The organism is Tannerella sp. (genome assembly GCF_052170195.1).
GTDB lineage: Bacteria > Bacteroidota > Bacteroidia > Bacteroidales > Tannerellaceae > Tannerella.
This window is the reverse complement of sequence record NZ_JBQNAZ010000022.1, coordinates 1-46,472: the sequence shown is the minus strand read 5'-3', so window position 1 is coordinate 46,472 and position 46,472 is coordinate 1. Positions and strand designations below refer to the sequence as shown.

28 protein-coding genes are annotated in these 46,472 nt (G+C 47.3%); 11 read left to right on the top strand and 17 right to left on the bottom strand.

Going from position 1 to position 46,472, the window contains the following annotated elements:
* Positions 1 to 163 precede the first annotated feature (163 nt).
* Complete coding sequence (locus tag ACTTKA_RS07500) at positions 164 to 631, top strand: hypothetical protein (protein ID WP_097560166.1); 468 nt, start codon at positions 164 to 166, stop codon at positions 629 to 631.
* A complete protein-coding gene (locus ACTTKA_RS07495; RefSeq protein ID WP_060828359.1) occupies positions 624 to 824 on the top strand; it encodes a helix-turn-helix transcriptional regulator in 201 nt (66 codons plus the stop codon). The genes ACTTKA_RS07500 and ACTTKA_RS07495 overlap by 8 nt, the downstream gene beginning before the upstream one ends.
* Before the next feature lie 31 nt (positions 825 to 855).
* Here ACTTKA_RS07495 and ACTTKA_RS07490 read toward each other — a convergent pair whose 3' ends face one another.
* The 8 genes from ACTTKA_RS07490 to ACTTKA_RS07455 form a co-directional block, all read right to left on the bottom strand.
* A complete protein-coding gene (locus tag ACTTKA_RS07490) occupies positions 856 to 2,097 on the bottom strand; it encodes an ABC transporter permease (protein ID WP_442724551.1) in 1,242 nt (413 codons plus the stop codon).
* Positions 2,098 to 2,109: 12 nt separating this feature from the next.
* The gene (locus ACTTKA_RS07485) at positions 2,110 to 3,288 is read right to left on the bottom strand and encodes an ABC transporter permease (RefSeq protein WP_442724550.1); all 1,179 of its coding nucleotides are present in this window, start codon (positions 3,286 to 3,288) and stop codon (positions 2,110 to 2,112) included.
* Positions 3,289 to 3,300: 12 nt separating this feature from the next.
* A complete protein-coding gene (locus tag ACTTKA_RS07480) occupies positions 3,301 to 4,293 on the bottom strand; it encodes an HlyD family secretion protein (protein ID WP_046825449.1) in 993 nt (330 codons plus the stop codon).
* Between the two features lie 51 nt (positions 4,294 to 4,344).
* Positions 4,345 to 5,736, bottom strand: a complete 1,392-nt coding sequence (locus ACTTKA_RS07475) for a TolC family protein (RefSeq protein ID WP_442724549.1) — start codon at positions 5,734 to 5,736, stop codon at positions 4,345 to 4,347.
* A gap of 97 nt (positions 5,737 to 5,833) precedes the next feature.
* The gene (locus tag ACTTKA_RS07470) at positions 5,834 to 8,386 is read right to left on the bottom strand and encodes a glycoside hydrolase family 95 protein (RefSeq protein ID WP_442724548.1); all 2,553 of its coding nucleotides are present in this window, start codon (positions 8,384 to 8,386) and stop codon (positions 5,834 to 5,836) included.
* Between the two features lie 72 nt (positions 8,387 to 8,458).
* Complete coding sequence (locus tag ACTTKA_RS07465; protein ID WP_442724547.1) at positions 8,459 to 10,306, bottom strand: ABC transporter ATP-binding protein; 1,848 nt, start codon at positions 10,304 to 10,306, stop codon at positions 8,459 to 8,461.
* 830 nt (positions 10,307 to 11,136) lie between these two features.
* On the bottom strand, positions 11,137 to 12,576 hold the full coding sequence (locus ACTTKA_RS07460) for a RagB/SusD family nutrient uptake outer membrane protein (protein WP_442724546.1): 1,440 nt from the start codon (positions 12,574 to 12,576) through the stop codon (positions 11,137 to 11,139).
* Between the two features lie 17 nt (positions 12,577 to 12,593).
* A complete protein-coding gene (locus ACTTKA_RS07455; protein ID WP_442724545.1) occupies positions 12,594 to 15,677 on the bottom strand; it encodes a SusC/RagA family TonB-linked outer membrane protein in 3,084 nt (1,027 codons plus the stop codon).
* A 725-nt stretch (positions 15,678 to 16,402) separates the two neighbouring features.
* Between ACTTKA_RS07455 and ACTTKA_RS07450 the strand changes: the two genes are divergently transcribed.
* The gene (locus ACTTKA_RS07450; RefSeq protein WP_442724544.1) at positions 16,403 to 17,044 is read left to right on the top strand and encodes a hypothetical protein; all 642 of its coding nucleotides are present in this window, start codon (positions 16,403 to 16,405) and stop codon (positions 17,042 to 17,044) included.
* Between the two features lie 32 nt (positions 17,045 to 17,076).
* The gene (locus tag ACTTKA_RS07445; protein ID WP_442724543.1) at positions 17,077 to 18,309 is read left to right on the top strand and encodes a Cof-type HAD-IIB family hydrolase; all 1,233 of its coding nucleotides are present in this window, start codon (positions 17,077 to 17,079) and stop codon (positions 18,307 to 18,309) included.
* On the opposite strand, the gene murQ is transcribed toward ACTTKA_RS07445, so the two are convergent.
* The 9 genes from murQ to ACTTKA_RS07400 are packed head-to-tail and all read right to left on the bottom strand — an operon-like array spanning position 18,293 to position 30,524.
* Positions 18,293 to 19,126, bottom strand: coding sequence for an N-acetylmuramic acid 6-phosphate etherase (gene murQ / locus ACTTKA_RS07440; protein ID WP_442724542.1), 834 nt, complete (start codon positions 19,124 to 19,126; stop codon positions 18,293 to 18,295). The genes ACTTKA_RS07445 and murQ overlap by 17 nt on opposite strands.
* On the bottom strand, positions 19,123 to 19,974 hold the full coding sequence (locus ACTTKA_RS07435) for an ATPase (RefSeq protein WP_442724541.1): 852 nt from the start codon (positions 19,972 to 19,974) through the stop codon (positions 19,123 to 19,125). The genes murQ and ACTTKA_RS07435 overlap by 4 nt, the downstream gene beginning before the upstream one ends.
* Positions 19,971 to 21,140: an acyltransferase family protein gene (locus ACTTKA_RS07430; protein ID WP_442724540.1), complete on the bottom strand. Its 1,170-nt coding sequence runs from the start codon at positions 21,138 to 21,140 to the stop codon at positions 19,971 to 19,973. Before ACTTKA_RS07430 ends, ACTTKA_RS07435 begins: the two co-directional genes overlap by 4 nt.
* A gap of 10 nt (positions 21,141 to 21,150) precedes the next feature.
* Complete coding sequence (locus ACTTKA_RS07425) at positions 21,151 to 22,389, bottom strand: exo-beta-N-acetylmuramidase NamZ family protein (RefSeq protein WP_442724539.1); 1,239 nt, start codon at positions 22,387 to 22,389, stop codon at positions 21,151 to 21,153.
* A gap of 7 nt (positions 22,390 to 22,396) precedes the next feature.
* A complete protein-coding gene (locus tag ACTTKA_RS07420; RefSeq protein ID WP_442724538.1) occupies positions 22,397 to 23,698 on the bottom strand; it encodes an MFS transporter in 1,302 nt (433 codons plus the stop codon).
* 16 nt (positions 23,699 to 23,714) lie between these two features.
* Positions 23,715 to 25,031 carry a SpoIID/LytB domain-containing protein gene (locus tag ACTTKA_RS07415; protein ID WP_442724537.1) on the bottom strand — a complete coding sequence of 439 codons (1,317 nt, stop codon included), beginning with the start codon at positions 25,029 to 25,031 and terminating at the stop codon, positions 23,715 to 23,717.
* Between the two features lie 8 nt (positions 25,032 to 25,039).
* Entirely contained in the window at positions 25,040 to 25,972 is a 933-nt protein-coding gene (locus ACTTKA_RS07410) for a DUF4922 domain-containing protein (RefSeq protein ID WP_442724552.1), read from the bottom strand.
* Positions 25,972 to 27,438 carry a glycosyltransferase family 2 protein gene (locus ACTTKA_RS07405; RefSeq protein ID WP_442724536.1) on the bottom strand — a complete coding sequence of 489 codons (1,467 nt, stop codon included), beginning with the start codon at positions 27,436 to 27,438 and terminating at the stop codon, positions 25,972 to 25,974. Before ACTTKA_RS07405 ends, ACTTKA_RS07410 begins: the two co-directional genes overlap by 1 nt.
* Positions 27,439 to 27,461: 23 nt before the next feature.
* Positions 27,462 to 30,524 carry a golvesin C-terminal-like domain-containing protein gene (locus ACTTKA_RS07400; protein ID WP_442724535.1) on the bottom strand — a complete coding sequence of 1,021 codons (3,063 nt, stop codon included), beginning with the start codon at positions 30,522 to 30,524 and terminating at the stop codon, positions 27,462 to 27,464.
* 456 nt (positions 30,525 to 30,980) lie between these two features.
* Between ACTTKA_RS07400 and ACTTKA_RS07395 the strand changes: the two genes are divergently transcribed.
* The 7 genes from ACTTKA_RS07395 to ACTTKA_RS07365 all read left to right on the top strand — a co-directional run bounded on the left by ACTTKA_RS07395 (position 30,981) and on the right by ACTTKA_RS07365 (position 46,232).
* Positions 30,981 to 31,835, top strand: a complete 855-nt coding sequence (locus tag ACTTKA_RS07395) for a hypothetical protein (RefSeq protein ID WP_442724534.1) — start codon at positions 30,981 to 30,983, stop codon at positions 31,833 to 31,835.
* A 399-nt stretch (positions 31,836 to 32,234) separates the two neighbouring features.
* Positions 32,235 to 35,711 carry a SusC/RagA family TonB-linked outer membrane protein gene (locus ACTTKA_RS07390; protein ID WP_442724533.1) on the top strand — a complete coding sequence of 1,159 codons (3,477 nt, stop codon included), beginning with the start codon at positions 32,235 to 32,237 and terminating at the stop codon, positions 35,709 to 35,711.
* 12 nt (positions 35,712 to 35,723) lie between these two features.
* Positions 35,724 to 37,601 carry a RagB/SusD family nutrient uptake outer membrane protein gene (locus ACTTKA_RS07385; protein ID WP_442724532.1) on the top strand — a complete coding sequence of 626 codons (1,878 nt, stop codon included), beginning with the start codon at positions 35,724 to 35,726 and terminating at the stop codon, positions 37,599 to 37,601.
* A 218-nt stretch (positions 37,602 to 37,819) separates the two neighbouring features.
* Complete coding sequence (locus ACTTKA_RS07380; RefSeq protein WP_442724531.1) at positions 37,820 to 40,888, top strand: SusC/RagA family TonB-linked outer membrane protein; 3,069 nt, start codon at positions 37,820 to 37,822, stop codon at positions 40,886 to 40,888.
* A gap of 34 nt (positions 40,889 to 40,922) precedes the next feature.
* Entirely contained in the window at positions 40,923 to 42,788 is a 1,866-nt protein-coding gene (locus ACTTKA_RS07375) for a SusD/RagB family nutrient-binding outer membrane lipoprotein (RefSeq protein ID WP_442713430.1), read from the top strand.
* Between the two features lie 66 nt (positions 42,789 to 42,854).
* Positions 42,855 to 43,664: a hypothetical protein gene (locus ACTTKA_RS07370; protein WP_442724530.1), complete on the top strand. Its 810-nt coding sequence runs from the start codon at positions 42,855 to 42,857 to the stop codon at positions 43,662 to 43,664.
* Positions 43,665 to 43,748: 84 nt separating this feature from the next.
* A complete protein-coding gene (locus ACTTKA_RS07365; RefSeq protein WP_442724529.1) occupies positions 43,749 to 46,232 on the top strand; it encodes a glycoside hydrolase family 9 protein in 2,484 nt (827 codons plus the stop codon).
* The last annotated feature ends 240 nt before the right edge of the window (positions 46,233 to 46,472 follow it).

Sequence of the window (46,472 nt, the reverse complement as noted above, 5' to 3'; positions counted from 1 at the left end):
GGATTGAACAGCAATCTAAGCAAACTCACAAAATACGTTTTAGAGGAAAGGTAAGTATTTCTCTCTTTAAAATCGTCTTTGTTTTTATTTGTGTAAAATAAGCTTGTCTATATGTAAATTATACATTACATTTGTGCCGAAATTCAATTTAAAAAATAACAATATGAAAAATGCGTATCTTTTCCCAAACAGTTACAGGCGGATCGGACAGATACTTGCGATCCCTTCGGCATTCTTATGCGGATACTATTTGTTTTTTGCAGATGGTGACTTAATGCCTTGTCGTATGTTTTCAGTACTTTCATTCGAGTTGTTTTCATCTGTGGAATGGTTTAAAATAGTTGAAGCAGATATGATTAAGCAAATGTCGATCGTGTTGTTTACAATATCTTTGTTGCTTATTGCCTTCTCACGAGAGAAAGAAGAGGATGAATATATGGAATACCTGCGTTCGCGCTCCATGCGTTGGGCTATGCTGACAAGCGGCGTCGTTACCATCGTTGTGACTCTGCTTGTGTATAATATTGCTTATCTGTATTTTGTATTCATTAATTTGTATCTCATTTTGATTCTTTTCATTCTTAAATACAGAATCGATTTACACCGTTTAAGAAAGACTGGAGATGATTAATACGATTCGCATTGAACGAGCTGTGCAACGTCTTACGCAACAGCAACTGGCCGAAAGGGTTCAAGTCAGCCGGCAAACGATTCATGCTATTGAGGCAGGCAAATACGTACCGTCGACGGTGTTGGCGCTAAAGCTTTCCGCCGTTTTCGGTAAGAAGGTGAACGATATTTTTATGCTGGAAGAAGGGGATTAAATCCTTAGAAGCACAACGGAAGGGGGGGAGTTTATCCCCTCCGGAGTTTGGCTTCTTTATATTGCCGGAGCATTTTGCGGCGAACACGGATAATCTGACGACGATAAACGAGCGCCGCCGTGATGAAATATACGCCGGTATGTATCCAGAGCATCCGGTATTCGTGCGCTACGTCGTGCAATGAGGCGCCACAGCTCTTAATCAGAACGAAACCACGTATGGCCGGTGTTGAAGGAAACATATTACCGAGTGCTTTCCAATAGATGGGGAATGCCTCTGTCGGCCACGAGATGCCTGAGATAAAGAGCAGAATCACGGACATAAAGACGAATATCATCATCGGCGACTCGCGGGTGCGCATAAAGCCCGAAATCGTAATGGACATCAAGATGCACGCGAAAAGGTAGGGTAATAAAAACAGCAGAATGTCCCATGGATACCCGACACTTGGAAACGAAAAGAACTTGGGTACCACGATCAGTGTCCAGATACATACCGGAATGTAGATTACGACGTAAGCGAGTGATTTACCCAGTACGACGCGTAGGGTTCCCTTAAAACGCCGGTCGATCGGTACGAGATGGTGAAACTTGTTACGTTCACGCGCCGTGCCTCCCAACATACCGATGCCCAACACAAGCGTCTGCTGGATAATCAGGATCAGTACCGCCGGCAGAAGAAAGCTCGCAAAACCGTTCGACGGATTAAATAATGCCGTCGATTCGTAGGGTATGGGTTCAATCTCGATTTTCTTGAGTTGTTCGGTCGATTGCGGCCGGTTCTGCGCATGGATTTCACCCCCCATTTCGAGTGATACCTCTGTCGCGGAAAGCAGCATCGCTTTATAATAAAGCAACAGACTCATATCACAATAGAGGGAAACCGTCGCTTGTTGTCCCGAATGCAGGTTCTTACTGAATTCGGGTGGAAACAACAGGATGCCGTACGCTTCTTTTTTATTCAGCATGGTCTGTGCCTCGTCCATTGAGGTACACGAGCGAACGATCTGTACATCTGGAGTAGCATCTACACGGCGTACAAACTCACGACTGTAAAACGATTGGCTCCGGTCGACTACAACGACCTTGACATCATGTACCGTTTCGGGATGATAGATCAGCGAATAAATCAGCGGATAGGCTAATGGAACCAAGAAGAAAAAGATCATTACGCCGCTATCTTTGAAGATTGCTTTCAATTCTTCTCTCCAGATATAAAACAAGTCCCGGATGCCTTCGGCGATGATGCCGGATAATTTTTTTTCTCTTTTCATCGTTCGTTATTTTTACGGAATGTAATGAAAATAGAGCATCGCATTCTTCAGATATCTGCGCATGATGATAGGCAGCAGGAGGAAGCCGGCAAGCCATACATATTCTCCCCATGTGTATACCAATTCACGTCCATTGAGTGCTTGGTCGATATAAATCAGCAGGTAATGCCGTAGCGGATAGAGGTATGATACGGCATGAAATTCGGGATACATGGCCGATACGGGGTAGGAGAGTCCGCAGATCGAAAAGCCTAACATACCGAAAAGAGAGGCTAAACTAAGCCCCAACCGCACCGTAGGCAGTACGCTGATCATAAAAACCCCGAGCGCCTGTGAGGCGACTACTAACAGAAACATGGCAACGAGCATCGGTATCCAACCCGAATGAAGCGGAAAGGCGTTATATCCGTAAAGAATCGCGCAGATCAACCACCCGATAGCCGTAAAGATTACGGTGTGAGGCAATAACTTTCCGATCACACTCACGGTAATGGAGCCATGCCCCATATTCAGCCAGTCGCGCGATGTCTTTTCTTTGATCTCCGTCCCGATCGAGAAAACCGTTACGATAAAAATCAGCAGCTGTAATAGTCCGGGCATAATCGCATTGTTCAGGTAGATCGAATAATTGAGCCAGGGATTGCCGATTGCGTGCGTATCGATGACAATCGGCTGTATTTGCGCCATGATCTGGGCTGTCGTATATCCTTTGGCTTCTCCGATCCGAAGGCCAACGGCTCCACCGGCCAATACCGATGTCGTTTTCATATCCCGGAACATCAACGATCCGGCGATCAGAAACGATCCGTTCGTATAAAACGACAGTTTCGGTCGTTTGCCTGATGAGGCTTCACGCTGAAAACCTCTCGGGATATGATAGATTCCGTAAATATTTCCTTTCTGCATCTCCCTGCGCGCCTCTTCGAACGAAGCGCACTGCATCGCTACCGAAGTCTGCTCGAAAGCATCCAACTGGCGAATGAGTTGGCGCGATGTGGGGGTGTTGTCCAAGTCGACGACTGCTACCGGAAGATTCGTCGGTAGTCCGTCTTGCATCAATGTCATGAGAAAGAACAGACTGCCAATTGGCGCGACAATCATACAAAAGAAATACAACGGGTTCAAACAGAGCCTGCGGATTTCCCGTACGGATATCTGCTTCAAACTTTGTATGCCTTCCCGGATGGTCATAGCTCTCTCCCCTTAACGCTTGATGATAACAGACATTCCGGGACGCAGATCAGCTATTTTTTCGATGGGGCGTGCACGCACTTCAAACGTTTTTGCATCGAACTGGCCGGTTGCTTTTGTGGCCTTCCATGCGGCATACGTACCCATGGCTTTCATGAAATAGACCTTCATCGTCACTTCCTGATTATGGAGAGCAGGAATAAAGCCTTTGACCTCTTTTCCGATCTTGATATCACTCAATAAATCTTCCCGTACACTGAACGTGATCCACAAGTCGTTCAGGTCGGCAATGTTCATGATGGGGGCGCCTGTTCCCACTAACTCTCCCACCTCGGGGAAGCGTTCTACAATCTCCCCGTCGATAGGTGAAACCAAAGCCCGTTCGCCGATGTAGGATTGCACCTCGGCCACCGCACCCTTCGCTTGTCGGACGAGTGCCGAGGCAGCCATCTTGTCTTCACGGCGCGCTCCTTCTTTCGCCATTTCATACTGTGAACGAGCCGCCTTTTCGGTGGCAACCATCGCATGATAATTGGCTTCTACCTCATCACGTTTTTGAGCAGACATTACGCCCTGTTCGTAGAGATGCTGTATGCGATCATACGATTTCCGGGCAATATCGAGACCTGCTTTCGCCTTCTGCCACAACTCGTAAGCACCGGTAACTTCTTGCGAACGGGCGCCGGTCATTGCTTTGGTATTCTGTGCCTCAGCAGCCTGACGGACAGCCTCGGCCTGTTGCAGCTTGGCCATAATCTCAGGGGTGTCGAGGAATACCAGTGTGTCGCCTGCACGCACCTTGTCTCCCTCGCCAAAGCGATATGATTCGATGCGTCCGGGTACTTTACCCGAAATACGTACCTGAGTTGCTTCGGCCTGACCCATAATGATCTCGTCGGGAGGCGACAACAGGAAAAAACCGGCTAATGCAACTAAGCCTATGACTATCAGTACGGCAATAAAGGCCAATAGCATGTTGTTGATCGAATATTTTTTCTCACTCATCGTGTATAAATTATAGAATGTATAAATGTTCGTTATAACTCAAATTTCCGATTATTTCGTCAGCTTTCCTAAGGCTTTACGCAGATAAACTTCCGTCAGCTTGACCTCAATCTGCGCATCGATCAGCTGCGAACGCGCCGAGACCCAGGCCGTCTGTGCTTCCATCAGGTTCAGCGCCGGGATCACGCCTTCCTCAAAGCCTAAATTGGCATAGCGAAGATTCTCTTCTGCTTTCTCCATATTTTTTGTCGAGGCGGTCAACTGTTTTCCTGCCTCGTTGACTTTATATACCGATTGATTTACCTGCAACTCGATTTTCTCACGCGCGTCTTCGAGCTCCAGCTTCTTGATCACCGTCTCAGCCTTAGCCGAATTACGCCTGTACGTTCCTTCCCACCAACCGGACAAAGGAACTTTCACCATCACGCCGACATTGTACATGCCGGAAAACTCATTCTTAAAGCCGTTGTGCGAGTTTGGATTTGTGATCAGGTAGTTGGCTGTCAGCGCGACACTCGGTAACATCTCGGCCAATGCGATCTGTTCCTTCTTACGATAAATTTTTGTGGCAAGCTCGAGGCTTTTCAGTTCGGGACGATTACTGAAGGCTTCTTCTGTATGAGCTTGCGAAGATACCGGCTGCACGGTGAGATAATCAATTTCTTCATCGGCCAGAGCTATCGGGCTTCCCATCTCCAGCCCACAGATTTGAGCCAGCAGCATACGTGACAGTGCCAAGCCGTTATCGACTTTGTTTTGTGCCATCTCCGCTTCGTTCAGCTTCACCTTCACCGTTAAGCCGTCTGCTTTCGTGGCCACACCTTCTTGAATCATCGCGGTGATATCGTTATCCATCTTCCGAAGCAGATCGACATACGCGTCGGCCAGTTTCTTTTTGTTGACCAATGAGATCACCTGCCAGTATGTTTCATCGGTTCGGTAGATCACATCCTGCAACTTCGTGTCGTGCATCGACTCGGCCAGCTCACGGGCATAAGTCGTGATCTGATTGTAGGACACAATTTTTCCACCCATAAAAACCGGCTGTACCAAAGATACATCGCCTATCCAGACATTGCGAATATCGAGATGGGTCGCATCCTTCATCTTTTCCATGACCTGCGGGAGGATAAGTCCCAGTTCCGGAAATTTTTGAAGCATGGGGGCCGTAATGGACGACAAGGAAGAAAATTTACTATAGTCGACAAGTTCAATGTCTTTGCTGTTTCGTATATACGTTCCAACGGCCGAAACTTGCGGAAAATATTTCGTGCGTGCCGCATGACGTTCTTCCTTTGCTTTGTCTACCAGTTTACCGGCTACCTTCAGCTCTTTGTTGTTCGCAATCGCCAACTGACGGCACTGCTCCAGTGTCAGCACTTCCTGTGCCATAGCACAAAAAGGCAGGATAACCGCCATCCATAAAAAAACAAACTGTTTCATTTCCTTCAATTTTGGGCTGCAAAGATACAAAGTAAAACAAAGGCGTTTATCCGTTAAAGGACAAAATGAACATAAAACATTCCTTTTTGAATCTTTTTTAGTTGTCTTTTCTCATGTTTACTGCGAGTTCATCGGCTGCATGTAAATCCATGACAATCATTCCATCGACAATCGGACATGAGACAGCCTTTCCATTCAGCAGAACTTCCAGAACAGGCATGCTTTCAGGCATCTTGATGCGGAAAGTCCCGTCTTTTTTTACTTTCAGTCCGGCATGAAGCAACTCGCCGTCGCCCCATTGAGCATGTACTTCGCCTGCTCCCTGCACACATAAACCTTTGAACTCACCGTTTTTCCATGCCGTAGGAAGTGCCGGCAGAAATTCGATGTATCCGTTATGGCTCTGTACCAGCATCTCGGCAATCCCGGCACATCCTCCGAAGTTTCCGTCGATCTGGAACGGCGGATGAGCACAAAACAGGTTGGGATATGTGCCTCCCCCGTGTTTCATGTCCATGTCTTTGCGGAGGGAAGGTCTGAGCAGGTCGGCCATCAGCTTGTAAGCATGCTCTCCATCGTGCAGACGCGCCCAGAAGTTCACTTTCCAGCCCATCGACCAGCCGGTACTTTCATCCCCGCGCGCTTCGAGTGTTTTGCGTGCGGCAGCGGCCAGGTCGGGAGTCCGTTCCGGCGAAATTTCATTGGCCGGATACAAGCCGTACAGGTGGGAGACGTGGCGATGATGCGGTTCTGCTTCCTCATAAGGCTCCAACCATTCCATGATACGTCCGTCGGGCCCGATTGTCGTAGGCATCAGACGTGCTTGGTAAGCGGCCAGCGTTTGCACAAGCTCTTCGTCCGTTTTCAGCAGTCGGGCAGCCTGAATGGTGTTGGAGAATAACTCGCGGAGTATCTGATTGTCCATCGTCGAACCGGCACAGACGCTTACTTTTTTTCCGTTAGGCATCACGTAGGCATTTTCGGGCGAGGTAGTCGGGGCCGTTACCAGATAGTGACTGCGGGGGTCTTCGACGAGCATATCGACGAAGAAAAGAGCCGATTCACGCATCACAGGGTATACGTCTCGCAGATAAGCCGTGTCGAGTGTAAACAGATAGTGCGTGTACAGATGCTCGCAAAGCCACGCCGCCGAAGTGTTTGTCGCACCCCACGAAGGATGTTCGCCCGGCGCCGTAAATTCCCATACGTTCCCTAAGATATGCGTCACCCATCCGCGAGCGTTATAAAAAGCTTTTGCCGTCTGTCGTCCGCTCTCGACCTGCTGCTTCGTCCATTCGATCAACGGCAGATGAAGCTCCGACAGATTTCCTGTTTCAGCCGGCCAAAGATTCATCTGCAGGTTGATGTTGAGATGATAGTCTCCGTTCCACGGGGTATGAATCGTATTGCACCAAAGCCCTTGGAGGTTGGGCGGCAACAGTCCGGGACGTGTCGACGAGATCAGCAGATAGCGGCCGAACTGATAATACAAAGCCAGCAATGAGGGGTCGTTCTTGTCGTTCTGAAACGCTTCGAGACGTTTATTCATCGGCAAGGCTTCTTTTTGCGCGTTCCGTCCGAAATGGACGGCTATCCGATGATAAAGCTCCTGATAGGCTCGGATATGTTCTTCTTTCAGCGTTTCATAACTTTTGCTTGCGGCAGCCGTGAGCAACGAATCGATCTGTGCATCGACCGCTTTACCGAAATAGTCGGTAGCCATTCCTACCAACAGGATGATCTCGGAAGCCTCTTCAACAATGAGCGTCGTATCGTTGAAGGCTTTCACTTCACCCCCGTTGGGAAGCACCACCTGTATGCGTGAAGCGTAACGGACGCCCTGACCGTCTTCGGCTCCCGGCACCGTCTTCTGTTCTGCCGCAGGGATGCTGTCCGAGTTGTTTGTGCGGTTTCGCATGGCTTCTTCTCGTTCGAGCTGTTCCTTCGTCTTATACGCGTCTCCTTCGTAGAGCCTTCCGCGCATTTCAAGCTCGCTGTTTCCGGCTTTCACGGCATAGCGCTCCGGTCGGTTCATCCCGATTTGGCATTGTAGCTTGCGCCCGTTGTTTACTTTCAGGCGGATGACGGCCACATCGTTTGCGAACGAGGTGAACACTTCGCGCGAGTATTCCGTTTTCCCTTTACGGAACGACAGCGTTGCCAGTGCCTGCTCCAAGTCTAACTCACGCCGGTAGTCGGAAACTTGTGCATCGTCTGCGGCATCGTATGTGAAGTCCAGTATCAGATTGCCCAGCAACTGATAGCTACCGTAGGGCTTATTCGCGCCACTTCCCCGTCCGCTGCCATCGCCGTAGCAGACAAAGGTGTCGTACATGAGCTCCTGCGCTTCATCATTACGTCCGGCAAAGAGCAGCTCGCGGATTCGACCCAGCGACTTCTGCGCTGCGGGGTTGTCGGTCTGCTGTTTACTGCCGGACCACATCGAGATTTCGTTCAAGACGATATTTTCTTTTTCAATTCCTCCGTCGGGCATAAGTCCGATACGGCCGTTGCCGAGCGGAAAAGATTCTTCCCAAAGAGTGGCCGGTTCATCGAAATGATAAGCCATGCGCGCATTTGAACGGATATCCGGTAAGCGGTCGCAAGCCATGAGAATGATACCAACGAATAAGAGTTTTACTATTTTCATGTTATCTTTATTAAATGGTTTATATTGTTTTCATGTTCCGAAAAGGAACGGCTTCCCGATGACCCCTTTAGTTTAAAATTTTTGCATATCGCAAAGCCTTTTGTAATAGCCATTCATGGTAATCAGTTCGTCATGCTGCCCGCGTTCGACGATGGCTCCTTCGTGCATCACGCAAATCTCATCGGCCTTACGGATGGTCGACAGGCGATGCGCGATTACGATCGTTGTACGGTTACGCATCAGGTTTTCGAGCGCTTCCTGCACGAGCCTTTCCGACTCGGTGTCGAGCGCCGAGGTCGCTTCGTCGAGAATCAGTACCGGTGGGTTTTTCAGAATCGCACGTGCGATGCTGATACGCTGCCGTTGTCCGCCGGAAAGTTTTCCGCCACGGTCGCCGATGTTCGTCTCGTACCCTTCTTCCGAAGCCATGATAAAGTCATGTGCGTTCGCAATCCGTGCCGCTTCTTCCACCTCTGCGCGGGTGGCCGATTCCACCCCGAAGGCGATGTTGTTGAAGAAACTGTCATTGAACAGAATCGCCTCCTGATTCACATTGCCCATCAATCCGCGCAAGTCGACGAGTGAGGCCTCGCGAATATCCGTGCCGTCGATGGTAATAGCTCCTTGATCGACGTCGTAGAAGCGGGGCAACAAGTCGACGAGCGTGCTTTTGCCCGAGCCCGACTGTCCCACGAGGGCGATCGTTTTGCCTTTTTCGATCCGCAGATTGATCCCTTTCAATACCCAGTCGTGCTGGTAACGAAACCATACATCACGATATTCGATGGCATCGTTGAAGATGACCGGTTTCGTTACGGCCGGCGAGACGATATTCGATTCCGCCTTCAGTATTTTATCCACACGCTCTATCGAGGCAAGCCCTTTCTGTATGGCATAAACCGATTTGCTCAGGTCTTTGGCAGGATTGATGATGCTGTAAAAAATCACCAAATAATAAATAAAGGTAGGTGCATCGATCGGGCTGTTGTTGCCGAGGATCAGGGTACCTCCGTACCAGAGAATCACGACAATCGTGGCTGTGCCGAGAAACTCGCTCATCGGATGTGCCAGTTGCTGACGACGATAGATCCGGTTTGTCGTGTGACGATAGGTTTCGTTTTGCGTTTCGAAACGTCGCTGTATCTTTTTCTCCGCATTGAACGCCTTGATGATACGTAATCCGCTGAGCGTTTCCTCGATCTGGCTCATCAACGCGCCCCACTGCGACTGACCGAGCAACGATCTTTTTTTCAGCTTTTTCCCGACCTGTCCCATCACGTAGCCTGCAACAGGCAGCAGGATAAAGACAAATGCCGTGAGCTGCCAGCTGATGATCAGCATGGCTGAGAGATAGATCAGAATCAGGATCGGGTTCTTGAACAGCATATCGAGCGAGCTCATGATCGAAGTCTCAATTTCGTTTACATCGCCCGATACCCGTGCGATGATATCGCCCTTACGTTCTTCCGAGAAGAAGCCGAGCGGTAGCTCCGTAATTTTTTGATTGATCTGATTTCGTACATCGCGCACCACGCCCGTACGAATGGGGATCATGGTGTAAAAGGCCATGTACATGGCCAGTACCTTGAATAAGGTCATCACGATCAGCGCGACCCCCAGCATGATGAGTGCGGACGAACTGCCATAAACCTCGATCAGTCGGTTGACGTACCAGTAAAAGTTATTTTGCGCCGCTTCGGGTAATGTCTTCCACGATTCCCACGACGAAGGACGGAAAGTCCACTCCATGAACGAATAGACGCGGTCGTCCATCTTGAAGAGGATTTTCAGAATCGGGATAATCAATGCGAACGAAAAAACATTCAGAATAGCCGAAAGTATGTTAAACACGATGTTAAGTCCCATATATCGCTTATACGGCGGTACGAATCGCTTGAGTACACGAAAAAAATCCTTCATCCCATATTGTTTGTGACGACAAAGATAAGGCAAGTCGATAGCAAAAACAAAACTTTTTAGGGACAGGACACAGTAGTCAGTATTCAGCCCTGCAAATTCCCCCTTTGAAGGGGGGGAGGGGGATGTACCTCTGCGTTCGCTCTTTTGTCATTCAGAGCGTAAGCGAAGAATCTCTTCCCTTTTCCCCCGCGAGATTCCTCACTGCGTTCGGAATGACAAACGCGGTTATTTGCGTTGATTCGCGCCATTTGCAAAATTTGCGTTCGGATAACCCGGCATAACAATTAACCATTGATGATTGAATTACGTCTGGCTTTCAGCCCTCTGCCGGAGGCGCTGTTTTCCCCAACGCTTCGCTTCGCTACACATTGGGCCGAATTATTACGCCCTTTCAGGGCTGTTACAGCGGTCAGCCAACAGTCAAAACAACTCAACAATTCAATGCCCGAAGGGCTAGCCATTAACCATGACTTTGTTGCAACAGTTTGCATTTGATTATCAAAGGATATAAGTATATATAAAAAACAACCATTTAATAATCAGTGATATAGTAAAATTGATATATTAGTACAGATGAAAATATATTATTGTTTTTTAGGGGCTTATCCGTTATAATAAAGTTGTTTAAAACAGATAATAGTGCAAATGTACGACAGTGATAGATCCTAATAAAGAGTATCCCGAACTCACGTATACCCTGATTTTGTATATCCGATTTTATCGGACAACAACAATAAAAAACAGCGCAGGGGAAATGATTCCCAAGCGCTGTCTGAATTTTAATAAAAACCTTTAAGTCAAAGAAAGTGATCTAATTTTCTCTTGCATTCTTACCAATTCGGATTCTGCTTTAATTCGGGAGAAATATTAATTTCTCTTTCCGGAATAGCAGTCAATAAACGATAATCATCGTACTTTAACGGCTCACTGAAAATGGAAGTTTTAATCTCTTTGCGGAATCTTACCATATCGTACATACGATGATTTTCGCAGAAGAATTCCCTCCTTCTCTCATCCAATATCTCTTCCAATGTGACGGAAGTGGTATCGGTATTGGCATAATCAGAAAGCCTGTTTTTTCTCAATCCATTATAATACCATACTGCTTCTTTAGCATCAGGAGCGTTTCCTCCCTTCAACTTGGCTTCGGCAGCAATCAAATATACTTCTGAGAGGCGAATCACTTTGAAGTTATTTACATAGAGGGGTGAGCTGGCTCCTTCCTGACCTTCGTATTTGATCGTGTAGAAACCTTTATTCTTGCCTTTATTCTTACCTTCATTTATGGCCTTTTCCCGAATCGACTGTGAGCGAATGTCGGTTGTCTGGGAGGTCAACCAAGTTTTAAAGTCTTCAGATGCGGCACATTCCGGATATCCGTCCGGATTCGTATAATAGCCTAATGAATTACGTTGGGCGCTCGACTTATCCGTCGTAAGTACTTCAAACAAAGATTCGGATGTACCGGTTTTCTTCCAAACCGTTAAATAGTCATTTATGCTATACAATTTATAGGGACTATTGGCAATGACATTGGCAGCATGTTTAAGAGCATTATCATTATCATTCATATATAAATAAGCCCGGCTTAGCAATGCCTCGGCCGCCCAATAATTGATCTTGCCCGATGCCTCTTTCTTCTCTTTAGAAAGGAGTTCCATCGACTTCTTTAAATCGGCAACAATAAAGTCGTACGTCTGTTTCAGGGTGGAACGTTTAAACTTTGCATCAAAAGGATAGACCTTATCATTGATTACAATTCCCGAATTTTCCGCATTCACATCTGCTGCTGCAGAAGGAATCTGTGCAAACAAACGAGCCATTTCAAAATGTCCCAATGCCCGAAGAGCATACAATTGCCCGAGATAATCATTATAAAGATCCATGTTCGAATCTTTATCGGAAACGTTATTTACATTTTCCAGGATGCTGTTTACACGGGCAAGCATTCTGCTGAATTGCTTATATGCGTCGATAGAAAGCCCTGAATTTCGATCTGTCTGATAAATCACGACAGGTTGAAAATGGTTTGCCGATTTATCAATCATTTGCACGTCTCCTCCTTTTGCATCCGCATACAATGCCACATCGCCCGCAAGCCCCCATCGGCTGACTAAAGCACTGTAAACGCCATTGATCGCTGTATTAAGGGTTGTGAGATCTTTTATAGACTCATTTCCCGGCAAACTGAATGAAGGTTTTTGGTCAAACTCGTCCGAACAACTGATGCCGACCAATATAAATGCGATATATACTATGTATTTTTTCATCTTGTTTGTTTTTTAAATTAGAAACCAATATTTACACCAAATGAATATGTTCTCGCCATTGGGGTATCTACTGTGCGATATCCGTTAAGCGCAACTTCCAGTTCCATATTTTTGGTCGCTGCGTAAAGATAAGCCAAATTATTGACATTCAAAGATAGATCAATGTTCGATACGCCTAATTTACTATACCATGTTTTGGGCAGTGTGTATCCGAATGAGATTTCTTTCAGACGGATGAAGTCTGTAGACAAGAGATGTCTTGTAGACCAGCGGTCCGGACGCAATGGATTGCTCAATACCGGACGGGGATTGTCTACCTGATCCCCCTTATTCTGCCAATAATTACCTACCAAATCCCTACTCAAGTTTATGGAATACATCCGCAGTCCATCATGTTTTTGGAAATATCCCGGGTAATCGAACAGATAACCTCCGAATTGATAGGTCAGCAAAATGTTTAATGAAAGTCCTTTATAATGGAAAGAGTTGCTGAATCCGCCATTCACCTTTGGATAAGCTGATTTCTGCACACCTTTTTTCGCTTCTACATAACGATAGGTTCGATTATCCTCCGTATCGGGCTTTGTCGGGTCTTTGGCAAACATGGCCAATCCGTTCTCGGGGTTTACACCTAAATAAGTCGGTAAATAGAACGAATACAAGTCTTCTTTTTCACGATAGATGTATAAATCTCCATCGCCGCGAATAATATCTCCACTGGGCAATTTTTCGACTGTTGCCTTCAATGTTGACAACGTGAGATCCATATTCCATACTACCTCCGATTTCAGTAAGTTAGAACCATGAAACTCAAATTCCCATCCTTTATTTGAAATCTCACCGGCATTCATGGTTACATCTTCCACACCCGTTGTATAAGATACTGGTACATTTAACAATAAATCGCTTGTATACTTATTGAAGTATTCAAGGCTAAATGCAAACCGTTCGAACAGTGTAATGTCCATACCAATATTGAAGTTCTTGCTTTTTTCCCATCCTAAATCGTCATTTTTCAACTGAGTCAGGTAACTGGCCGGCTTATCTCCGTAACTACCGTCAAATCGATATAATCCCATATAAGCATAACTACCTCCCGGCAAGGTTCCGTTTGTACCGTAAGATACACGTAATTTTCCATCAGTTAGTACGTCATTTTTCAAGAAATCTTCGTGTGAGAAACGCCATGAGCCTGATAAACTATAAAATGTACCTTGTCTTTTATTCATCCCTAACTTCGAGGATTTATCGGAACGCAAACTTCCGGCAATGTAATATTTGTTGGCGTAATTATAACTTACATTTCCCAAATATGACATCATGAAGTTTCTGACGTATCCCGATGAAGCATTTCTGGGCTGTCCATTCGCCAATTCATGCAGAATATCGTTCGAATAATCGGAGGCCGAAGCAAAGAGCGAGTTGTTGTTGTACTTTTGCGCTTCTACACCGACCAAGGCATCCAAGTTATGTACATCGTTGAATGTGGTATTATAGTTTAAGATATTAGACGTTGTCAAGGTGATGACTTCCTCTTCCCCCTTTTCACCCAGTCCGTTCAGGCTTGATCCGTCGATAGAAGCAGGCCCCCAGTAGTTGAACGATTTTACAGTGAAATAGTCAACAGAATTGTTGCTATTGAACGAAAGGTCTTTCGTGAAAATCACTTTAGCTCCGACATTGTTCATGATACGGTATGTTTTGTTCGAAACACTCGACTCGTCGGGCGACAACGCCCATAAAGCATTCTTCACTTTGGAGCTAAAATTGGATTCCATATTATACGTTCCGTCTTCGTTATAAGCTTTCATCGACGGATTAGAGCCCATCATCATAGAGAGTGGACTTGCCGTAGCAAGTCCTTGACTTTGCTCTGACTGGTCGCCTCGACCGGTTTGCTTCGTATACGACATCTGATTTTTAAAGCTAAGCTCCAACCAATTTGTAGCTTTGTTGCTAAGATTAAGCATGGAACTGTAACGTTCAAATTCGCGGTATTTGACCAATCCCTTGACCTTATTATATCCGAGCGAAGCAAAGAAACTGGTTTTTTCGTTTCCTCCGGAAGCGGAGAATTGCACTTCCGACTGGTGTCCTCCATCATAAATCAGCTTACGCCAGTCGTCTCCATTCTTGCGCTCCGTCACGTATGACCAATCTTCGTTCAGATAATTGTCTTCGGCAAACTTTCTCGCCTGAGCCTGGATTTCCGGATTACCATAGTTTTTTTGTGTCGGCAAAAGCCCGCTCAATTTGTTCAGCTGATATCCCTCAAGAGCTGCTTTCATGTAATCGGCGTATTCCTCTCCGCTGAGCAATTCATATGAATTGGTAGCCATATTGGAAAAACCGGAATTCATTTTTACATTGAATTTTGTTTTTCCACTTTTTCCTTTCTTCGTTGTAATAATAACAACCCCATTTGCGGCACGCGAGCCATACAACGATGCGGCCGCAGCATCCTTCAATACGGTCATTGATTCTACATCTTCAGGGTTTAATGTGGAAAGTACGTTGCTCGATACACGCCGTCCATAGTCTCCAACTGTAACAGGGATTCCGTCAATCACATATAAAGGGCTGGTCGATCCCGTAATGGAACCGATACCACGCACTTGTACGTGACCGGCAGCTCCAGGGTCTCCTGTAACAGACGTGACGCGCACGCCGGATACTTTTCCGTTCAATGCTTTATCGACTGATTCAACTCTAGCCGAAGAGAGTTTCTCTGCACTCACAGCGGCAGCCGATCCCGTAAACGACGATTTTTTGGCGGTACCGTAAGCTACGATGAGCACTTCGTCTAAGGTTTCGGTATCACTCATCAAGGTGATTTTCATGTTCGGTCTTGCTGCAGCTTCCTGCGTCTTGAAGCCGACGAACGAGAATACGAACGTTGCCCCGTCGGGTGCCGAAAGGGTAAACTTACCGTCCATATCTGTCACTGTTCCTTTCGTGCGGTCGCTCTTGAGCACCACCGATGCCCCGATAACCGGTTCTCCCTGCTCATCGACGACAGTGCCCTGCACCTGCGTCTGAGCCATCACAAACCCTGCCCCTATAAGGAGGAAGGTCATTAGCATAATGATTTTTTGTTTCATACCTTTTAAATTGTTAACGATTAATTTCTATAATTCTGTCTTTGTTTTCCGTTATTCACTCTTCACTCTTTACTTTATAATGGTTATCCAGTTTTCACCCATCACGAATTGGTATTTGGTTTTCGCCACTCGTCTTCGTTTATCTTTCTCCCATAAGGCAAACTTTAACTTATCATATTTCGTTTTTCACTCATCCGCTCAAGAATGTATTTGTTAATATTATCAACACGCAAATGACAGGTCACACGCTCGACTACCCAAGGTGGCTACAAGATTAAAATACATTCAATAGTCCTGTTTCTCTTGTAAAACACTTGCTTATTCATAGATAGCTTACATTTTTTTCTTCCATAATATGCGTTTCGGATTTAAATTTCCTTTTTGCTTTTTCAAATATTTGATGACAAAGATATAAAAAAATATTATATGCAAACTTTTTTTCTGATGGAGGTAATTTTCTTTTCGTATCATCAGATAGTCTTTTCTTTATAAACGTTCTCTTCCCTAAGCCTAAGCCCTGCCTTCAAAACAGAAAAGATTCAGATGTTGATTATTAGCTTTTTAATGGGGTGGAATGGCGTGGGGAACATCGGCATTGATGAGTTTGCGGGGCAAGGAAAGAATATGTGTATGTTCGCTGTTTTCGGAAGATGAGGTGGACATGACGGGCGGAATCGAAAAAAATACCGTATCTTTGAAATCCGATTGATTTTGATTTCAGTGTCATGACGGAACGAAGAAGAACGAAATACGATACGACATTTTTCGAGCGGTATGCCCGCCAATCGCTGATCGACTTGGTGGACGACCGCTTCGAGGCATTAAAGAATTACGACCGTCCGGATTTGCAGGACGAGGCGCACAACATCGGCATTGAGGTGACACGTGCCATCCGTGAAGATCGCGACGTGGCGCATGCGCTGATCAATGAAATTGCCGGACGTCCGGTCATGAAGGTCTCGGAAGAAGACTGGATAGACATGACGAAATACGGATACGGATACGGCATCAACGATACGATCATCGGGCGAATGGAATACGAATACTGGGCGGCAGCTTTGCCTTTGCAGCGCATCATCAGGAGTAAGGTGCGTAAGGTCGCCGATGGCTTCTACGGTCATTTCCGTAAGTTCGGACTGTATATCTTCTCGAAAGAGAATCTCACGGACGATACCGTCTTCTCAACGATGGAATACACCATGGAATTGCAAGAAGGAAATGTATTGAAATATGATGTCATGTACATCTCGCAAATACGCGAACTGTTTGTTTGCGATTTGACGAAAGCCTCGTTCGAGGAAATACCCATCAGCCGCGCCCAATGCCGCAGGTTTTATCATGAAGCTCTTCGTCTGGAAACGGCCTGACAAGAAATAATAACCATTAACGATCAAGAGATATGAAGTACAAAATGGTAGTGCTCGATGTAGACGGCACATTGCTTACGAACGAAAAAACAGTTACGGCACGGACTCGTGCAACCCTGATCAGGGTGCAGCAAATGGGCATCAAGGTGGTACTGGCTTCGGGAAGACCGACGTACGGTGTTGTCGGGCTGGCTAAGGAACTGGAGCTGGATAAAAACGGCGGATATATCCTCTCGTACAACGGCGGACAGATCATCAATGTGCAGACGAACGAACTGCTTTTCGAGAAACGCATCAATCCCGAATTTATCCCTTACCTCGAACGGAAAGCACAAAAAAACGGTTTTGCGATCTTCACGTATCGTGAAGATGAGATGTTGACGAACGATGCGTCGAATGAACGTGTTCTTCAGGAAGCGCGACTCAACGGTATGCAGTTGCGCGAGACAGACCGATTCTCGGAAGAAGTCAGTTTCCATCCGTGTAAGGTTATGCTTTCGAGCGATGATGAGAAGGCGCTTATCGGCCTCGAAGAGCATTGGAAGAAACGATTGGCCGGCACCTTGGATGTGTTTCGTTCCGAGACCTATTTTCTCGAAGTCGTGCCGCAGTTTATCGATAAGGCGAATACGCTCAGCGTACTGCTCGAAAAACTCAATATCCCGTCAGCCGATATCGTGGCGATAGGCGACGGGGTGTGCGACGTGACCATGATCCAGCTGGCCGGACTCGGTATCGCCATGGGGAATGCGCAGGACTCGGTCAAGGCCTGTGCCGACGTCATCACTCTTTCAAACGAAGAAGACGGCGTAGCTGTGGCGCTCGAAAAAGCGATCCTTGCCGATATACGCCCCACCGATATCCCGCTCGACCGGTTGAATGCGGCCGGCAAGCACGCTCTGATGGGAAATCTCGGCATTCAATACACGTATGCCTCGGAAGGCCGTATCGAAGCGACTATGCCCGTTGACGAACGAACCCGTCAGCCATTCGGTATCCTGCATGGCGGAGCCACGCTGGCTTTGGCCGAAACGGTGGCCGGTCTTGGCTCGATGGTGCTTTGCGCACCCGACGAGATGATGGTCGGCATGCAGGTAAGCGGTCATCATCTCTCGTCGGCGCACGAAGGCGATACGGTGCGTGCTGTGGCAACGATTATCCACAAAGGACGTTCGTCGCACGTGTGGAATGTCGATATCTTTACTTCGACGGATAAGCTCGTTTCGTCCGTTCGCGTCGTGAACAGTGTTATGAAGAAGCGGTAGGGCCCGGCCTGCGGTAAGCTTCGACAGCTTTTTTCACCGATCCGTGCAGCAGCAGCAGTGCGTTAGCCTGATCGTAGGGCAGCCCCAGCTCATCGACAAGCATGCGTGTGCCGCGATCCACGAGCTTCTGATTGCTCAACTGCATGTTGACCATCTTGTTGCCTTTCACGCGTCCGAGCTTGATCATAACGGTCGTTGTAATCATATTCAGGATCATTTTCTGTCCTGTGCCCGATTTCATGCGTGAACTGCCGGTAACGTATTCGGGTCCTACCACCATCTCGATGGCGATGTCGGCCTCTTCAGCCATCGGCGAGCCGGGGTTGCTGGTGATACAGCCTGTCAGGATGCCATGGCGACGCGCCTCACGCATGGCTCCGATCACGTAGGGGGTTGTGCCCGATGCGGCAATCCCGATCACCGTATCTTTCGGCGTGATGTGGTGCGCCTGCAATTCTTCCCATCCGCGTGCCGTATCGTCTTCGGCATTCTCCACCGGATTGCGGAGTGCCGTCTCTCCGCCGGCAATCAGTCCGATCACCAGCGTATTGGGCATCCCGAACGTAGGCGGTATCTCCGAAGCGTCGAGTACTCCCAGCCGGCCGCTTGTGCCGGCGCCCATGTAAAAGATACGTCCGCCCTGTTGCATGCGGGGTACGATCTCCGAGACGAGTTTCTCTACCTGCGGAATGGTCTTCTGTACGGCCAATGCCACTTTCCGGTCTTCCTGATTGATATCGTCCAGAATCTGCCGGACGGTTTTCTGCTCTAAATCGCTGTACAGCGAATCTTGTTCTGTTATTTTAATAAATGTCATACGGTTTCTGTTACTGTCGAATAGTAAGTGCGTAATCCTTCCATCGGATTGCGAACGATTGTACCGGTACGGATACCCGCTGCGGCGGCGGCCTCCTCCAGAATATCTTTGTAATAATACGCTACCGACCCGATAAAATGAGCTTTGTAGCGTGTATAGTCGAACTGCATCACGTTGCGGGTCAGGAACGACTTGAAAGCGTTCAACACCAGCGAATGGATGGCCGGATGTTCGATATTTTCGGCCAGAAACGGCGATATACCGGCTAGAAAACGATTCGGGAACGGCTGTCGGTATACCCGTTCGATAATATTGGCAGGGGTCAGTTCGTACTGCCGGAGGAACTTTTCTTTCAGTTCTTCTCCCATCTGGTTTTTCAGCAGATCACCGATCAGCAGTTTACCTAATACAGCCCCGCTGCCTTCGTCGCCAAGGATAAACCCCAGCGGCGATACGTTGGCCGCAATCTTCTCTCCATCGTAAAAGCAAGAGTTCGAACCGGTTCCCATGATGCAGACGATGCCCGGCGATCGTCCGCAGGAGGCTTTGGCTGCCGCTAGCATGTCGGTATCGACTTCAATCAGACTACTCACATCCAGACACCCTTTGAGCACATTGCGTACGATAGGGACTTTTTCCGGAATGCATCCGGCTCCGAAGAAATGCACTTCGCAAAAACGGTTCGAATTCAATTGCGGAAGCAAGGTCCGCTCAATCTCGCGCCCCATCTCTTCCGGCGTCTGAAAAAAGGGGTTCATTCCTTTCGTAAATATTTCTCCAACCACCTGACCCTGATCCAGCACATTCCAATGTGTCTTGGTCGAGCCGCTATCTGCAATCAGTATCATATTTTGATATATATTTTTTTCTTATATAAGATAAATCCTATTAACCAGTTAAAAGCTACGAACAGTGTGGCAAACAGAAACGAACCGCCATAGTCTCCGGCCCAAGGGCGCAGACACACATCGTAAAAGAAGCCTTTCAGCGTAATGGGGTTGCCGTTGTATGTGAGGTAAATGTTGCCTAACAAAATGGAGAAAACAGCACCCGCTACATACATGAACAGCGGATTGACGCCGAAGGCCTCGAAGAAACGGCACCATTTCGTATGTCTTTTTACATCGATTATCCAAATGAGCAAAGCAAGTAATCCCGATGCCATGCCACAGGTGACCAGCACGAACGTGGGCGACCAGATTTTTTTGTTGATCGGGCAGCCGTAGCTCAGCAACCATCCGGCAAAAGCCATGGCTGTTCCGATCAGGAAAAGACGCAGCATTTTATCGCGTACTTCCGTCACACCGAGCATTGCCCGACCGCAGCAAAAACCGATCAGTACGTGTGCAATAGCAGGGATGGTACTTAACAATCCTTCCGGCTCGATACCCTTGTCTTTGTACATATGGTTTACCCCAAGCACGGCACGGTCTACGATCGAAAGAATATTCGTTTCGTTGTATGCGAGACCGTTCCCAACCAGCAACAGTACGGTATAACCGCCGAGTAAAGCGACAATCAGATACGGGATACGGTGATGACGTATGGTCAGAGCGATCAGCGCCGTTGCTCCGTATGAGAGCGCCAGTCGTTGCATCACACCCAGTATGCGCAGATGACCGAAGTTCGATACCGATTGCCAAAGCCTTGCTCCGAACGACAGTCCTTCGTCGGCCAGACCATGCCACGTGCGACATGTCAGACCGAACCATGCAATCCCGAGCCCGATGGCAAAAATGACAGCCGTTCGCCGGATGATCTTTCGCATCGCGGAATAGCTGAATGTAAAGTCGTATTTCTTGAGCGAAATATAAGTCGATATGCCCATGATGAACATAAAGAAAGGAAATACGAGGTCGGTCGGTGTCAAGCCATGCCATGCCGCATGTCCCAACGGAGCATATACGAACGACCATGATCCGGGATTATTGACCATGATCATGCCGGCAATCGTGATACCGCGGAGGATATCGAGCGCCAGCAGACGTTTGTTTGTGGGTGTTGTGATACTCATTGCACGAATGTTATTTGTACAGGTAAAACTTCTTTGACTGTTGTCTGAATCGTTCAACGTCTTTATACCAGTATGAGCGTACATCTTCCCATCGGTTACGCCGGATGAACCCTTCACGTATGTGGTTACTACCGCATACTTTATCGAACATTTGGAAACGAGTAGAGTCGGCGTGCGCAAACGCGGCGCGGTCGGGGTAGAGCGCCGCTACTTCCTGCATAAAGAGAAACTGTATGTCGCTCAGGGGCGCCTGCCGATAGTCGGTGATATGCACCTGTACGCCTTGTATAAATTCGCCTTTGTTCGTTGCATAGAACGGCTTGAGATGGATCGGTCGGAAGATGACGCCCGGTATGCGCAGTGCATTCATCCGTCGGGTCAGCTCTGCCGCCTTGATCCAAGGTGCGGCAAACATCTGAAATGGAATGGTATATCCCACACCGATAGAGGCATAACCCAGTTCGCCGAATATCCCGCTAACGGGATAAAAGAACGCCGAATGTGCATGCGGGATATGGGGCGACGGCGGGATCCATTGCAACCCCGTTTGCGTATAATCCATCTTTCGCTTCCAGCCTTTCATCTTTACTACGTGCAGCTTACATGCCTTGCCGGGTTGCTTGTCGGCGTTCAGCATCAGCGCCAGTTCGCCGCAAGTCAGGCCGTAGATATACGGTATCTTGTATTGACTGACGAAAGAGAAGAAACCGTCTTCCACGATACAGCCTTCTATTTTTAATCCGCCCAAAGGGTTCGGGCGATCGAGCACGACAAATTCGATGTTATTTTCGGCCGCTGCTTCCATTGCCAGCCCCATCGTGCTGATGTAGGTGAACGAACGGCATCCGATATCTTGAATATCATACACCAGCACATCGATGTCTTTCAGCATTTCGGGGGTCGGTTTCCGTGTCGCACCATAGAGCGAGTATACGGGCAGACCCGTTGCCGGATCCGTACCGCTGTCGATCTTATCGCCGGCATGCACATCGCCCCGTACGCCGTGTTCGGGACCATAGAGCGCTGTGAGCTTCACGTCAGGCGCTTCGTGTAAAATATCGATCGTCGATCGAAGGTGATTATCTACTCCCGTAGGGTTCGTAATCAGTCCTACTCGTTTGCCTTTAAGGCATTGGAAGCGTTGCTCTTTCAGTACTTCCAGACCTGTCTTGATCGTGATCTTTTGCGCCTGCGTCGTTAGTACTGACAACGTGCACAAACACCACACAATGATATGAATACGTTTCATCCGTCGATTATGATTTGATTTTTTTTCCGAAATCGGGCGCTATTTTGTTTCTAACTAAGAGGGAGGCGATAATACCCGGCAGGGTACAGAGGCACACCCAAATGAAAAAGTTCGTATATCCGATGTATTCCTGAATCCATCCCGCTACCATACCGGGCAACATCATCCCCATCGCCATGAAACCGGTACCGATCGCATAATGCGCCGTTTTATGTTCGCCTTCGGCGATATAAATAAGGTATAAGGTATAAGCCGTAAATCCGAAACCGTATCCGAACTGTTCGATGGCTACCGACATAATCACGAGCCATGTATCAGGCATAGCGGCCGAGAGGTACACGTAAAGCAGGTCGGGGAGATTGATCGCCAGCGCCATGGGCAATATCCAGCGTTTGAAGCCGTGCCGTGAAACGACGATTCCTCCCAATATACCACCCAGCAGCAGAGCGATGACACCGATGGTTCCGTAAATCATCCCCACGGTCGCAGTCGATAGCTCCAGTCCGCCGGCCTCGGGGCTGTCAAGCAGGAACGGAGACGCTATTTTAACGAGCTGTGATTCTCCCAGTCGATACGTGAGCAGGAAGAAGAACATCAGTCCCAGATTTTTCTTTTTGAAGAACGACGTGAATGTACGGAAGAAGTCTTCCAATAATTTACCGGCAGTAACTCCTGTTCTTTTTGCATCGCTGTCGGGTCTGGGCAGGATGAATTGATGGTATACCGTCAGTCCGATAAAGATGGCCGTCAGAAGATAGAAGGTAATGCTCCATGCCATCGGTATGCGGAGAGGCGTGTCGGGCAACAGCTGCCCGGTTTCCAGCCATCCGGCAAACATGACGAGAATACCCTGCCCGAAGATATTGGCCAACCGGTAAAACGTGTTACGGATGCCGACAAAAAAAGACTGCTCGCCCGAAGTAAGCCCCAGCATATAAAAGCCGTCGGCGGCAATATCGTGCGTTGCCGAGCTGAACGCCAGCAGCCAGAAGAAGGCGAGCGTGAGTTGCAGGTAATAGTCGGTGGGGATAAAGAAAGCGATGCCTGCAAACCCTGCCCCGATGAGGAGCTGCATGCTGACGATCCACCAGCGTTTCGTCTTCAGCAGGTCGACGAACGGACTCCAAAACGGTTTGATCACCCAGGGCAGATACAGCCAGCTGGTGTAGAGCGCGATCTCGGTATTTGAAAGTCCTAAGCGTTTATACATGATGACGGCTACCGTCATCACGGCCACATAGGGCAGTCCTTCCGCAAAGTAAAGCGTCGGCACCCATCCCCAGGCATTCGTTCTTTTTCCTGTTTTCATTTGCTGTTTGTTTTAGTTAATCGTATGCTTTCTCGATGGATGCTTCGATATAGTAATGTAACAGAATTTCATCGTAAGGGTATTGCCGCTCGCCCATGACGGCTGCGCCGATCTGGCAGAGCCCGACCCCATGTCCCCAGCCTGCGCCGGTCAGGGTGAAACGTCCCGGGATTCCGTCCGAGATGTCGGCTTTATCGATCACGAAGGCGGAGCTGTACAGGTGCGATGTCGATAACGTGCGCCGTATCTCCAGCTCTTTTCCGATTGTCAACGTGCGTTTGCTACCCACAATTTTCAGCTTGATCAGCCGTCCGGAGGTGCCGCGTTCGACAGGTATCAGATCGATAATCCGGCCGAAGTCGATCCCGGATCGATCCCGGATCAGTGCGGCCAGTTCGTCTTGTCCGTACGTCACCGTCCAACGATAAAATTGCGTTGTCTCCTGATCGTAATGGTTGAGTACCTGCGAGAGAATCTTCGCGTCGGCGGTATTGCAGAAAGCTTCGGGCGATGTACGTATCCATCGGTCGGCCTCGGCTTCTACGGTCAGATCGGGCAACTCCGTCGCGGTCTTGCTGTCGCGCTGTTTTGCCAGATAAGGATGCTCGACTTCTTCCCAGCAGCTTCGGAATTCTTCGAAGACGCCTCCGCAACATTTGGAAAAACGGGCGTCGCAAATCTTTCTGTCGTACATCAGCAACTCGCCACGGGTAGCGGCTACGGCTTCCCGTACCGTCTCTGTCGAAGCGCGGGTGATTCCCTGATAACGCTGGCAGTGATCGTCGGCACAGACATCGAAATGAAGATGATCCTCCCGGTCGTACCATTTGATTAACTCCTCATCCGTCTGTGTGCATGTCGTGTACGTATCCTGTCCGTCGGCAAGCGTTTTGTTTTTCTCCATTTGCGCCAGCAGCCAGCTTCGTGAAATCACGGCGTGCGCTTTGAGCAACTCAAGCGAAGCCGTAGCACTCATCTCGGACGAGATGACGCTGATCAGATAATCTTCCACTCCGATCACATTGATACCGGTCAGTTTGTCGTTTTCGACAATCACATGGAACGCCCCCTGAAAACGTTGATGTTCCTTACGCTCCCAATGAAAATTAATCCCGATCGTTACATTCCGAATCTCGAAACTTCCCGACAACGCGTCTACCGGCTCGAAGCGCAGCTCATCGTACATACGATCTTGCCAGACGATTTGCCCGTTTTTACAGGTCACTGTCTGCGCGCCGCTTACTTCGCACCCATCGATGCGATACGGGGCAAGTAAGACAAATTCGATCTCCGGCTCGAAAAGGATGCCGACTTTTACTTTCGGTTCTGTCATAGCTTTTTTTATATGTTTTCTTTAATCTGTTGCTGCAACCGGCGGAAATCTTCCGGTCGGATGCTGACTTCTTCCATCACCTGACGGATGGTTTGCAAGGTAATCTTATCGTAATCTTTTTCCCGCACCGTAATCAACACCCCGCCCATATCTACCGATCCCGGACTGAGCAGGAGGTTTTCCTCTCCTTCGGCGTAATAACAGGCTGGCCGGTGGGCTGCCCTCGGGAAGACGGACATGAACCATTTACCCTGTTCGTACCATGCCAGCAAGTTTATCATCGGTTCGCCGGAAGTTTCGTCCGGCGTCATTACACGGTAAATGGTCTCAAACAGATGGATGGCGTCCGCTTTCTCAGTCGCTTCGATGAGTAATCTCGGTGCCGGTGTCTGATCTGCATACCACAGGATGGCATGGTTATATCGGAGAACCTCGCCGGATATTCCGCGTCGCGGGTTTTCTTCTACCGGCAAAAGTCCTTTGTTTCCTGCCTGAAAATGAAAGTGGTCAGGCGCCGATGCCCCGCATTTGGGACCGTTGTAAAACACTACATAATGGTCGAGTTCCTGTGCCAGATCGAGCATATCGTCGATGCGTCCTTCGATGCGCTGGTCGACATGCTGCAGGTCGGGAATCGTCAGATGACGCGGAAAAATCGGGAACGGGTTGACCAATATCCGGTAACGCGTTTTGAAGGCGATCCCCCGCTGTTCGGCCGGCAGATGATGCGGACAGAGGAAGCAGGCACGGGCACGGATAGATTGCGTATCGACCTTGGCCGACGAAGAGGCGATGCGTGCGGGATTGAACTGCACCTTATATAAGGCTTTGCCGTCTTCAAACAATTTTGTCCGTACCTGATCGAGGGCGCGATAATTGCTGCCGGCCAGAGGCCACTCGGCCAACTGCTCGTCAAACAGTTTGTTTACGGTCTCCTGCATCATGGCTTCCGTTTTTTATTCATAGCGATACGCGCCTGCAATTCCCATGTGCGTATCCTGTCTTTGTATAAATTATGATGATTCATCTTCGCAATATCGAGTGCAGCATCGGAATTATCTTCCCAGCGGCGGCAAAGATACACCACATCGTAGATACGGCCGATCTGATAGCGGCGCGAGAAAGCCAGCCCGAGCGCATAATCCTCGCCGTAGCTCGTATTGGGCACTTTAATCTCGCGAAGCAGGGGCGTATAGAATGCCCGCGGAGCACCCAGTCCGTTGATCCGGAGCGCATTGTTTCGGCCATTATCGGGTGTCCACTCTTTGTGATCGATGATGCCGGGCGGGATCATCTGCATATTGAAGTCCGTCATCATATATGTGCCTACAACCATCGCACATTGTTGTTCGTAGAAGGCATCGACCATTTTTTGCAGCGTATGTTCGTCTTTGTACACATCGTCGCTGTCGAGCTGTACGGCAAATTTACCGCAGGCCTCGTGATGTACGCCGGTGTTCCAGCACCCGCCGATCCCGAGGTCGGTGCGTTCCGGGATCAGATGGATCACACGCTCATCGGAGGTGTACTTGCGGATGGCTTCGGTCGTGCCGTCGGTCGAATGATTATCGATGATAATCAGGTTATATTTGAATGTCGTTTGCTGATTTAATACGGAGCGGATCGCGTCTTCGACGGTGCGCACGCGGTTGCGCACCGGGATGATCACCGAAGCCTCGTATTCGAAATGTCCGGCATCGAAAGCGATTGACCCGAACGAAGGCTCCAGATAGCCGCCGATCTCTTTCAGATGCTCCGTGCAGGCTTGCTCCATCTCGATCTGTACGTCACGGTTCTTCGGGTCTACGTAATCGAATATTTTTTCGCCGCTCTTTCGCGTGTCAGACAGGACTTCGGTATACAGGTATTCATTGATATGTACCGGCAGATTCTTTTGAGATAACTTTAACCGCAGGTCATACAGTCCGGCAAACCGGTAGGACGACGTCATGCGTGCGGCAGCTTCGCGGAAGGCATCCGAACGGAATAGTAATACGGACCCGAAATCGAAATCGTCGCGCAGACTTCCCATTTGATAATCGATGACCGGTGCCTGCTTTCGGGTTGTTCCTTCCGCCTGATAGCGGTCGGCGTACACCATTCCCGCCTGTGCATCTTCGAGGATTTGCACCATGCGCTCCAGAGCGAAATAGCCTAATGCCAGAGTCGAATGTTTCGTATAGAAAAGCGTGTAATCCGTTTCGGCTTTTTCAGCGATCATCCGAATCGTTTCACTACCGAAAAGCGATGCGGCCGTTATCGTTTCACATCCGTCTATCGAAGCCTGCGGCGCTGTGGTAAGCAGATATATGGGGCCCGTCAGGGGACTGCTTTTCAGTGCTGCAATTGTTTCTCGTACTTGTGCTTCATCTTCCATCGGGATGAAGCAGGTTATCTTTGTTTTCATATCGTTTTGCTTTTTATTCGTGCTTATTTCTGATTAAAAAATGTAAGTATCGATTGCATCAGCCGGTCTCTCGCCTCGCCGGTGCGAACCGATTCAAAGGGGAAACCGAGGATACATGTTTTGTATTTGCCCTGATAAGCCACTCCGGCGCTGATATTGTTCTCCGCATATCGTAAGATCGTGTGTCCGCCTTCTCCGGCCGGTTCGATACCGTCCGGCGACTCGACCACATACGCCGTTTTGTTCAGCACATGGTGATAGTCATATCGGCCTGAAAAGACGGGAAAAGGCGACGGAGCGCTTTTGACTTCGCCCGTGATGGCCGCCTGACCGGTGCGCCACTGAAAACGGAGCGTGTTCGTCGCAAACTCACGATCGGCCGGTGTCGCTGCCGGATGATCCCATAAGTCGGAACCGACGTAGGCTCCCGATACAAAGATATGACCGCCCGACTGACAATAAGCCGTTATGGCTTCCTGCAACCCTGTGCTGAAAGTCTTGAACTGTAAGGGAACAACGCCTCCACGTCCCATTTTCGTCTGTCGCTGTTTACCCAGAATCAGGTCGACGATGGGATAATCGCTCAGAGAGAGCTGTTTCGATTCGATGGCCTCGTTGCTGCAGGAAACAAACGAATAACCGGCTTTGAGAATGGAAGCTCCGTGTATCGACGGGTAGTCGAACGTGTTTCCGGCAATCACTAACGTGTCGCAGTTCGAGTGGCTGTCGCCGAACCCGGCAGCATCGTCGTCCACCCATGGAGTCGAGCGCCGAAACTCTTTCATCGGACCTACATAGCTGATGTCATGAAGATACGGCACGCCGTGATCGATCCAGTCCGTAAATCCGGCGATGCTGTCGCCCGTAAAATCAGCCGGTGCCGAAATCCGGTCGAATCCGTTGACGATCAAAACGGTTCCTTTTTCGTTTACAGCGCGTGCCGCCGAAAGAATTTCGGACGGGAAACTTTCACCTCCCTCGTTTAAGGCTGTGACCTTGTAGCTGTAGATGATGCCGGGCGACTGTATGTTCCGAAAGGAGTTCCGTTTGACGAGCGTACCGTTATCGAACGTTCCATCGCCGATGCGTGTATAAACAATGTACTGTTGAGCTTCGGCTGTGGGCTCCAACGGGTCGGATACGCCCTGCCATGAGAGCTCGACTTCATTCGGGCCGACAAATTGCAAGCGCAGATGATCAACCGGCAGGGGTTGTACCACGTATTTTTGCGCGTATTGCGAGCAAATGAACCGGAGCATGCCTTTGTAGATAGCGCGACTGACAGTAAACCGGAAACGGGGATCGATCCCGTAGCGCATATCGGCAAAATTCTGATGCGAGAGCAGTTCCAGCAGCATGGTCGGTACGCGAGGTGTGCGTGCTTCGGAATACGGCTTGTCCCACATGCCGCGCCGGCTCCATCGCGGTTCGTACAGCGACCGGATGTCGTTCACGATCTGGCTCTGGATCAGGTCGGTCAGCTCACGCGCAGCATAGCGTGACGTGCCATTAGCATATTGTCCGTCGTATACGTCGGTGAAGAAAATGCCGAGTGTACCGACAATCGAGTCATTGGGTGTTGTTCCGGCATCGGAATGGAAGGCAAAAGCCAGATCGATGGGAATATTCAGCCCTTTTTCTTTCGGGTTGAGAGATGATCCGCCACACAAGTAATTAACCCATTTGCCGCGTGAACGATAATCGTCTGTATAGTCGTTCTTTCCCTGACTGTCGGAATAGATCGTATCGGGGATACCGGCCCATTGCATCCAGTAACGCGCCGCTTCGGTGAAACGCGGATAACCGCTGATTTCATTGGGACTGTTGATGGCCGGGAACATCTCGTCCGTACCCGCCGGGGTATCCGAACTTTTGACGTTGGCTGTTACCGTCGCATCCTGCGAGGTTCCCCGCGCAATATTTCCGTATCCTCCTCCTATCTTAACGGCATCGGCCGAAATAAGTTTACCGGACTCAGACGATCGGTTGCTTAACACCACCTTATTGGCATCGTTTTTACCCTTGTCGAAGTCGAAATGTCCGAGATAAATCCATGTTCCTCCGCCCATTTGCTGGTTAACGGAGAACTCGGAGCATGCTCCTCCGTGATATACGGTATAGCGTGCGTCCGTCGTGCTGTTTGCGAAAGTCCGGTAAGAGACGTAAACGGCATACCTGCCCTTTTCGGGGATGTCGGGAATCCATTCGGCGCGGCTTTCAGCTCCTTTCCGAATACTTTCCGTCACCCGGCAGGTCCCTTCCTGAAACGGATTTTCAAAATCGACATAGTGCTTGCGCAGGTGAGCGAATCCGGAACCTTCTCCCGTGCGCCAGCCGTTCGTTGAAGTGTGTTCGATGTAGTGCGAGTTGTTCCGGCATCCGTCGTTATCGATGATAATTTCTGCTGTCTGTATGTCACGCTCGCGCGGGATCAGCACATTCGCACCTGCATTTTCGAGCATCGGAATCAGATAAGGCAACACAAAACTCTGCGTGTATAAATCTTCTACGGTCTGGAAGGTACGTGCACGTTGCCATTCCCAGCGGTTTAGCTTTGACTCGTAGTAGAACCCGTGACTTTGCCAAAGAGCTACGTGCTTGTTTTTCAATCCGTATTTCGGCGAGTAAGGAATGGATAGTCTGGTTACCAATGGTTTGTTGACCATCTGCCGGAATGTCTTTTGTTTGTTGTCTTTCTTTGTTCTGAACGCAAGAGGTATAAGCTCTTCGATAGCGTGATGTTCCGTTCTTACCTGAACAGTATGTTTTTTATATTCCTCTGGCAGGAGGCTTTTGATGTTACGGTATATTTCAGCCACATTGTCTTCCCGGAAAGGGAGATAAGAGCAATTTGTATTGGCAAAAAAGACAATCCGATTCTTTCGGATATCGACCGAGTCGATCGCAATTTTGCCGATCGAAACTTCTTTTTTGGAAAAAGCGGTTAAATAGCTACCTATTTGTTCCTGTATGTTCTTCGGAAAGGTTTGCGCTTGTATAGCCTGTGAAAAGAGACAACAACAGATTACCCACCATAAACACTTTGTCTTATGCCCGAATCTTCCGGCCGTTTTTTTATGTTTCATCTATAATAAGATCAAATTTGCTTCTTGATATATCCACTGTTCGAAAGGAGGGGGATTATCCCATTTATTACATATTAGTATATGCTTTTTCTTACACGGTGGATATGTTTTTATACTACGGACAAAGATACGTCTTTGTTTTAATATCGGAAACAAAGATTCCGATAATTTTTGAATTATACTTATTAATTTGCAAATTGGATTCGTAGTTAGGCTATGACTAACGCAACTTTTCAGGTGTTTTTTTTAAGAAAAATATTTGTGGGCTTGTGAAAAAAAGATCTTTATATCAACTTGAAAATAAAGATAATCTATGTGTGATTGACCGAGTGAATCATCGGTGCCGATAAAAAACAATGAACAGGCTGCGGTTAACATACATGAGAAAAGAGTGGCTTGTAGATGATTGTAAAAAAAACTATTATCTTTGTGTTTGAAACAGTATCTTTAATCGGGATGAAATTAATAGCAGAAAGCGGATCAACGAAAACAGAATGGTCTTTGGTAGAAGGAGAGCATCTGATACAGCGTGTGTTTACGGAGGGACTGAATCCTTTTTTTCAAACAAGAAGAGAAATTAGTCGGAGTATCAGGCTTGGGTTGCCTGACTCTTTTTTTAAGCGCAAACTGGAGCAGGTCTTTTTTTATGGGGCGGGATGTACTTCGGCCGAAAAGAAGAGTGTAGTAGAAGCTTCTTTGGTAGCCCAGTTTAAAACGCCGGCTTATGTGGAAAGCGACCTGTTGGCAGCCGCCCGGGGACTGTTTCAGCACGATTCGGGGATTGCATGTATTCTCGGAACGGGCTCAAACTCATGTTTTTATGACGGTCATGTCATAGTTAAAAATGTACGCGCGGGAGGATATATCTTAGGCGATGAAGGCAGTGGCGCAGCCTTAGGAAAGCAATTTCTCTCGGATGTTTTGAAGAAATTGGCTCCGCAAGTGCTGATCGATGACTTCTTTGAAAAGTATGACTTGACACCTCACGATGTAATGGATGCCGTTTATAATCGTCCGTTTCCCAATCGTTTTTTAGCGGAGCAGTCTTGTTTTTTAGCTGATTATCTTCGTCTTGATTATGTAAAAGGGTTGTTGCTCTCCAATCTCCGGAGCTTTTTTCTGCGTAATGTGATGCAATATGACTATTTGAATTATCCTATTCGCTTTGTCGGATCGGTGGCATATAATTATGCGGATTTACTGCATCAGGTTGGAAAAGAATTCGGAGTAGAGCTAAGCGTGGTGGAAGAAACCCCTATGGGTGGGCTGATTAAATACCATGCTTTCCCTTCGGATGATGCCGGAAACTGATCTTCTACTTGTTTTTTTATTTCTTTGTATAGTTCTTTATTTTTGCTCTTTTAAATGCTGATTTGTTAATTTTTAAACCTAATTCATAAAAAAACAGAATAAAGGTTCTTAATATGAAAATTATAATGTACTTTTGCTTGTACAAAATGCGAAATAGTATACTTTTAATCGTATAAAGAACAAACAGGAATAGAGACAACGAGAATATATACATATAATGTAATACTTGATAAATAACAGGAAAAATAAAGTAATCCCTTAAAAAAAAACAGAGAGCCTATGAAAATGTTTTGTCTGAAAAGCACCCATATCATTGCGGAATCGAGATGCGTTTGCGCATAACGTTTTTCGGATATTTCATATTCTATCTATAAACAATCATTAAAAACATAAATCAATATGGTAAACGTAAAAAAACGAGGCATGTATTACGACAGAATTGTTGCAATTTGCGCAATCACTGTGTTATTAGGAGGAACGCCTTATCTTGCGAAAGCCGACAGGACTGTCGGTTTACATGTAACGAATGCACAGCATCCATCGGTGACCATTAGCGGAACAGTCGTTGATGAGCGAGGAGAAGTTGTTGTCGGAGCCAGTGTATTGGAAAAAGGAACGGCAAATGGTACGATAACGGATATCGACGGAAGATTTACCCTGAACGTAAAATCAGGTGCTAAATTAGTGATTTCGTATGTAGGATATCGTACGCAGGAAGTGACAGCCAGCGCATCAATGCGTATCGTGCTTCAGGAAGACACTGAATTGTTGGATGAAGTTGTTGTTGTAGGGTATGGAACACAAAAGAAAGTAAACCTTACCGGAGCTGTTGCGTCTGTCGATGTTGGCAAAGCATTAAGTGCACGTCCTATTGCAGACGTAGGACGCGGTCTGCAGGGTACGACCCCCGGTCTTTCGGTTGTTGTGCCGAATGGTGAAGTCGGAGTTGACCCCAGAATCAAGATTCGCGGACAGATCGGATCATTCGAAGGTTCTTCAGCTCCGCTGATTCTGGTCGATAACGTGGAGGTACCGAGCATTTCATTTATCAACCCGGACGATATCGAGTCGATTTCCGTATTGAAAGACGCAGCCTCGGCATCTATCTATGGAGCTAAAGGCGCTTTCGGAGTGGTACTTATTACGACAAAGCGAGGTGCTAAACAGGAGAGTCTGAATATTGGGTATTCCGGCAATTTTGCATGGCAGAACCCGGCCTTAAAAATGGAAATGGCAGGTCTCGAAGGTATGGAATACAACATGATCGCCGCATTGAATGGCGGGAAGACCGTTTCGGGTTGGCCGTACTATGTTACTCCGGAAGGCTTGGAACGAATGAAAGAATGGCAGAAAGAATACGGAGGTAAACTAGGGGTTGACGATCCGACGTTGTACGGACGCGACTGGTACGTAGACGCACAGGGACGTAAAATCGGATTGAGAACGTATGACCCGTATGATTATATGGTCAGAGAGTGGGCACCTTCAACAAACCATAACCTCTCTTTGAATGGAAAAAGCGGAAAGATCGGCTACAATGTCGGACTGGGTTATCTGAATCAGAATGGTATGACCAAGCCGGCGAAGCATGATGATTTTAAACGTTATAATGCTTCTACCAACTTGGATATTGAGGTAAGCAAAGTTATTTCGGTCAATGCCGGCATGATCTTTTCCAAGCAAGAGAAGCGTTTCCCTTATGTTACCGGAATAAAATCGGCAGACCCGTGGTATTATATGTATCGTTGGGGACCGACTGTACCTTTCGGACGAGATGATCGCGGGTATCTGATGCGTGGTCCTGAGCAGCAAATCTATGATGCCAATGATGGATTGCAAATGAATAATTATTTCAGCGTGAACTTAGGAACGCATATTAATATTATGAAGAACTGGACTGCCGATCTGCAATATACTTATGCTAACCGCGAATATGCATTTGAGCAGAACGGAACAAAATTTTCGGCCGCAGACACGTGGGGTGCCCCGATCAAACGGCTGGATAAAAATGGAAATCAGGTTTACGTGAACGGAAAAGGAGAAGTGATTGAGGCTGGAGCATCCGGAGCCATGCCGGCGTATGATTTGAATTATGTAACGTATACTGGTGCAGGTTCTATTCCTGATCTCGTTTATCGGGAAGCAAAGAATTGGCATCAAAATACCTTCAATTCGTATACGACTTATAACTTGAATCTGGACGACACCCATCATTTTAAATTCATGGCCGGTGTCAATCAGGTATCTTCTCGCTTTGTATCGAACTGGTCGCAGAAAAAAGAACTGAGCAATATCTACAATCCTCAATTCGATTTGGCTACCGGCGAAGAAAAAGCAGGTGGTGACAGAGGTTGGGAATCTCAGTTAGGATATTACGGCCGTATCAATTACGACTTCTTAGATCGTTATCTGTTTGAGGCCAATCTTCGTTACGACGGAACATCCAAATTCCCGACGGATTTGAAATGGAGATGGTTCCCTTCTTTCTCGGCCGGATGGCGTGTCAGCGAAGAGGCATGGATGGAATGGAGCAAACCTTTCCTGGCATCGTTAAAATTTAGAGGTTCTTGGGGGCGAATCGGAGACCAGACGGTTGAGAATACTTTGTACCGTTCCTTGATGGAATCCGGACAGGGGAGCTGGCTCGATGAATCGGGAAAAAAGTTGACGTATGTAGGCATTCCTTCTTCCGTTTTAGCTTCCATTACCTGGCAGGATATCGAATCGTTGAACCTTGGATTTGACGCGTCTTTGATAGAAGGGAAATTGGATGTTATGTTCGACTGGTATCGGAGAGATACGAAAAATACGATTGTACCCATGGAAGGTGTTCCGGCTACGTTTGGTTCTAAAGCGCCGCTCGGAAACTTTGGTAACTTGCGTACGTACGGTTGGGAGCTTTCGGTTAATTACCGTCATCAATTTAAAAACGGGTTGGGTGTAAATGCAATGGTAACCCTTTCTGATGCGTTGACTGAAATTACTCAGTACGGTAGCTCCAGAAGTATCGAAGCCAATTATAATGGAAAGACGTATGGTGAAATTTGGGGTTATCGAACTGACCGGTTGTATCAAAAAGATGATTTTGTATATGATAGTGAAGGGAAACTCGTTAAGACATACGCTTTGAACGGTAAAGAAGTTGCCAAAGGAACAGCGGGAGCTAAAGTTGTGAATAAACTGAAAGACCCGAACGGGATATATCAGGATTATTTACAAAGCGGAAACTTTATTTTTGGCCCCGGCGATGTGAAATTTAAAGATGTGAATGGTGACGGAAAAATTGACCAAGGGGCTTCGGATATCCATGACCATGGTGACAAGGAGAAGATCGGTAATACGACCCCGAGGTTTGAATACGGAATCAGATTGGGAGCAGATTACAGAGGTTTTGACTTCTCAATTTTTATGCAGGGCGTCGGAAAACGTGAATTGTGGGGAAGCTCTTCCATTTCTCTTCCGGGCTTCAATACATCCGATGGAGCGATGGCCAAAACGTTTGCGAAAGATTATTGGACAGAAGAAAATACCGGAGCTTTTTATCCTCGTCCGTGGAATATGGCTAACTCAAAAGATGCATACAATATGCGTCCTCAGGATAAATACCTGCTCAATATGGCTTATCTGCGCGTAAAGAACATCACATTTGGCTATACGCTTCCGGCAGTACTTGCAGGAAAAGCCTACATGAAGAGTGCTCGTGTATACGCGTCATTGGAAAATTTCTTTACTTTCGATCATCTCAGAGGCTTGCCTCTTGATCCGGAAGTAATTCCCGGAGCTACTCCATTCTATGATAAAGGAAATGCCGAACGGGTCGGATTAAGTACTCCTACATTCAAGTCCATGTCATTCGGTTTTCAATTAACATTTTAATTCGTTTAGAGTATGAAAAAGATTATATATGCAATATCGGGTCTTGTCGTGCTTCTCCTATCTTCTTGCAGCGACAGTTTCTTGGACAGACCTCCCTTGACAAAATTCGAAGATCAGAACTATTGGCGTAATGAGAATGATTTGCGCATGTATGCCAATGAATTCTATCCGCAGTTCTTCAATGGATATAATAGCGGATGGGCAGCCAGTTGGACGCCCTTGAGAGGATATGATTTCTGCGACGACTTTTCGACTGAAGGTCAGCAATTATCATTCCCCAATACAGTTCCCAATACGGTTACGAAAGTAAAAACGGATGATGCGTGGGATGGACAGGCGTTGGGCGATAAATGGAACTATTCTTGGGTTAAGAAAGCGAATATTATGATCATGCGCATGGAAGAGCGTATGAAAGATAAATTAACACAGGAGGAATTCAACCATTGGATGGGAGTGGCTCGCTTCTTCCGTGCTTACCAGCATTACAGACTGGTGCTTACGTACGGAGACATCCCGTACTTTGAAAAAGATTATGATGCGGAAGACTTTGCGAATCTTTATAAGGATAGAGATCCCAGAGGTGTCGTAATGGACAAGATTTATGATGACTTGAAAGCTGCTTTAGCCGGTGTTCGGGCTAACGATAAAGGCCCGATGAATGTAAACAAAATGATTGTGGCTGCTATTGCTTCTCGCATCATGTTGTACGAAGGTACATGGCAGAAATATCATCATCTGGATATGGAACGTGCACAAAAGTACCTTACATTCTGTAAAGAGGCATCTGAAGTCGTGATGAATAGCGGGAAATATAAGTTTGGAAGTGATTTCAGATCTTTATTCGGATCGGATAATCTGGCCGGCAACCCCGAAGTAATCCTGTATCGCCATTACGATAAGTCCGTAGGTGTTTCGCATTGCATCGGTTCCTATTCGAATGGTACCGAATCTCAGTCGGGTGTCAATCTGGCTCTGATCAAGTCTTTTGTTTGCAACGACGGGAAGGTCTATTCAAAATCGGCTGTAGACGGAGCAGAGAAGTTTGATTTGGCTACGCTTTGCAAAACGCGTGACCCGCGTTTTGAAGCGACTTTCTACGACACGGTCAATGTCAATTCTTCCACATTGATCTACGGAAATAAATTTATCAGCCGCGAGGGAGCATCTTACTGGAGAACGGGTAACAATGCGAGCTTACCGGGACAATATAAAAGTATCGATAATGTAAACGATGCACCGGTACTTCGTTATGCCGAAGTCGTATTAAACTGGATCGAGGCGAAGCAAGAGCTGGCCGAATCGTTTGGAGGCGAATCCGTATCACAGAGCGACTTGGACCAATCGATTAACGCGATCCGCAAGCGTCCGTTAGACAGTTATGCCGTCAAAAAAGGTGTGAAACAAACAGCTCCCCTATTATTGGCATCCTTACCTGAAGATCCCGAAAAAGATGCTGATGTGTCGGCTCTTTTGTGGGAAATCAGAAGAGAGCGCCGTATGGAATTTATCTTTGAACATACCCGTCTACACGATATCAAACGTTGGGCAAAGATTCAGTATATGGATAATTCCAAAAATGTCGATACGCAATGCGGACCATGGGTGAATTTTTCGAAAGAATTGCCGGATTTTGTGACGGCTGATCCGAAAACAGGAAAATATACGAAAGCCAATTTATTGAAAGTACGCAAGGCTGATGGTACTATTGTCACGTTTGACGGTACAAATGCTGCTGACATGGTGGGCTTCTATGTATTACCCAAATTTGCTCCCAGAAATGTTTTTGGAGACGAGGCTTATTGCTATCCTGTCGGAAAGCTCGATATCAAGGCTTATGAAGACAAAGGCTTTAAATTGACTCAGACGAAAGCATGGACGTCTTTTAATTAAAAGGTGTTATTTGTTCATGAAAATGAAAAGTTAAATCATAATCCATCTTGAGGTGTTCGGAAGTCGATGTCTTGCAACGTCGTTCATTCCGAACACCTTAATCCATAACAAATCTCCATGAAAACCGAAAACGAAAAACAAATAAAGACTCTTGTTACAGAGCATCAACTTGAAAAACATATTTTATTATGATAATGAATTGTACCATGGGAAGAAAAATGAAACTATTACTCTCCGTACTTTTATTGAGTGTGGGAGTTGCAATGGCACAAACCCGTATAACGGGCAACGTAACAGACGAGAAGGGCGAACCGGTCATCGGCGCTTCGATCCTCGTTAAAGGAACAGACCAAGGAACGGTTACGGACTTGGATGGAAATTTTAGTTTGTCGGTTTCCTCTTCAAGGGGTAAAAACTATTTAATCATCTCATATATGGGGATGAAGACTCAGGAAGTTGAAGCCAAGCCGAATCTGACAATCGTTTTGAAGGAAGACGCTACGATGCTTGGCGAAGTGGAAATTACGGCTGAATTTGGGATGAAGCGTGTGGCTCGAGCCGTAGGTTCGTCGGTGCAAAATGTAAAAGCCTCCGATATTATCGAATCGGGACGTGACAATTTTATTTCAGCGTTGCAGGGACGTGTGGCCGGTATGACCGTCAGCTCTTCCGGTGGAGCGCCGGGCGCTTCCAATACCGTTGTATTGCGCAGCTTAACGTCTATTTCCGGAAATAACCAACCACTATATGTGGTAGATGGTATTCCGATGAACAACAGCACATTCGACCCTACGAGCGTGGGAGGTGGTTTCTCTCCGAGAAATCTGGATTTTGCTTCGCGAGGCAATGACTTCAACCCTGAGGATATCGAATCTATGACCGTATTGAAAGGAGCGGCGGCGGCCGCTCTTTATGGATCGGATGCCTCGAACGGGGCCATTATTATCACAACCAAAAAGGGAAGGAAAGGAAAAGGACGTGTCGCCTACAGCAATACCTTCCGTTGGGACAAGGCATACGGTTATCCGGATATCCAGACAAAGTATGCTAACGGATCTTATGGTACGACCAATTATTATTACACAAAACATTTCGGAGGACTTTATCCCGAAGGAATGCCGTTGTATGATAATTTCAACTCCGTATTGCAGACAGGATTCAGTAACAAGCATAATGTTTCGGTAGAGGCTGGAAGCGACAAAGCTACGTTGAGAGCAGGGGCATCGTACCTGAATCAGACCGGAGTAATCAAAACGACGGACTATTCTCGCTTTAATTTGAGTTTGTCAGGGAAAGCTGAGATTACTTCATGGCTGAAATTCGAAGGCAGTATGCAGTATTCTTCGACGCAAAACACAAAGGTTCCGCGTGGTGTAGAAGGGCCTTTGTTCTTAGCGATGAAGTGGCCGCTGGTTGACGATATGTCGGAATATTTGGCGGTTGACGGTGCACACATGAGATATCCACGTTATTATACCGATACCGATTTGCTTAACCCTCTTTTCGGGCTGCATAAGAATAAATTTTACGACGAATCTGATCGTTTTATTTCGAATGCTTCCGTAACGATTACTCCCATCAAGAATGCGTTCTTCAGGGCACAGGTAGGATGGGATGTCGGTATGCAAACATTTGAGACTTCGAAGCATCCGTATTATTATGCATCAAATAATGGAGACGGAAGTTATGTCTTGACGAAATCAAACTTTTCCGATCCGACGTTAAATTTACTTGCCGGATATAATGATAAATATTTCGATAATAAGTTTACTTTCTCTGTGCAGTTTGGATATCACCAACTCCAGAATGGGATTACCCGATTAAGTACGAGTGGATCGAAATTTATTATTCCAGATTTTCAGTCAATTAATAATTGTGAGCCTGCAACCGTATCGTCAATAAAACGTACGACGAAACGTCGTATTCAGGCGCTCTCATCACAGATGGAACTCGGATATAACAATATGGTTTTCTTAACGTTCCGAGCAAGAAATGACTGGTCGTCCACATTACCGAAAGCCAACAATTCGTATTTTTATCCGGCGGTAGAAGGTGCATTTATCCTGACGGAACTCCCTTTCCTTAAAGATAACAAGATGATCAATTATCTTAAGATAAGAGGCTCTGTTGCTCGTGTCGGGAAGGATGCCGGACCTTTGGAAATCGACCCTCAGTTGGAAGCCACGGAGTTGACCGGCGGTGGATTTAAATACGGATACACCGGGCCAAATAAAAAATTGAAACCGGAAATGACAACTTCCAGAGAGATCGGTTTTGAAGGACGTTTCTGGGACGATCGTATCGTAGCTGATTTTACTTACTTTGCAACACATTGTTCCGATCAGATTGTGAAAGGATTCCGTCTCAGTTATGCGACCGGATTCGTTTTGAATAATATGAATGTCGGAACGTTTAATACGTGGGGGTGGGATAGCCATGTGGATGTGGATATTATCCGCGGAGCAGATAACTTACGTTGGAATATGGGGCTTAATTTATCGCAGGCACATTCGGAAGTCGTTTCTTTGCCTGAAAATGTAAGCGAGTATTATAACTGGATGACTTGGAATTCCGGAAATATTCGTAACGGGATCATGGTCGGAAATCCGATTACAACATTAACCGGGCGAGCTTATCAACGCAACGAGGCCGGACAGGTACTGATTGATCCTACCACAGGGCTTCCTATGGTCGATAGCAAATGGAGCGTTTTGGGCGACAGAGAACCTAAACTTCGCTTCGGGATTACATCGAGTTTAAGCTATAAAGGCTTCCGCTTGTCAGCCATGTTCTCGGGCCGTTACAAAGCAACGGTGGTAAACGGAACAAAACGCTCGATGATGGAAAATGGAACAAGTTGGGAATCGGTCGATTTGCGTGAACGCGGGCCGGTTATTTTCAATGGGGTACTGAAAGACGGAAAAGAAGAATCGGATAACCCCACAAAGAATACGATTGCCGTCGATTATTCGACGTATGGTTCTTCCGTTTATAATGGAGGTGATGAAGACTGGCTTGAAAGGAATGTACATTATCTTCGTTTGAGCGAATTACGTTTGATGTATCGCATTCCGTCCCAATGGCTGAGAAAGACAAAAGTGATTTCGGATGCAAGCATTCATCTTACCGGAAACGATTTGTTTACATGGACGAACTATTCGGGCATCGATGCTGTGGGGAATACGGTCTCGGCTGCAGCCGGTGGTACCGGTGGCGAAGGATACGATGTGTGGTCCATTCCAAATCCGCGCGGCATGTCGATCGGCTTCAACTTAACGTTTAATTAAAAACTTAACACTTACTGAGATGAAAAAAATAACGATGATAGTAGCATCTTTGTTTATCTTCCTGACTGCTTGTGAAGATTATTTGGATGTGAACAAAAATATTGATGCTCCCGATTATGTAGAAGGGTATTTGTATCTGGCCGGAATACAACAGTCTTATTTTGGAGTGTATTATGAGATAAGAGGTCTTGGACCGATGACCCAAATGATGGGAACGACTACTTCTGCATATACAAATTTTGCTAATCATTATTACGCACAGGGAAGTGATGCCTGTGGCGAAATATGGCGTATGACCTATTGGAATCAAGGCATGAATCTGGAAAATATGATTAACCAGTCGTTGGCTGCCGAAGAATGGACGCTTGCCGGTATTGGCTATGCGATCAAGGCTTACTCGTGGGATATGCTTGCTAAAGAGCATGCAGAACTACCCATGAAACAGGCATTTGTTGATGGATTGCTATCGCACGATTATGATTACCAGAAAGACGTTTATAAGCAAGTGCGTGAATGGGCTTACAAAGCTATTGAACTGCTTGAAAAAGAAGATAATAAAGATTATGGTACGAAGATTAGCGCGAATGACTTTATTTATCAGGGAAATAAGGCAAAGTGGATCAAATTTGCTTATGCGGTCCTTGTGCGCAATTTAGCTTCTTTATCGAATAAGACAAACTTTGTTTCGGATTATGCTCCGGAACTGATTCAATGTGCTGGCAAATCGTTCGAATCTCCTGACGATGACGCGGTCGTAAAGATTGCCGGAGGTTCTCAGAGTGCTCCTTACGAAGATTATAACAACTTCTGGGGGACGGCACAAAAAAATCTTACATATAACTATTTCCAGCATGAATATGCCGTGCAGGTATTTACAGGTACAGTACCTAAATACGATGAAGGTACCGGCGAAAAAGTGCGAACGGAAGGAAATGATTATTATCCGTATGAGCTTGCCGATAAGCAAATCATTTGCGATACACTGGTAACGGAAACCGGACATTACGATCCGCGGGTGGCAGCCAAGTTAGCGACGATCAGCGATCCGGAATATAAAAACATCGATAATGCGGACAGTGTAAAAAGGTATAAGTATTACGGCGGGTCTTTTACCGGAGCAAGTGGTCCGATTGGTACTGCGCCCTCATACTACGGCCGAAGAATTGCTTCAGAATATCAGGGAAGTATTCATGACGGGAAAGGACGTTGGCTCTACCATGACGAAGCACCTTATATCTTAACAACATGCGCTGAAATTAAGTTCTGTCTGGCTGAAACCTATTGGAAAATGGGCAAGAAGAATGAAGCTTTTGAAGCGTTTAAAGAAGGAGTAAAAGCAGACCTCGATTTTACAGTCCGATACCTTATGCCCGGCACGGTGGGCAAAGCCGAAGGAGGAGACAAAATAACCAAGAAAGTTTTCAACGATTTAGCGATTAAATACCAGGCCGGTCCTTTCGTCGAGAAACTTCCAATGACCGATTTTTCTCTTTCTCACATTATGATGCAGAAATGGGTGGCTCTTTATCCGTGGGGAGCTCACGAAGCATGGGTAGACATGCGAAAATATCATTATGATATTGAGTATACCGGCGAATATCCTTCGAAAGGTAACGGCTGGGATGTGAGTACCGTTACACAGAAATGGGATACGAATCCAAGTAAAGTGTATAAAGGGTTTTATCTGGCTCCGGCTCAGGTGCAAGGACGAAAAAGTTCATACAATGTGAAGAACGAAGGCTCTCCGTGTTACAGAATTCGTCCGCGTTATAATTCGGAATATATGTGGAACAAGGCATCATTGGAGGCGTTAAAACCCGTATCGGGAACAGCCGACAATTATCAATGTTCGATACCCTGGTTTGCTTATCCGGGTGAAGTGCCTGCGGCAGTCAAATAATTTATTCATTTATAATAACTATTCGCTATGAAAGTCTTTAAATATATTTTTTATACGGTTCTTTTAATGGGATTCGTAGCATGCGAAAAGCATGTAGTGGAATATGATACGACCGACCTCTCGGACGTGGCGGAATTTCAGTTGCACTATTTTGTTCCTGTTGATGCAAAAGCGAGCAATCATATCTATAAGATTGAGATCAATAATGACGTGTACGTAAATAATAATGCGGCTCTTCTGACAACATACAATGCCGTACCTAACGGCTCTGTGGGTCGATTCTATACAGCTAAGGTCGGAGAAAATCAGATCAAACTCTATAAAGATAAGAAGCTGGATTTGGTATATGATCAGGCTTGTTCCTTGAAAAAAGGTAAGCAGAATATCTTTGTGTATGATTTTAATAAACCTCCTGTGGTGTTTGAAAACGGTCATCCTTATGTAACGAATGTATCGGAAAATACGGATTCCGTTTGCTGGGTTAAGTTCTATAATTTTCTGTATGAAAAAGAAGACGTTCCGACTGATCTGAAGTTGCAGTATCAATACACATTAGATTATAAGACCAAGGAAAAAAGTCAGTGGGCTGATGTCGGAAAACCGATCGCTTTCGGTGAAACGACCGGATGGCAAGTGGTAAAGCTGAAAAAAGAAGTCTTTAACTCATCGGGAAAATGTCGAGTAGATTTCCGGATCAAAGTGGTAGATGCGTCGGGTAATCCGGGCGAAGAACTGCAAGTCATGAATCCCAAGGGTAAGTTTATCACCTATTCGGACTATTGGAATGAATATATTGGTAGGCGTTATCATCATGTATTGTCCGGCATGCGTGCGGCAAAACCTGTGTCTGCCGTCAGACAGTTTACGGCTTTGTAACGTTTGAGGATAAAAAGGTTGCCTCATCTAACCGATGAGACACCTTTCTTAGATAAAAACTTTTGAGCAAGAAATATCTTCACTATGCGAAAAATAATTTGTGCGTCTGTTTGGTTGCTGTTCTTTTTGGGAGTGCGTGCTCAATCGTGGGTACGTGTGAACCGGATCGGCTATCTACCTGACGATGTCAAGGTGGCTGTCTGGGTGAGCAAGGAGAAGAAGACGATCGATTCGTTCGAGGTGGTCGATGCACAAACCGGTAAGAGGGTCTATCGGGGAGAAAAGATCGTAAATACGGGAAAGCAGCCGGCTTTCGAGTCGTCGGTACGGCTTCATTTTTCGGAGTTTACGACGCCCGGCACGTATGTGCTGCGTGCCGGTGGCAGCCAGTCTGTCCCGTTCCGAATCGGGTATGATGTGTATGCCGAGGCGGCGGAGATTCCGCTCAGGTATATGCGTCAGCAGCGATGCGGATACAATCCTAGTCTGAAAGACTCATGCCACACGCATGGGGTCGTGTCGGTGGGTGATCCCGACGGAAAACGCGACGGCATCTCCTTCGATGTTTCCGGAGGCTGGCACGATGCCTCCGATTATCTCCAATACGTTACCACATCGGCCAATGCCGTGTACCAGATGCTTTTTGCCTATTCGCAACATCCCGAAGCATTTGGAGACCGGCATCAGGCCAATGGAGACGATGGCGCGAACGGCATCCCTGATATTCTGGATGAAGCCAAATGGGGACTCGACTGGTTGCTGAAGATGAATCCCGACTCGGTTACGTATTTTAACCAGTTGGCCGACGACCGGGATCATGCGGGCTTTACCCTTCCTGCCGACCAACGCGTCGATTACGGTTGGGGGGCTGGCAAAGCGCGTCCGGTATATTTTTGCAGTTCGCTGCCGCAAGGATTGAAAAAGCATCGGAACCGAAGCACGGGACTGGCTTCGACATTGGGTAAATATGCTTCATCGTTCGCTTTAGGCGCAAGCGTGTTGTCGGAATATGACCCCGAATTTTCCAAGCTGTTGCTCAAGAAGTCGGAGCAGGCTTATCGCAGGGGGGCGGCACATCCCGGCGTATGCCAGACGGCGCCATGCGGGGCGCCTTATTTCTACGAAGAAGACAACTGGGCCGACGATATGCAGCTGGCCGCAACCGAGATGTATACGCTCTCCGGTAAAAAAGAATATCTGAAACAGGCCGTTCAATACGGCCGGATGGAACCTGTAACACCATGGATGGGAGCCGATTCGGCTCGTCATTATCAATGGTATCCGTTCGTGAACCTCGGCCATTACCGGTTGGCGGCACAAGGAGATGACCCGAAGGCGAAGCAGGAGTTTATCCGCAATCTGCGTAGCGGTTTGCAGCGAGTGAAAGAGCGGGCACAGGGCGATGCGTTTCTCAACGGCATCCCGTTTATCTGGTGCTCCAACAACCTCACGGTAGCCTTCATCACGCAGTGCCGGCTGTATCACGAACTGACGGGCGACAAAACATTTCTCGAAATCGAAGTCGCGATGCGCGACTGGCTGTTCGGCTGCAACCCGTGGGGAAAGTGCATGATAGTGGGCTATCCGGCATACGGAGACACACCGTCCGATCCTCACTCGGCCTTGACTCATCTGCATGGGATACCCGTTACCGGGGGACTCGTCGATGGTCCTATCTATGCGTCGATATTCGGCGGCCTGATCGGGGTACATCTCTCGAAAGAAGACCGGTACGCACCCTTTCAGTCGGATGTGGTCGTCTATCACGATGATTATGCCGACTATTCGACGAACGAGCCGACGATGGACGGAACGGCATCGCTCTGTTACTATCTGGGCTATCTGAGTGCTCAGGCACATCGGTGCGAGACGGTGGAGGGAGGAATTATACGGGGTGACCGAACGGAGAAGAAGATCGCGCTTGTGTTCACCGGGCACGAGTATGCCGATGGAGCCGGTGTTATCCGTCGTGCGTTGAAAAATCATCAGGCCCATGCTTCTTTCTTCCTGACGGGCGATTTCTACCGGAAATTTCCCGACGTAGCTCGCCGGCTGCAAAAAGAAGGACATTATCTGGCGCCCCATTCCGACAAACATCTGCTCTATGCCGACTGGCAGCGACGTGACTCGACGCTCGTTTCGCGCACCGTCTTCGAGCAAGACCTCGAAGGCAACTATGCCGCGATGCAAGCGGCCGGATTGAAGATTGAAACGCCTCGGTTCTTTATCCCTCCTTACGAGTGGTATAACCGTGAAATAAGCCACTGGGCCAAAGCGATGGATGTGCAGGTGGTGAATTTTACGCCCGGCACACGGTCGAACGCCGATTACACGACGCCCGAAATGAAGAATTATCGTTCGTCCGAAGCGATTTATCGCTCCATCCTCTCGTATGAGGCGGAAAACGGTCTGAACGGTTTTATCCTGCTCCTTCATATCGGCACCGACCCGAAGCGGACGGATAAATTTTACAACCGGTTGGATGACCTGATGCACGAATTGAAGCAAAAAAGTTATATATTTGTGCGCATAAACGAGTTACTGGTAGAGAAAAAGCATAAAAAATAAACGCGAATGAGAGTATATCGAAAAAAATTGGGTAAAAACAAAAGCAACGATCTATCTCAAAGCCCCGGATGGTAGTCGTGTGCATGGTGCATGACAGTTGTCTGTGGGTTTGTTTTTTCATATCTTTTCCATAAGCGTCTTGCCCGGGCTTGCATTTGCAGGTTCCGGGCAAGTTTTTTTGAAGCTATTGCTGTCCGGTAAAACTTTTAGGACTGTAAAAAATTAGGGCTGACACTTCTG

Bases quoted from the DNA above. Each gene is read 5' to 3' on its own strand.
- ACTTKA_RS07370 (WP_442724530.1), top strand. From the start codon at position 42,855: ATGGGATTCGTAGCATGCGAAAAGCATGTAGTGGAATATGATACGACC.
- ACTTKA_RS07470 (WP_442724548.1), bottom strand. From the start codon at position 8,386: ATGAAAATAGTAAAACTCTTATTCGTTGGTATCATTCTCATGGCTTGC.
- ACTTKA_RS07420 (WP_442724538.1), bottom strand. From the start codon at position 23,698: ATGAAAACAGGAAAAAGAACGAATGCCTGGGGATGGGTGCCGACGCTT.
- ACTTKA_RS07495 (WP_060828359.1), top strand. From the start codon at position 624: ATGATTAATACGATTCGCATTGAACGAGCTGTGCAACGTCTTACGCAA.
- ACTTKA_RS07390 (WP_442724533.1), top strand. From the start codon at position 32,235: ATGGTAAACGTAAAAAAACGAGGCATGTATTACGACAGAATTGTTGCA.
- ACTTKA_RS07405 (WP_442724536.1), bottom strand. From the start codon at position 27,438: ATGAAAACAAAGATAACCTGCTTCATCCCGATGGAAGATGAAGCACAA.
- ACTTKA_RS07475 (WP_442724549.1), bottom strand. From the start codon at position 5,736: ATGAAACAGTTTGTTTTTTTATGGATGGCGGTTATCCTGCCTTTTTGT.
- murQ (WP_442724542.1), bottom strand. From the start codon at position 19,126: ATGACATTTATTAAAATAACAGAACAAGATTCGCTGTACAGCGATTTA.
- ACTTKA_RS07415 (WP_442724537.1), bottom strand. From the start codon at position 25,031: ATGACAGAACCGAAAGTAAAAGTCGGCATCCTTTTCGAGCCGGAGATC.
- ACTTKA_RS07425 (WP_442724539.1), bottom strand. From the start codon at position 22,389: ATGAAACGTATTCATATCATTGTGTGGTGTTTGTGCACGTTGTCAGTA.
- ACTTKA_RS07480 (WP_046825449.1), bottom strand. From the start codon at position 4,293: ATGAGTGAGAAAAAATATTCGATCAACAACATGCTATTGGCCTTTATT.
- ACTTKA_RS07435 (WP_442724541.1), bottom strand. From the start codon at position 19,974: ATGATACTGATTGCAGATAGCGGCTCGACCAAGACACATTGGAATGTG.
- ACTTKA_RS07500 (WP_097560166.1), top strand. From the start codon at position 164: ATGAAAAATGCGTATCTTTTCCCAAACAGTTACAGGCGGATCGGACAG.
- ACTTKA_RS07375 (WP_442713430.1), top strand. From the start codon at position 40,923: ATGATAGTAGCATCTTTGTTTATCTTCCTGACTGCTTGTGAAGATTAT.
- ACTTKA_RS07395 (WP_442724534.1), top strand. From the start codon at position 30,981: ATGAAATTAATAGCAGAAAGCGGATCAACGAAAACAGAATGGTCTTTG.
- ACTTKA_RS07490 (WP_442724551.1), bottom strand. From the start codon at position 2,097: ATGAAAAGAGAAAAAAAATTATCCGGCATCATCGCCGAAGGCATCCGG.
- ACTTKA_RS07365 (WP_442724529.1), top strand. From the start codon at position 43,749: ATGCGAAAAATAATTTGTGCGTCTGTTTGGTTGCTGTTCTTTTTGGGA.
- ACTTKA_RS07465 (WP_442724547.1), bottom strand. From the start codon at position 10,306: ATGAAGGATTTTTTTCGTGTACTCAAGCGATTCGTACCGCCGTATAAG.
- ACTTKA_RS07430 (WP_442724540.1), bottom strand. From the start codon at position 21,140: ATGAGTATCACAACACCCACAAACAAACGTCTGCTGGCGCTCGATATC.
- ACTTKA_RS07455 (WP_442724545.1), bottom strand. From the start codon at position 15,677: ATGAAACAAAAAATCATTATGCTAATGACCTTCCTCCTTATAGGGGCA.
- ACTTKA_RS07410 (WP_442724552.1), bottom strand. From the start codon at position 25,972: ATGCAGGAGACCGTAAACAAACTGTTTGACGAGCAGTTGGCCGAGTGG.
- ACTTKA_RS07450 (WP_442724544.1), top strand. From the start codon at position 16,403: ATGACGGAACGAAGAAGAACGAAATACGATACGACATTTTTCGAGCGG.
- ACTTKA_RS07400 (WP_442724535.1), bottom strand. From the start codon at position 30,524: ATGAAACATAAAAAAACGGCCGGAAGATTCGGGCATAAGACAAAGTGT.
- ACTTKA_RS07380 (WP_442724531.1), top strand. From the start codon at position 37,820: ATGAAACTATTACTCTCCGTACTTTTATTGAGTGTGGGAGTTGCAATG.
- ACTTKA_RS07460 (WP_442724546.1), bottom strand. From the start codon at position 12,576: ATGAAAAAATACATAGTATATATCGCATTTATATTGGTCGGCATCAGT.
- ACTTKA_RS07385 (WP_442724532.1), top strand. From the start codon at position 35,724: ATGAAAAAGATTATATATGCAATATCGGGTCTTGTCGTGCTTCTCCTA.
- ACTTKA_RS07485 (WP_442724550.1), bottom strand. From the start codon at position 3,288: ATGACCATCCGGGAAGGCATACAAAGTTTGAAGCAGATATCCGTACGG.
- ACTTKA_RS07445 (WP_442724543.1), top strand. From the start codon at position 17,077: ATGAAGTACAAAATGGTAGTGCTCGATGTAGACGGCACATTGCTTACG.